At 52.6% G+C, this 51657-nt stretch carries 73 protein-coding genes and 1 pseudogene (1 of these 74 only partly in view); 59 read left to right on the top strand and 15 right to left on the bottom strand.

The window, feature by feature from the left end; genetic code table 11:
• Nucleotides 1–436 carry the 3' portion of an aminodeoxychorismate synthase component II gene (locus ACVLVH_RS20570; protein ID WP_192414869.1) on the top strand. Its footprint begins 140 nt before the window's first position, so only the last 436 of its 576 coding nucleotides appear in the window; its start codon lies beyond the left edge, outside the window; its stop codon occupies nt 434–436.
• Between the two features lie 87 nt (nt 437–523).
• On the top strand, nt 524–1744 hold the full coding sequence (gene argD / locus ACVLVH_RS20565; RefSeq protein WP_192414871.1) for a bifunctional acetylornithine/succinyldiaminopimelate transaminase: 1221 nt from the start codon (nt 524–526) through the stop codon (nt 1742–1744).
• Here the strand turns inward: argD and ACVLVH_RS20560 are convergent.
• The gene (locus ACVLVH_RS20560) at nt 1741–3819 is read right to left on the bottom strand and encodes a YccS/YhfK family putative transporter (protein ID WP_110867606.1); all 2079 of its coding nucleotides are present in this window, start codon (nt 3817–3819) and stop codon (nt 1741–1743) included. The genes argD and ACVLVH_RS20560 overlap by 4 nt on opposite strands.
• Before the next feature lie 58 nt (nt 3820–3877).
• Nucleotides 3878–4510, bottom strand: a complete 633-nt coding sequence (gene crp / locus ACVLVH_RS20555) for a cAMP-activated global transcriptional regulator CRP (protein WP_003852956.1) — start codon at nt 4508–4510, stop codon at nt 3878–3880.
• Between the two features lie 305 nt (nt 4511–4815).
• Between crp and ACVLVH_RS20550 the strand changes: the two genes are divergently transcribed.
• On the top strand, nt 4816–5220 hold the full coding sequence (locus tag ACVLVH_RS20550; RefSeq protein ID WP_101762649.1) for an OsmC family protein: 405 nt from the start codon (nt 4816–4818) through the stop codon (nt 5218–5220).
• A 61-nt stretch (nt 5221–5281) separates the two neighbouring features.
• On the opposite strand, the gene ACVLVH_RS20545 is transcribed toward ACVLVH_RS20550, so the two are convergent.
• The 3 genes from ACVLVH_RS20545 to ACVLVH_RS20535 all read right to left on the bottom strand — a co-directional run bounded on the left by ACVLVH_RS20545 (nt 5282) and on the right by ACVLVH_RS20535 (nt 7450).
• The gene (locus tag ACVLVH_RS20545) at nt 5282–6151 is read right to left on the bottom strand and encodes a phosphoribulokinase (protein WP_101762648.1); all 870 of its coding nucleotides are present in this window, start codon (nt 6149–6151) and stop codon (nt 5282–5284) included.
• Nucleotides 6152–6212: 61 nt separating this feature from the next.
• Nucleotides 6213–6431 carry a YheU family protein gene (locus tag ACVLVH_RS20540; RefSeq protein ID WP_007892223.1) on the bottom strand — a complete coding sequence of 73 codons (219 nt, stop codon included), beginning with the start codon at nt 6429–6431 and terminating at the stop codon, nt 6213–6215.
• A 2-nt stretch (nt 6432–6433) separates the two neighbouring features.
• Complete coding sequence (locus tag ACVLVH_RS20535; RefSeq protein WP_101762647.1) at nt 6434–7450, bottom strand: hydrolase; 1017 nt, start codon at nt 7448–7450, stop codon at nt 6434–6436.
• A 60-nt stretch (nt 7451–7510) separates the two neighbouring features.
• On the opposite strand from ACVLVH_RS20535, the gene ACVLVH_RS20530 reads away from it, so the two are divergent.
• A complete protein-coding gene (locus ACVLVH_RS20530) occupies nt 7511–8113 on the top strand; it encodes a LysE family translocator (RefSeq protein ID WP_192414872.1) in 603 nt (200 codons plus the stop codon).
• A 1-nt stretch (nt 8114) separates the two neighbouring features.
• Here the strand turns inward: ACVLVH_RS20530 and ACVLVH_RS20525 are convergent, their stop codons facing one another.
• Nucleotides 8115–9095: a LacI family DNA-binding transcriptional regulator gene (locus ACVLVH_RS20525; protein ID WP_101762645.1), complete on the bottom strand. Its 981-nt coding sequence runs from the start codon at nt 9093–9095 to the stop codon at nt 8115–8117.
• A 233-nt stretch (nt 9096–9328) separates the two neighbouring features.
• Between ACVLVH_RS20525 and tauA the strand changes: the two genes are divergently transcribed.
• Genes tauA through tauD form a run of 4 tightly spaced genes read left to right on the top strand, consistent with a single transcriptional unit; the run spans nt 9329 to nt 12748 of the window.
• Entirely contained in the window at nt 9329–10309 is a 981-nt protein-coding gene (gene tauA, locus ACVLVH_RS20520; RefSeq protein WP_137386643.1) for a taurine ABC transporter substrate-binding protein, read from the top strand.
• Nucleotides 10310–10320: 11 nt separating this feature from the next.
• Nucleotides 10321–11088 (top strand): taurine ABC transporter ATP-binding subunit, encoded by a 768-nt coding sequence (tauB, locus tag ACVLVH_RS20515; protein ID WP_137386642.1) that lies wholly within the window; start codon nt 10321–10323, stop codon nt 11086–11088.
• The gene (gene tauC / locus ACVLVH_RS20510) at nt 11085–11912 is read left to right on the top strand and encodes a taurine ABC transporter permease TauC (RefSeq protein WP_498950002.1); all 828 of its coding nucleotides are present in this window, start codon (nt 11085–11087) and stop codon (nt 11910–11912) included. The genes tauB and tauC overlap by 4 nt, the downstream gene beginning before the upstream one ends.
• Nucleotides 11909–12748 (top strand): taurine dioxygenase, encoded by an 840-nt coding sequence (tauD, locus tag ACVLVH_RS20505; RefSeq protein WP_110867602.1) that lies wholly within the window; start codon nt 11909–11911, stop codon nt 12746–12748. The genes tauC and tauD overlap by 4 nt, the downstream gene beginning before the upstream one ends.
• A gap of 150 nt (nt 12749–12898) precedes the next feature.
• On the opposite strand, the gene ACVLVH_RS20500 is transcribed toward tauD, so the two are convergent.
• The gene (locus ACVLVH_RS20500; RefSeq protein WP_192414876.1) at nt 12899–14800 is read right to left on the bottom strand and encodes an ABC transporter ATP-binding protein; all 1902 of its coding nucleotides are present in this window, start codon (nt 14798–14800) and stop codon (nt 12899–12901) included.
• Between the two features lie 114 nt (nt 14801–14914).
• On the opposite strand from ACVLVH_RS20500, the gene kefG reads away from it, so the two are divergent.
• The 4 genes from kefG (at nt 14915) to slyD (ending at nt 18256) form a co-directional block, all read left to right on the top strand.
• Nucleotides 14915–15466 carry a glutathione-regulated potassium-efflux system ancillary protein KefG gene (gene kefG / locus ACVLVH_RS20495; RefSeq protein WP_101762639.1) on the top strand — a complete coding sequence of 184 codons (552 nt, stop codon included), beginning with the start codon at nt 14915–14917 and terminating at the stop codon, nt 15464–15466.
• Nucleotides 15466–17268, top strand: coding sequence for a glutathione-regulated potassium-efflux system protein KefB (gene kefB / locus ACVLVH_RS20490; RefSeq protein WP_008101837.1), 1803 nt, complete (start codon nt 15466–15468; stop codon nt 17266–17268). Before kefG ends, kefB begins: the two co-directional genes overlap by 1 nt.
• 45 nt (nt 17269–17313) lie before the next feature.
• Entirely contained in the window at nt 17314–17508 is a 195-nt protein-coding gene (locus tag ACVLVH_RS20485; protein ID WP_192414879.1) for a YheV family putative zinc ribbon protein, read from the top strand.
• Between the two features lie 193 nt (nt 17509–17701).
• Entirely contained in the window at nt 17702–18256 is a 555-nt protein-coding gene (gene slyD / locus ACVLVH_RS20480) for a peptidylprolyl isomerase (RefSeq protein WP_049851962.1), read from the top strand.
• A gap of 179 nt (nt 18257–18435) precedes the next feature.
• Here slyD and ACVLVH_RS20475 read toward each other — a convergent pair whose 3' ends face one another.
• Nucleotides 18436–18654, bottom strand: coding sequence for a protein SlyX (locus ACVLVH_RS20475; RefSeq protein ID WP_101762638.1), 219 nt, complete (start codon nt 18652–18654; stop codon nt 18436–18438).
• A gap of 280 nt (nt 18655–18934) precedes the next feature.
• Here ACVLVH_RS20475 and fkpA point away from each other — a divergent pair, with 280 nt between their 5' ends.
• The 42 genes and pseudogenes from fkpA to ACVLVH_RS20265 form a co-directional block, all read left to right on the top strand.
• Nucleotides 18935–19765 (top strand): FKBP-type peptidyl-prolyl cis-trans isomerase, encoded by an 831-nt coding sequence (fkpA, locus tag ACVLVH_RS20470; protein WP_192414882.1) that lies wholly within the window; start codon nt 18935–18937, stop codon nt 19763–19765.
• 174 nt (nt 19766–19939) lie between these two features.
• Nucleotides 19940–20662 carry a helix-turn-helix transcriptional regulator gene (locus ACVLVH_RS20465; protein ID WP_007886240.1) on the top strand — a complete coding sequence of 241 codons (723 nt, stop codon included), beginning with the start codon at nt 19940–19942 and terminating at the stop codon, nt 20660–20662.
• A complete protein-coding gene (gene tusD, locus ACVLVH_RS20460; protein WP_110867598.1) occupies nt 20662–21048 on the top strand; it encodes a sulfurtransferase complex subunit TusD in 387 nt (128 codons plus the stop codon). Before ACVLVH_RS20465 ends, tusD begins: the two co-directional genes overlap by 1 nt.
• Nucleotides 21048–21407 (top strand): sulfurtransferase complex subunit TusC, encoded by a 360-nt coding sequence (tusC, locus tag ACVLVH_RS20455; protein ID WP_137386635.1) that lies wholly within the window; start codon nt 21048–21050, stop codon nt 21405–21407. The genes tusD and tusC overlap by 1 nt, the downstream gene beginning before the upstream one ends.
• Nucleotides 21408–21416: 9 nt before the next feature.
• Nucleotides 21417–21704: a sulfurtransferase complex subunit TusB gene (gene tusB / locus ACVLVH_RS20450; RefSeq protein ID WP_192414886.1), complete on the top strand. Its 288-nt coding sequence runs from the start codon at nt 21417–21419 to the stop codon at nt 21702–21704.
• A 126-nt stretch (nt 21705–21830) separates the two neighbouring features.
• Nucleotides 21831–22205: a 30S ribosomal protein S12 gene (gene rpsL, locus ACVLVH_RS20445; protein WP_006120575.1), complete on the top strand. Its 375-nt coding sequence runs from the start codon at nt 21831–21833 to the stop codon at nt 22203–22205.
• Between the two features lie 96 nt (nt 22206–22301).
• A complete protein-coding gene (gene rpsG / locus ACVLVH_RS20440; protein WP_007886246.1) occupies nt 22302–22772 on the top strand; it encodes a 30S ribosomal protein S7 in 471 nt (156 codons plus the stop codon).
• 93 nt (nt 22773–22865) lie between these two features.
• Nucleotides 22866–24980 carry an elongation factor G gene (fusA, locus tag ACVLVH_RS20435; RefSeq protein WP_101762633.1) on the top strand — a complete coding sequence of 705 codons (2115 nt, stop codon included), beginning with the start codon at nt 22866–22868 and terminating at the stop codon, nt 24978–24980.
• Between the two features lie 69 nt (nt 24981–25049).
• A complete protein-coding gene (gene tuf / locus ACVLVH_RS20430; RefSeq protein WP_110867595.1) occupies nt 25050–26234 on the top strand; it encodes an elongation factor Tu in 1185 nt (394 codons plus the stop codon).
• 178 nt (nt 26235–26412) lie between these two features.
• On the top strand, nt 26413–26607 hold the full coding sequence (bfd, locus tag ACVLVH_RS20425; RefSeq protein WP_008104746.1) for a bacterioferritin-associated ferredoxin: 195 nt from the start codon (nt 26413–26415) through the stop codon (nt 26605–26607).
• 105 nt (nt 26608–26712) lie between these two features.
• Nucleotides 26713–27195, top strand: coding sequence for a bacterioferritin (bfr, locus tag ACVLVH_RS20420; protein WP_101762566.1), 483 nt, complete (start codon nt 26713–26715; stop codon nt 27193–27195).
• A 314-nt stretch (nt 27196–27509) separates the two neighbouring features.
• Entirely contained in the window at nt 27510–27821 is a 312-nt protein-coding gene (rpsJ, locus tag ACVLVH_RS20415; RefSeq protein WP_006120582.1) for a 30S ribosomal protein S10, read from the top strand.
• Nucleotides 27822–27853: 32 nt separating this feature from the next.
• Nucleotides 27854–28480, top strand: coding sequence for a 50S ribosomal protein L3 (gene rplC, locus ACVLVH_RS20410; RefSeq protein WP_008104741.1), 627 nt, complete (start codon nt 27854–27856; stop codon nt 28478–28480).
• Nucleotides 28481–28490: 10 nt separating this feature from the next.
• A complete protein-coding gene (gene rplD / locus ACVLVH_RS20405) occupies nt 28491–29096 on the top strand; it encodes a 50S ribosomal protein L4 (RefSeq protein WP_007891650.1) in 606 nt (201 codons plus the stop codon).
• The gene (gene rplW / locus ACVLVH_RS20400; RefSeq protein WP_007891652.1) at nt 29093–29395 is read left to right on the top strand and encodes a 50S ribosomal protein L23; all 303 of its coding nucleotides are present in this window, start codon (nt 29093–29095) and stop codon (nt 29393–29395) included. Before rplD ends, rplW begins: the two co-directional genes overlap by 4 nt.
• A gap of 17 nt (nt 29396–29412) precedes the next feature.
• Nucleotides 29413–30234 carry a 50S ribosomal protein L2 gene (gene rplB, locus ACVLVH_RS20395; protein WP_007891654.1) on the top strand — a complete coding sequence of 274 codons (822 nt, stop codon included), beginning with the start codon at nt 29413–29415 and terminating at the stop codon, nt 30232–30234.
• Between the two features lie 16 nt (nt 30235–30250).
• Nucleotides 30251–30529: a 30S ribosomal protein S19 gene (gene rpsS / locus ACVLVH_RS20390; protein ID WP_001138115.1), complete on the top strand. Its 279-nt coding sequence runs from the start codon at nt 30251–30253 to the stop codon at nt 30527–30529.
• Between the two features lie 13 nt (nt 30530–30542).
• A complete protein-coding gene (gene rplV / locus ACVLVH_RS20385) occupies nt 30543–30875 on the top strand; it encodes a 50S ribosomal protein L22 (RefSeq protein WP_007891659.1) in 333 nt (110 codons plus the stop codon).
• A 17-nt stretch (nt 30876–30892) separates the two neighbouring features.
• A complete protein-coding gene (gene rpsC / locus ACVLVH_RS20380; protein WP_007891660.1) occupies nt 30893–31591 on the top strand; it encodes a 30S ribosomal protein S3 in 699 nt (232 codons plus the stop codon).
• Between the two features lie 12 nt (nt 31592–31603).
• Nucleotides 31604–32014 (top strand): 50S ribosomal protein L16, encoded by a 411-nt coding sequence (rplP, locus tag ACVLVH_RS20375; RefSeq protein WP_015962145.1) that lies wholly within the window; start codon nt 31604–31606, stop codon nt 32012–32014.
• Entirely contained in the window at nt 32014–32202 is a 189-nt protein-coding gene (gene rpmC / locus ACVLVH_RS20370; protein WP_007891662.1) for a 50S ribosomal protein L29, read from the top strand. Before rplP ends, rpmC begins: the two co-directional genes overlap by 1 nt.
• A complete protein-coding gene (gene rpsQ / locus ACVLVH_RS20365; RefSeq protein WP_007891663.1) occupies nt 32202–32456 on the top strand; it encodes a 30S ribosomal protein S17 in 255 nt (84 codons plus the stop codon). The genes rpmC and rpsQ overlap by 1 nt, the downstream gene beginning before the upstream one ends.
• 169 nt (nt 32457–32625) lie before the next feature.
• The gene (rplN, locus tag ACVLVH_RS20360; RefSeq protein ID WP_006120590.1) at nt 32626–32997 is read left to right on the top strand and encodes a 50S ribosomal protein L14; all 372 of its coding nucleotides are present in this window, start codon (nt 32626–32628) and stop codon (nt 32995–32997) included.
• Between the two features lie 10 nt (nt 32998–33007).
• Nucleotides 33008–33322 carry a 50S ribosomal protein L24 gene (gene rplX, locus ACVLVH_RS20355; RefSeq protein WP_007891664.1) on the top strand — a complete coding sequence of 105 codons (315 nt, stop codon included), beginning with the start codon at nt 33008–33010 and terminating at the stop codon, nt 33320–33322.
• Between the two features lie 14 nt (nt 33323–33336).
• Nucleotides 33337–33876, top strand: coding sequence for a 50S ribosomal protein L5 (gene rplE, locus ACVLVH_RS20350; RefSeq protein WP_007891665.1), 540 nt, complete (start codon nt 33337–33339; stop codon nt 33874–33876).
• A gap of 14 nt (nt 33877–33890) precedes the next feature.
• Nucleotides 33891–34196 carry a 30S ribosomal protein S14 gene (gene rpsN, locus ACVLVH_RS20345; protein WP_007891666.1) on the top strand — a complete coding sequence of 102 codons (306 nt, stop codon included), beginning with the start codon at nt 33891–33893 and terminating at the stop codon, nt 34194–34196.
• Between the two features lie 32 nt (nt 34197–34228).
• Nucleotides 34229–34621, top strand: coding sequence for a 30S ribosomal protein S8 (gene rpsH, locus ACVLVH_RS20340; protein ID WP_007891668.1), 393 nt, complete (start codon nt 34229–34231; stop codon nt 34619–34621).
• Between the two features lie 13 nt (nt 34622–34634).
• A complete protein-coding gene (rplF, locus tag ACVLVH_RS20335) occupies nt 34635–35168 on the top strand; it encodes a 50S ribosomal protein L6 (protein WP_008104735.1) in 534 nt (177 codons plus the stop codon).
• 9 nt (nt 35169–35177) lie between these two features.
• Nucleotides 35178–35531 (top strand): 50S ribosomal protein L18, encoded by a 354-nt coding sequence (gene rplR / locus ACVLVH_RS20330; protein ID WP_008104733.1) that lies wholly within the window; start codon nt 35178–35180, stop codon nt 35529–35531.
• 14 nt (nt 35532–35545) lie between these two features.
• Nucleotides 35546–36046 (top strand): 30S ribosomal protein S5, encoded by a 501-nt coding sequence (gene rpsE, locus ACVLVH_RS20325; RefSeq protein ID WP_007891679.1) that lies wholly within the window; start codon nt 35546–35548, stop codon nt 36044–36046.
• 5 nt (nt 36047–36051) lie between these two features.
• Nucleotides 36052–36231, top strand: a complete 180-nt coding sequence (gene rpmD / locus ACVLVH_RS20320; protein WP_007891681.1) for a 50S ribosomal protein L30 — start codon at nt 36052–36054, stop codon at nt 36229–36231.
• 3 nt (nt 36232–36234) lie between these two features.
• Nucleotides 36235–36669, top strand: coding sequence for a 50S ribosomal protein L15 (rplO, locus tag ACVLVH_RS20315; protein WP_007891684.1), 435 nt, complete (start codon nt 36235–36237; stop codon nt 36667–36669).
• A 7-nt stretch (nt 36670–36676) separates the two neighbouring features.
• Complete coding sequence (secY, locus tag ACVLVH_RS20310; RefSeq protein ID WP_007891686.1) at nt 36677–38008, top strand: preprotein translocase subunit SecY; 1332 nt, start codon at nt 36677–36679, stop codon at nt 38006–38008.
• A gap of 32 nt (nt 38009–38040) precedes the next feature.
• Nucleotides 38041–38157 (top strand): 50S ribosomal protein L36, encoded by a 117-nt coding sequence (gene rpmJ, locus ACVLVH_RS20305; protein WP_004160566.1) that lies wholly within the window; start codon nt 38041–38043, stop codon nt 38155–38157.
• Nucleotides 38158–38303: 146 nt separating this feature from the next.
• Nucleotides 38304–38660 (top strand): 30S ribosomal protein S13, encoded by a 357-nt coding sequence (gene rpsM, locus ACVLVH_RS20300; protein ID WP_034830736.1) that lies wholly within the window; start codon nt 38304–38306, stop codon nt 38658–38660.
• A 16-nt stretch (nt 38661–38676) separates the two neighbouring features.
• Nucleotides 38677–39066, top strand: coding sequence for a 30S ribosomal protein S11 (gene rpsK / locus ACVLVH_RS20295; protein ID WP_004160563.1), 390 nt, complete (start codon nt 38677–38679; stop codon nt 39064–39066).
• Between the two features lie 32 nt (nt 39067–39098).
• Nucleotides 39099–39719: a 30S ribosomal protein S4 gene (rpsD, locus tag ACVLVH_RS20290; protein ID WP_007891687.1), complete on the top strand. Its 621-nt coding sequence runs from the start codon at nt 39099–39101 to the stop codon at nt 39717–39719.
• 25 nt (nt 39720–39744) lie between these two features.
• On the top strand, nt 39745–40734 hold the full coding sequence (locus ACVLVH_RS20285; protein WP_007891688.1) for a DNA-directed RNA polymerase subunit alpha: 990 nt from the start codon (nt 39745–39747) through the stop codon (nt 40732–40734).
• A gap of 40 nt (nt 40735–40774) precedes the next feature.
• Nucleotides 40775–41161, top strand: a complete 387-nt coding sequence (rplQ, locus tag ACVLVH_RS20280; protein ID WP_008104728.1) for a 50S ribosomal protein L17 — start codon at nt 40775–40777, stop codon at nt 41159–41161.
• Nucleotides 41162–41274: 113 nt separating this feature from the next.
• Nucleotides 41275–41646 carry a DnaJ family domain-containing protein gene (locus ACVLVH_RS20275; protein ID WP_192414889.1) on the top strand — a complete coding sequence of 124 codons (372 nt, stop codon included), beginning with the start codon at nt 41275–41277 and terminating at the stop codon, nt 41644–41646.
• Nucleotide 41647: 1 nt separating this feature from the next.
• Nucleotides 41648–42085 carry a Zn(2+)-responsive transcriptional regulator gene (gene zntR, locus ACVLVH_RS20270; protein WP_192414892.1) on the top strand — a complete coding sequence of 146 codons (438 nt, stop codon included), beginning with the start codon at nt 41648–41650 and terminating at the stop codon, nt 42083–42085.
• Between the two features lie 50 nt (nt 42086–42135).
• Nucleotides 42136–42327, top strand: a pseudogene (locus ACVLVH_RS20265) (alternative ribosome-rescue factor A); the annotation flags it as partial.
• 44 nt (nt 42328–42371) lie between these two features.
• Here ACVLVH_RS20265 and mscL read toward each other — a convergent pair.
• The 5 genes from mscL to def form a co-directional block, all read right to left on the bottom strand.
• On the bottom strand, nt 42372–42785 hold the full coding sequence (gene mscL, locus ACVLVH_RS20260) for a large-conductance mechanosensitive channel protein MscL (RefSeq protein ID WP_007891693.1): 414 nt from the start codon (nt 42783–42785) through the stop codon (nt 42372–42374).
• Between the two features lie 110 nt (nt 42786–42895).
• The gene (gene trkA / locus ACVLVH_RS20255) at nt 42896–44272 is read right to left on the bottom strand and encodes a Trk system potassium transporter TrkA (protein ID WP_007891694.1); all 1377 of its coding nucleotides are present in this window, start codon (nt 44270–44272) and stop codon (nt 42896–42898) included.
• Between the two features lie 31 nt (nt 44273–44303).
• Complete coding sequence (gene rsmB / locus ACVLVH_RS20250) at nt 44304–45590, bottom strand: 16S rRNA (cytosine(967)-C(5))-methyltransferase RsmB (protein ID WP_192414897.1); 1287 nt, start codon at nt 45588–45590, stop codon at nt 44304–44306.
• A 45-nt stretch (nt 45591–45635) separates the two neighbouring features.
• Nucleotides 45636–46580, bottom strand: a complete 945-nt coding sequence (gene fmt, locus ACVLVH_RS20245; protein WP_192414900.1) for a methionyl-tRNA formyltransferase — start codon at nt 46578–46580, stop codon at nt 45636–45638.
• 21 nt (nt 46581–46601) lie between these two features.
• A complete protein-coding gene (gene def / locus ACVLVH_RS20240; protein WP_008104717.1) occupies nt 46602–47114 on the bottom strand; it encodes a peptide deformylase in 513 nt (170 codons plus the stop codon).
• A 115-nt stretch (nt 47115–47229) separates the two neighbouring features.
• Between def and dprA the strand changes: the two genes are divergently transcribed.
• The 5 genes from dprA to aroE are packed head-to-tail and all read left to right on the top strand — an operon-like array spanning nt 47230 to nt 50778.
• The gene (gene dprA / locus ACVLVH_RS20235) at nt 47230–48354 is read left to right on the top strand and encodes a DNA-protecting protein DprA (protein ID WP_110867590.1); all 1125 of its coding nucleotides are present in this window, start codon (nt 47230–47232) and stop codon (nt 48352–48354) included.
• Nucleotides 48326–48799 carry a DUF494 family protein Smg gene (smg, locus tag ACVLVH_RS20230; protein WP_007891699.1) on the top strand — a complete coding sequence of 158 codons (474 nt, stop codon included), beginning with the start codon at nt 48326–48328 and terminating at the stop codon, nt 48797–48799. The genes dprA and smg overlap by 29 nt, the downstream gene beginning before the upstream one ends.
• A gap of 27 nt (nt 48800–48826) precedes the next feature.
• Entirely contained in the window at nt 48827–49381 is a 555-nt protein-coding gene (locus ACVLVH_RS20225; RefSeq protein ID WP_192414903.1) for a DNA topoisomerase family protein, read from the top strand.
• The gene (gene tsaC, locus ACVLVH_RS20220; protein WP_192414906.1) at nt 49378–49953 is read left to right on the top strand and encodes an L-threonylcarbamoyladenylate synthase type 1 TsaC; all 576 of its coding nucleotides are present in this window, start codon (nt 49378–49380) and stop codon (nt 49951–49953) included. The genes ACVLVH_RS20225 and tsaC overlap by 4 nt, the downstream gene beginning before the upstream one ends.
• 3 nt (nt 49954–49956) lie before the next feature.
• On the top strand, nt 49957–50778 hold the full coding sequence (gene aroE / locus ACVLVH_RS20215) for a shikimate dehydrogenase (protein ID WP_498950001.1): 822 nt from the start codon (nt 49957–49959) through the stop codon (nt 50776–50778).
• Nucleotides 50779–50787: 9 nt separating this feature from the next.
• On the opposite strand, the gene ACVLVH_RS20210 is transcribed toward aroE, so the two are convergent.
• Together ACVLVH_RS20210 and ACVLVH_RS20205 are read right to left on the bottom strand one after the other, a co-directional pair.
• Nucleotides 50788–51342 carry a gamma carbonic anhydrase family protein gene (locus ACVLVH_RS20210; RefSeq protein ID WP_137386627.1) on the bottom strand — a complete coding sequence of 185 codons (555 nt, stop codon included), beginning with the start codon at nt 51340–51342 and terminating at the stop codon, nt 50788–50790.
• Between the two features lie 37 nt (nt 51343–51379).
• On the bottom strand, nt 51380–51657 hold a 278-nt coding region (locus tag ACVLVH_RS20205), incomplete at its 5' end, for a hypothetical protein (protein WP_498950000.1).

Here is a 51657-nt window from a genome sequence, read left to right as displayed (position 1 = left end):
GGTGATTTCGCCGGGCCCATGTACGCCGGATCAATCTGGCATCTCGCTCGCGGCTATTCGCCATTTTGCCGGGCGCTTGCCGATCCTCGGCGTTTGCCTTGGACATCAGGCGATTGCGCAAGCCTATGGCGCGCAGGTGGTACGCGCGCGGCAGGTGATGCATGGCAAAACCTCGCTGATTCAGCACACCAACCAAGGTGTGTTTCGTGATCTGAATAATCCGCTTACCGTGACCCGCTATCACTCATTAATTGTGGCGCGCGATACGCTGCCCGCTGAGTTTGAAGTCACCGCGTGGAGCCTGCGCGACGGCCAGCCGGATGAGATCATGGGCTTCCGCCATCGCAGCTTGCCGCTGGAAGGCGTGCAGTTCCATCCGGAAAGCATCCTCAGTGAGCAAGGGCATCAGCTGCTGGCTAATTTCCTCAACGCGTAACTTATGTTTGCCTTCGTGTGACTTTTTATGCATATTTTGTGATTATAATTTCACATCAGCTCAACAAATAACCCGATGAGGTCGTCAATGGCAGCGGAAAAACTAGCGGTAACCCGGGAAACGTTCGATAACGTAATTTTGCCTGTTTATGCACCTGCGCAGTTTGTGCCGGTAAAAGGCAAAGGCAGCCGAGTGTGGGATCAGCAGGGCAAAGAGTATATCGATTTCTCTGGCGGTATCGCGGTGACTGCATTGGGCCATTGTCATCCGGCGCTGGTGGAAACGCTGAAAACGCAGGGCGAAACGCTGTGGCACACCAGCAACGTGTTCACCAACGAACCGGCGCTGCGTCTGGCGAGTAAACTGATTGCCGCGACCTTTGCCGATCGGGTGTTTTTCGGTAACTCCGGCGCGGAAGCCAATGAAGCGGCATTCAAGCTGGCGCGTTATTACGCCTGCAAAAAACACAGCCCGTTCAAAAGCAAAATTATCGCCTTCCATAACGCTTTCCACGGTCGCACGCTGTTCACCGTGTCGGTGGGTGGCCAGCCGAAATATTCTGATGGCTTCGGTCCAAAACCGGCGGATATCGTACATGTGCCGTTCAACGATCTTGATGCGGTGAAAGCGGTGATTGACGACCATACCTGCGCCATCGTGGTCGAGCCGATTCAGGGCGAAGGCGGCGTGATGCCGGCTACGCCAGAATTTATGCAAGGCCTGCGCGCACTCTGTGATGAACATCATGCGCTGTTGGTGCTGGATGAAGTGCAGAGCGGCATGGGACGCAGCGGCAAACTCTTTGCGTATGAACATTACGGTATCAAGCCCGATATCCTCACCACCGCCAAAGCGCTGGGCGGCGGTTTCCCGGTGAGTGCGATGTTGACCACCAACGAAATCGCCTCAGTAATGGCGCCGGGCGTGCACGGCACCACTTACGGCGGCAATCCGCTGGCGTGTGCCATCGCTGAAACCGCGCTGGACATCATCAACGCGCCAGAAGTGCTGGAAGGTGTGGAAGCGCGTCGTCAGCAGTTTGTTGAAGCGCTGCAAGCCATCGACAGCAAATTCGCTATCTTCAGCGAGATTCGCGGCAAAGGTCTGTTGATTGGTGCCGCGCTGAAGCCGCAGTTCGCCAGCAAAGCGCGTGACATCCTCAACGCTTCCGCCGCGGAAGGGCTGATGATTCTCACCGCCGGTACTGACGTGATCCGTTTTGTGCCGTCGCTGGTGATTGAACCGACCGATATCGCCGAAGGCATGACGCGTTTCGCCAGCGCGATTGAGAAGGTGCTGGCCGCTTAATCCGCTTTCGGACGTAACACCTTGAGCCAGCGGCCATGATGCGGTCGCTGGCTCCACGCCAGCGAAGAGATGGTGTGCATTACGCTGAGGTGCTGCAAGATCCGCTTCACATGCTGTTCGACAATCGTCACCGGCCCTTCATTAAGATTCTCCGGCGCTTCCAGAATATTGCTGTCGTTGCCCGGACCGTCATACGCCAGCCGCTGCTGACAACGCTGCAGCGCGATTTCACAGGATTGCAGATAACCTTCTGCCAGCTTCGATGTCAGCATGGTGTGCTCGCGCGCCAGAATCGTCATGGCATTAATATGCTCGACGATGAACTGACTGTGCGTAACCCACATGCGCATATCTTTCAGATATTGCAGGTTAAAGCCCGGCTCGCTCGATGCCTGGTTCAATGAGTTGAACAGCGCGTTGTGCGCCTGATTAACCTTTATGCGCTGATAAGCCAGTTTATCGGGCGACTGTTCCGGCCCCAGCAGCAGTTGCAGCGCCTCCTGATAGGCTTCCAGCGCATCATGCGCGTTCTTGCGCAGCAGCCCGCTTTGCCACTGCGGCCACAGCCAAATCATCCCGGCGAAGGCAATTAAACAGCCCATCAAGGTATCCATCATGCGCGGCAGCAGAAACTGTGCGCCGTTCAGCGACAGCAATTGCAGCGAATACACCGCCGTGACGGTAAAGCCAATCATCGACCAGCCATAATATTTCCGCGTGATCAGATAGCTCGCCAGCGTAATCCCCAGCATAAACAGCAGCGTGATCGATTCCGGCACCGCCAGCTGCAGCGACGCGGCGGCGATCAGCAATCCGGCGAAAGTACCCAGCGCACGGTGCTGAATACGCACGCGCGTGGCGTTGTAACCGTTCTGGCTGACGAACATGATGGTCATCAGAATCCAGTAAGGTTTGGGGATGTTAAAGAACAGCGCCAGCGAGCTGCCAAACATCAGCATCACAGCGAAGCGGGCTGCGGTGCGTAACGCGGTGGATTTGAATGACAGATAACTGCGCAGCGCCGGCAACAGCGGCAAACGGCGCTGGCGATCGGCCATCAGGTCACGCGTGTAGAGCGGCTTCTGCGTACGCAACACGCGGGCGATGCGACTGAAGTGATACAGGCAGAAGTTGCCGACCGGATTATCCGGATGCTGGCGTGCAATTTTCTCCAGCGCGCCGAGCTGTTTCTCCATGTGAAAACGGTCCGGCAGCTGATGGTAGAGAATCGCATCCGCCAGCACGCGCAGCCGCGCCGAGATAATCTTGGCGTTCCAGCGAATCACCGCTTCGGCGTGGCTCTCCTCAACCAGCTTCTGCACCTCTTCGGGCTGATGCAAACTCACGGAGATGTGTTCCTGTAAATCCAGCGCCACCTGGAAAGCGCGCGTCAGGCGTTTGTGGCTGTTATCGCGGCTCGCCGACAGCATATGCATTTGCTGATAACAGGTGGTAATGAGGTCGACCGCCTTTTGCTGGCGCGCCAGCAGCGGCGGCAGCGCTTTCTCCGGATCGGTCAGCTGCGTCAGTAAGGTGTATTTGGCATCGCAGTAATCCGCCAGCTCGCGGAACAGCAGGCTGAGCGATTCGCGCATCGGCTGCTCTTTCCACAGCCAGAACCAGAACCAGTTGAACAAGCCGTACCACAGCGTGCCGCCAATATAGAGCAGCGGCGGCACCCATATCGGCATGCGTCCCACTAAGCTGAGCGTAAAGATGGCGGCGATGAGTGTGGCGGGCAGCAGGCGCGCGTGCAGCGGGCCGATTTCGCCGGTTACGCCAATCAGCAGCGGCAGCGCCAGTAAAATCAGCGGCAGCGGTATCTGGTAAGCGGTGAGGATTTGCATCAGGAAACTGCCGGTGGCAAACAGCGAACCACCCACAATCAGGCGTTTGAAGAAGCGTTTGTGCGGCGTATCCAGTCCCGCCATGTTGCAGCAGGCGGGCACTAACGAGAACAGCAGACCTTTTTGCAGATCGCCAAACAGCCAACCGAGAGCCACAGGCAGGCACAGCACCAGCGTTTGCCGCAGCGCATAGTTAACTTCGGGATGATAGATGATTCGGCGCCACATCAGCTCATCGCAAATAGAAACGGCGCGATGTTGCCATCACGCCGTGGGTGAGAAGAAATTAGCGGGTGCCGTAAACGACGATGGTTTTACCGTGTGCGGAGATCAGGTTCTGATCTTCCAGCATTTTCAGGATACGACCCACGGTTTCGCGTGAGCAGCCCACGATCTGACCAATCTCCTGACGGGTGATTTTGATTTGCATCCCGTCTGGGTGAGTCATCGCATCTGGCTGTTTGGCCAGATTTAGCAGCGTTTGCGCAATACGTCCGGTGACATCGAGGAAGGCAAGGTTGCCCACTTTCTCAGATGTCACTTGCAGACGACGCGCCATTTGCGACGAAAGTCGCATTAAAATATCCGGGTTTACCTGAATCAGCTGACGGAATTTTTTGTATGAAATTTCAGCCACTTCGCAGGCAGACTTCGCACGCACCCAAGCACTGCGTTCCTGGCCTTCTTCGAAAAGACCGAGTTCGCCGATGAAATCCCCCTGATTGAGGTAGGAGAGAATCATCTCTTTGCCTTCTTCATCTTTAATCAGTACCGCTACGGAACCTTTTACGATGTAGTACAGCGTTTCCGCTTTCTCACCCTGATGGATGAGCGTGCTTTTGGATGGATATTTGTGAATATGGCAATGGGACAGGAACCATTCGAGTGTAGGGTCTGTTTGCGGTTTGCCGAGAACCATTCGCTATTATCCTCTGTTGTAATCGTGCCCAAAACACAGGGGGCATTTTTTCCCTGTCAGGCGGTTTAATCGTCGAGCGTTTCCAGTAAAGGAAAAATTATTCCGGGTGGACTCTTAAGCTACGCTTTTGATTCTTCCGGCCTTCGTCTGTGATGACGAAAATATTTTCAGCACTGTTTGTAGCACAGCTTTTGCGAGCTGTCTTGTGTTGTCTCGCTTCAGCAGAAGGGGGATTACTCTGGATTGCTGTTTGTCAGGTGAAAGCGTACTCTGGCGGCAAAACCGCCGCTTCAGGAGAAAGAATCATGCAGGCACGAGTGAAATGGGTGGAAGGTCTTACCTTTCTCGGAGAATCCTCATCCGGCCATCAGGTATTGATGGATGGTAATTCCGGTGATAAAGCGCCAAGTCCAATGGAAATGGTGCTGATGGCCGCGGGCGGCTGTAGTGCTATTGATGTGGTGTCGATCCTGCAAAAAGGGCGCAGCGATGTGGCCGATTGCGAAGTGAAGCTCACATCGGAACGCCGTGAAGAAGCGCCACGCATTTTTACCCACATCAACCTGCATTTTATCGTTAGCGGTAAAGCGTTGAGCGATAAGGCCGTTTCGCGTGCGGTTGATCTGTCAGCGGAAAAATATTGTTCGGTAGCGATCATGCTGGGTAAAGGCGTGGAAATTACCCACAGCTATGAAGTGATCGAGTTATAACTCGGATTGTAGCGGCGCAATTTATTGCGCAATAAATTGCGCCGCTACGGAATGACTTCGCTTATTCAATCCGCTTCCCTTCAATCAGTCGCTGTACCAGCGGCAGCATAATCAGCTCCATCGCCAATCCCATTTTGCCACCCGGCACCACCAGCGTATTGATGTGGGAAATAAACGATCCCTGAATCATCGCCAGCAGATAGGGGAACGCGATGCCTTCCAGACCACGGAAATGAATCACCACAAAGCTTTCGTCGAGCGACGGAATTTCGCGTGCGGCAAACGGGTTTGAGGTATCAACGGTCGGCACGCGCTGGAAGTTAATGTGGGTGCGCGAGAACTGTGGCGTGATGAAGTTAATGTAATCCTCCATTGACCGTACCACCGAATCCATCACCGCTTCGCGTGAATGGCCGCGCTCGCTGGTGTCACGCACCAGCTTCTGAATCCACTCAAGGTTAACAATCGGCACCACGCCAACCAGCAGATCGACATGCTCCGCCACATTTTGCTGCTGCGTGACCACACCGCCATGTAAGCCTTCATAGAACAGCACATCGGTGTTTTCCGGCAGCGGCTGCCACGGCGTAAAGGTGCCCGGCACCTGATTCCACGGCACGGCTTCATCGTAGGTATGCAGATATTTGCGCGATTCGCCAAGGCCGGTTTGGCCGTAATGTTTAAACGTCTGCTCCAGCAGGCCGAAGTCGTTGGCTTCCGGGCCGAAGTAGCTGATGTGGCGCCCGAGATCGCGCGCCTTGCGGATCGCCATGTCCATTTCCGGACGTGTGTAGCGATGGAAACTGTCGCCTTCGAGTTCCGCCGCATGCAAATTCAGCTGCTGGAAAATCTTACGGAAGGCGAGGCTGGTGGTGGTGGTTCCGGCGCCGCTGGAACCGGTGACGGCAATAATTGGATGCCTGGCTGACATAACAGAGCTCCCTGTGAAGTCCGGCGATGAGCATTGTTACCACGAATTGCCGCGGGGTGCATCAGCCGCGGAATTCACCCTTCGGCATAATATTGATCGATTCATGCAGTTCCGACCACACCAGCACCACGTCGCCGCGCTCCAGTTGGCGGCGTACGTCGGCGACTTTTTGCAGCAAACTGCGTTCCTGCTCGCCGTAATCAGTGCCTTCGCGTAACACGAAGGTTTCAATCAGGTTTTCCAGCGTGTCCGCTTCGAGTTCTTGCCAGGGAATAATCACAATTACACATCCAGATAGGTTGAGAGCCAGTCGGGCACGCGCTGTTCCAGCCACATTTTCGGTTTAAGAACGGTGCCGCCGACGAAACCGACGTGGCCGCCTTGCTGCGTCAGCTGATACTGAATGGAGGCTGACAGCTGGTCAGGTTGCGGAATAACGGCATCGGTCATAAAGGGATCGTCTTGCGCGTGAATGATCAACAGCGGTTTACGCACGCCGGTCAGCAACGGCATCGCGCTGGCTCGTTGATAATAGTCGTTGGCGTCAATAAAACCGTGCGCACGTGCGGTTATCGCATCATCGAACTCGCGTAAGCGGCGGAAAGCACGTAACTGGCTGAGATCGACCGGCAGCGTGCCAGGCCAGGCGCGCAGTTTGCGCGTGGCGTTCTTTTTCAGCTGCGTCAGTAAATAGTGCTGATAAAAGCGTGAAAACCCCACATCCAGCTTGCCGCTGCAAGGCTCGAGCGCCAGCGGCGCTGAGATGGCGATGCCGGCATCAATCGGCACGTCGTGACCTTGCTGACCCAGCAGGCAAGCGAGCATGTTGCCGCCCAGCGAAACGCCGACGGCGGCGGTGGGTACGCTGCCCCATTCGCGCTGCAGCCAGTGAAGGAAGTAGGTGGCGTCTTCGGTTTCACCGGAGTGATAGATGCGCTTTAAGCGATTAGGCTCGCCGCTGCAGCCGCGAAAGTGCATTACCACCGCCAGCCAGCCGCGTGCCTGACACGCCTGCATCAGGCCGTGCGCATACGGGCTGCGAAAGCTGCCTTCCAGTCCGTGAAACATCACCATGCGCGGTTTATGACGCGCCTGCGCCGGATCTTCACTCCACGCTAAATCGACAAAATCGCCGTCCGGCAGGTCAAGACGCTGCCAGTGCGGACGTAACGTAACGCGGCGCCGCAGAATACGCGGCAGCAGCGTTTGCAGATGCGCGTTACTGAATCCGCGCAGGGGTTTAAAACGCTCGCCGCTGGGGCGATCAAAATAGCTTGGGTAAAGGCTTGTCTGATGCATAAGTCGCTGATAGCTTCGATGGGTTGTTCGCTTTACTGGGTGAGGAGCACCCGAATATACATGGAACTGAGTCTTTTTTTATCAATGTTAGGTTTTCTCTGGGTCGCGGCCATCACGCCCGGGCCCAATAATATGTTACTTACCGCCTCGGGTGCTAATTTTGGCTTCCTGCGCACCATTCCGCTGCTGATTGGTATCATGATTGGTATGCAAGTCATGTTGCTAATGGTGGCATTTGGCATCGGCGGCCTCATCCTGCTTTATCCCTCGCTGCATCTCATCCTGAAGATTGCCGGTAGCCTTTATCTGCTGTGGCTGGCATGGAAAATCGCTAGCGCCGAGTATGAAAAACTGGAAACCGACGCTGTCACGGTGAAGCAGATGCCTTTCTGGCAAGGCGGCTTGCTGCAGTTGATCAACCCGAAAGCATGGCTGATGGCGCTCGGCGCGGTGGCCAGCTTCAGCCTGGCGGGCAGCGAATATCTGCATTCGGTGGTGGCGATCAGCATCGGCATGTTCATGGTGAACGTGGTTTCCGGGGTGATCTGGATGGGCTTTGGCTCGCTGATTGGACGTCTGCTGCGCAGCCCACGCGCGTGGAAAATCTTCAATCTGGCGATGGGCTTGCTCACCGCTGCCTGCGTATTGCTGATTTGGCGCTAAGTTAGCTGGAAGCGCGTTCAACGCGCTTCCACGGCAACACTTCATGGACTACCGACGCGTTAGGCTGGCGGATGCGTTGCAGCAACAGCTGTACGCTGCGCACACCCATACGATTCATCGGCTGCTCAATCGTGGTCAGCGGTGGATTCAGGCTGCTGGTAAAGTTGATGCCATCAAATCCCACCACCGCTAAATCTTCCGGTACGCGTAAACCTGCTTCCAACGCCGCGTGGATGACGCCGACCGCCAACACATCTGATACCGCAAACACCGCATCCGGCGGTTCCGGCTGCGTGAGCAGTTCGCGCAAAGCCGCACTGCCCGCTTCGCAGGTGATATTCTCGGCGTAAGCCACACCGCACCAGCTGAGATCCAGCTGCTCCAGCGCCGCGCGATATCCCTCTTCACGCTTATGTGAATAGAGGTAGCGCATATCACAGTTCACCAGCGCAATACGACGTCGGCCTTTGCTCGCCAGATAACGCACGGTTTCGAAAGCCGCTTCTTTATTATCAATCGCCACGCTTGAGGCGGCGATTGACGGATCGTATTCCGCGCACTGCACCCAAGGCTGATCGCCAATCAATTCTTTCAGCTCATGCAGGCTGCTGGCGGCATCCATGGTGATCACGCCGTCGACCACTTTGCCGGTGAGCAGCGCAATGTAGGCCGCTTCGCGCCGCAGCTGCGATCCTGAGTTACACAGCAGAATGTGGTAACCCTGCGCTTCAGCTTCGGCTTCAATGCCCTGAACCACGCGTGAGCAGAACGGATTGGTGATGTCGGGAATCAGCACTAACAACATATGGCTTTGCGAAGTGCGCAGCTGGCGCGCCAGTAGGTTGGGCTGATAGTCGCAGATGTCGATGGCCGCCAGCACTTTGGCACGCGTATCCGGGCGCACGCCGGGATTCTGGTTCAAAACCCGTGAAACGGTGGCTTTTGACACGCCAGCCAGGTGTGCGACTTTCTCTATCGACATGGATTCAGGACCGTTAGTAAAGAGTTAAAAAATGAGATCTCTATCAATATCACAGCTGCCATGTGAGCGTGTGACATATTTACCGCTTTCCCTTTTCTTTCCATTTGCACTTTTTGCATAGCCTTGCCCGATGTTGATCTAAGAACGGATCGTCATTAGGGATAATTTTTAATTCCTTTATGAAATTACTGTTGCTGGAGAAACTGCCCAGACAAAACACATTAGGGTGAATGATGATGGCAATGAAAAAAACAATAACGGCGGTCACAGCGGCTCTGGCCCTGATGGCGTTCCAGGCGCAAGCGGTCAACGTTACCGTGGCGTATCAGACCTCGGCTGAACCAGCCAAAGTGGCGCAGGCGGATAACACCTTCGCCAAAGAGAGCGGTGCTACCGTCGACTGGCGCAAATTTGATAGCGGGGCCAGCGTGTTACGTGCACTGGCGTCGGGCGACGTGCAGATTGGTAATATCGGTTCCAGCCCGCTGGCGGTCGCCGCCACGCAAAAGCTGCCGATTGAAGCTTTCCTGCTGGCCTCTCAGCTCGGTAACTCCGAAGCGCTGGTGGTGAAGAAAACCATCAAAGATCCTAAAGACCTGATTGGCAAGCGCATCGCCGTGCCGTTCATCTCGACTACGCACTACAGCTTCCTCGCCGCGCTCAAGCATTGGGGCATCAAGCCTTCGCAAGTGACCTTAGTCAACCTGCAGCCGCCGGCGATTATTGCTGCCTGGAAACGCGGTGACATTGACGGCGCTTACGTCTGGTCTCCGGCGGTCAACGAGCTGGAGAAAGATGGCAAGGTGCTGACGGACTCTTCGCAGGTCGGCAAGTGGGGCGCGCCAACGCTCGATGTGTGGGTGGTGCGTAAAGACTTTGCGCAGCAGCATCCAGAAATCGTCACCGCCTTTGCCCGCAGCGCCGTTGAAGCGCAGCAAGCTTACATTGCCAATCCGGATCAATGGCTGAAGCAGTCAGACAACCTGAGCAAGCTGGCGCGCCTGAGCGGTGTACCCGAAGCGGATGTGCCGGTGCTGGTAAAAGGCAACACGTACCTCACCGCGCAGCAGCAGGTGGAGCAGCTCGGCAAGCCGGTGAACAAGGCGATTGTCGATACTGCCGGCTTCCTGAAAGAGCAGGGCAAAGTGCCAGAAGCGGATAGCGATTACAGCAGCTTCGTCACCACGCGCTTCGTTGCACCCTTAGTGAAATAACCGGAGGCCGTATGCTTAACATCACCCATCTCAATGCGCGTTACGCCGGACAACCCGCGCTGCAGGACATCAACCTGCAGCTGGGCAGCCGAGACCTGCTGGTGGTGTTAGGTCCCTCCGGCTGTGGCAAAACCACGCTGCTGAACCTCATCGCCGGCTTTCTGCCGCTGGAATCTGGCAGCATTACGTTGGATGGCAAAGCGGTAAAAGGGCCGGGCGCTGAGCGCGGCGTAGTGTTTCAAAATGAAGGATTACTGCCGTGGCGTAACGTGATCGATAACGTTTCGTTCGGTTTGCAACTGGCGGGGATGGCGAAGGCGGAGCGCCATACCATTGCACGCCGTTTGATCCGCAAAGTAGGACTGGAAGGTGCAGAGCAGCGTTATATCTGGCAGCTCTCTGGGGGTCAACGTCAGCGCGTGGGCATTGCGCGTGCGCTGGCGGCTGATCCTCAGTTGCTGCTGTTAGATGAGCCGTTTGGCGCGCTGGACGCCTTTACCCGTGAACAGATGCAAACCCTGCTGCTAACGCTGTGGCGTGATACCGGCAAGCAGATTCTGCTGATCACCCACGACATCGAAGAAGCGGTGTTCCTCGCCAGCGAATTAGTGCTGCTGTCGCCGGGACCGGGCCGCGTCGTGGAGCGTTTAAAACTCGACTTCGGCCAACGCTTCGCCGCCGGGGAACCGTGCCGCAGCATCAAATCCGATCCGGCGTTTATCGAACGTCGTGAATATGTACTGAATCAGGTGTTTTCCCAGCGTGAGGCGTTTATATGAGTGCGGTGATTGATGGGAAGACCCAAATGCGTCGTCGTGGACTGCGCTGGCCGTTCTCGCGCCAGTTCTCACTCAGCCTGCTCAGCGTGGGCTTGTTGCTGCTGTTGTGGTGGGCTATTACCGCGCTCGGCTTAGTGGCACCGCTGTTCTTACCGCCGCCGCAAGTGGTGCTGCAGAAGCTGATATTGATTGCCAGCCCGCAAGGTTTTATGGACGCCACATTATGGCAGCATCTGGGTGCCAGCCTGGCGCGTATGCTGGTGGCGCTGTTCTTTGCCGCGCTGATTGGGATTCCGGTCGGCATCGCCATGGGCCTGAGCCCGGCGATTCGCGGCTTGCTTGATCCGCTGATCGAACTCTATCGCCCGGTACCGCCGCTGGCTTATTTGCCGCTGATGGTGATCTGGTTTGGCATCGGCGAAACCTCGAAGATTTTACTGATTTATCTGGCGATTTTCGCGCCGGTGACCTTGTCGACGCTGGCGGGTGTGAAGAATGCCCAGCAGGTACGGATTCGCGCGGCGCAGGCGCTTGGCGCATCGCGCTGGCAACTGCTGCGCTACGTGATTCTGCCTGGCGCGGTGCCGGAAATCCTCACCGGTTTGCGCATTGGTCTCGGCGTAGGTTGGTCAACGCTGGTGGCGGCGGAACTGATTGCCGCTACGCGTGGACTCGGCTTTATGGTGCAGTCGGCCGGTGAGTTCCTCGCCACCGACGTGGTGCTGGCCGGTATCGCCGTGATCGCCCTGATTGCCTTTGGCTTAGAACTGGGTCTGCGCGCCTTGCAGCGCCGACTGACGCCCTGGAATGGAGAACAGCAATGAACGAACGTCTTAATTTTACCGCGCTGGGCCCGAATATTGGGGCGCAGGTCAGTGATGTCGACCTCAGCCGTCCGCTGAGCGATGCCCAGTTTGAACAGCTCTATCATGGCTTGCTGCGCCATCAGGTGCTGTTCCTGCGCAATCAAGTGATTACCCCGGAACAGCAGCGCGCGCTGGCGATTCGCTTTGGCGATCTGCATATCCATCCGGTCTATCCGCATGCGGAAGGCGTGGAAGAGATCATCGTGCTGGATACGCATCAGGATAATCCGCCGGATAACGACAACTGGCACACCGATGTCACCTTTATTCAAACCCCGCCGGCAATTGCGATTCTGGCTTCGAAGCTGCTGCCGGAAAGCGGCGGCGATACCTTGTGGTCAACCGGCATTGCGGCCTATGAAGCGCTGTCTGAACCGTTTAAGACGCTGTTGAATGGGCTGCAGGCGGAACACGATTTTAAGAAGTCGTTTCAGGAGTACAAATACCGTAAAACCGAGGAAGAGCATCAGCGCTGGCAGCAAGCGGTGGCAAAGAACCCGCCGGTGCAGCATCCGGTGATTCGTACCCACCCGGTGAGCGGACGCAAGGCGCTGTTTGTCAACGAAGGTTTTACCACGCGTTTGCTGGGCTTGAGCGAAAAAGAGAGCGATGCGCTGCTTAACTTCCTGTTTTGGCATAGCGCCAAACCGGAGTTCCAGGTGCGCTGGCGCTGGCAGGAGAATGATGTGGCGATTTGGGATAACCGCGTGACCCAACACTATGCTAATGCGGATTATTATCCGGCGCGGCGGGTGATGCATCGCGCGACGGTGTTAGGGGATAAGCCGTTTTAATTTGGAATAGTGCTCGCATTCCCCCTCCTCGGTCCTCCCCCATAAATGGGGGAGGAAGACGCTGCCACATGTCAGTGATGAAGCTGCATGTGGCAGCGTCTCCTTCCCCCGCAAGCGGGGGAAGGCCGGGATGGGGGACAGCGTGCACACTCAACCCGCCAGCATCTGCTCCAGCTGTTCCTGCGCATCCAGCCACGCCATTTCGACCTCTTCCAGCGCCGCCTTACTCTCGGCCTGACGCTGCAGCGCCACATTCAAATCGGCTTTGCGGCTCTGATCGTAAATCGCGCTGTCGGCTAACTGGGCTTCCGCGTCGCTGAGCTGGCTCTGCCACTTCGCCATCTGCTTCTCAAGCTTCTCGATCTCTTTACGCAGCGGCTGCGTTTGTGCGCGCAGTTCGGCGTCGCGGCGTTTCTGGTCTTTGCGCGATTGCGCGCTGTTGCCGTTATCCTGCTTCGGTGCGGCACCCTGTTGCGCTTGCTTTTGCAGATCGCTCAGCCACTGCTGATAATCTTCCAGATCGCCCTCAAACACGTCGACCTTGCCGTCGTGCACCAGATAGAGATTGTCGGTGGTGGCGCGCAGCAGATGGCGATCGTGCGAGACCACCACCAGCGCGCCTTCGAAATCAATCAGCGCTTCGGTCAGCGCCTGACGCATATCAAGATCGAGGTGGTTAGTTGGTTCATCAAGCAGCAGCAGGTTCGGGCGCTGCCAGACAATTAATGCCAGCACCAGACGCGCTTTTTCGCCGCCGGAGAAACGTTCGGTAATTTCGCTCACTTTATCGCCCTGGAAGCCGAAGCCGCCAAGGTAGTCGCGCAGCTGCTGCTCCAGCACTTTCGGCGCGATGCGTGATAAATGCTGCAAGGGTGATTCATCGGCGCGCAGATATTCCAGCTGATGCTGGGCGAAGTAACCGAGCTTAATGCCTTTCGCCAGGCCAACTTTGCCATCCAGCGCGTCGAGCTCACCGGCTAGCAGCTTAATCAGCGTCGATTTACCCGCGCCGTTACGGCCCAGCAGGCCAATACGTGAACCCGGCACAAGGTTGAGTTTGATGGCGTCGAGAATAATGCGTTCGCCATAACCGGCGGTAACGCGCTCCATCTTCAGCAACGGATTCGGCAAGCTTTCTGGCGCGCGGAAACTGAAGCTGAATGGGTTATCGACGTGTGCTGGCGCAATCAATTCCATGCGCTCCAGCATTTTGATGCGGCTCTGCGCCTGCTTGGCTTTGGTCGCCTGCGCGCGGAAGCGATCAATATACTTCTGCAGGTGCGCCACTTTTTCCTGCTGGCTCTGGAACAGCGCTTGCTGCTGCGCCAGCTTGGCGCCGCGCTGACGTTCGAACGAGCTGTAGTTACCGGTGTATTCAAACATCGTCTGCTGTTCGATATGGATGATCTTATCGACCACCGGATCGAGGAAGTCGCGGTCGTGCGAAATCAGCACCAGCGTGCCTTCGTAGCTTTTCAGCCAGCGTTCAAGCCAGATCACCGCATCCAGATCGAGGTGGTTAGTCGGTTCATCCAGCAGCAGCAGATCGGAACGGCACACCAGCGCCTGCGCGAGGTTAAGGCGCATGCGCCAGCCACCGGAGAAATCGCTCACCGGCCGCATTAATTGTTCCTGGCTAAAGCCCAAACCGTGCAACAAACTTGAGGCGCGAGCAGGTATGCTCCACGCCTGAATCGCATCCAGCTTGCCGTGCAGCAGGGCGATGGCGTTGCCATCGTTGCGCGCATTGGCGTCGGCCAATTCGGATTCAAGCTGACGATATTCACGGTCGCCGTCGATAACATACTCCAGCGCGGGTTTGCTCAGCGCCGGGGTTTCCTGATTGACCCACGCCAGCGCCCAGTTGCTCGGGAACGTAGCGTTACCTGCATCACTGCTGATTTCGCCCTTCAGCAATGACAGCAGCGTCGATTTGCCGCAGCCATTTTTGCCCACTAAGCCAACTTTCTGGCCTGGGTTAATGGTGGCTGTTGCGTTATCCAGCAGCACATTGGTGCCGCGGCGAATTTGTAGTGCTGAAAAGACAATCATAAGCGCCGTATCGTCAGAATATGTTAATTTACCGGCAACATAATTCGAGAAAATTTGTTGCGTCGAGCATGGTAGCGGAATTCCTGTGCCGTGACGACGCTTTGGAGGGGAACGATGTCGCAGCCACCCAAAATATTGCTGCTTTACGCCCATCCGGAATCACAGGATTCGATTGCTAATCGGGTTTTGCTGCAGTCGGCTATGGAACTGGACCACGTCACGGTGCACGATTTATACGCCCACTATCCGGATTTTTTTATTGATATTCACTATGAGCAGCAACTGCTGCGCGACCATCAAATCGTTGTATTCCAACATCCACTTTATACCTACAGCTGCCCGGCGCTCCTGAAGGAGTGGCTGGATCGTGTGCTGTCGCGCGGCTTTGCCAGCGGACCGGATGGTAATGCGCTGGAAGGCAAATACTGGCGCAGCGTGGTCACCACCGGCGAACCGGAAGCGGCTTATCACCCTAGCGGCCTGAATCGCTATCCGATGAGTGACATTATGCGTCCGTTTGAGCTGACGGCGCAGATGTGTCGCATGCACTGGATGACGCCGATGGTGATTTATTGGGCGCGTCGACAAACGCCGGACGTGATGCGTAATTTTGCGCGCGCATACGGCGACTGGCTGGCTTCACCGCTGCCGCAGGGAGGAGTGTGATGGAAGGCGAAACGTTACTGACGGCGGGCGTGATTTATTTGGTCGCGGCGGTGCTGATTGTGCCGATTGCGGCGCGTCTCGGCATTGGCGCGGTGCTGGGCTATCTGCTGGCCGGTATCGCGATTGGTCCGTGGGGTTTGGGGTTCATCAGCGACGTCGAGGAGATTTTGCACTTCTCGGAACTCGGCGTGGTGTTCCTGATGTTCATCATCGGGCTTGAACTGAACCCCTCGAAACTGTGGGCGCTGCGCCGTTCGATATTTGGCGTTGGTGCGGCTCAGGTGCTGATTTCCGCCGCCATTCTCGGCGGATTGCTGTGGCTGACCGACTTTAGCTGGCAGGCGGCGGTGATTGGCGGCATTGGTCTGGCAATGTCATCCACGGCGATGGCGCTGCAGCTGATGCGCGATAAAGGCATGAACCGCAGTGAATCGGGACAGCTCGGCTTCTCAGTGTTGCTGTTCCAGGATCTAGCGGTGATTCCCGCGTTGGCGCTGGTGCCGCTGCTGGCGGGCGGCGACAGCGGTCATGTTGACTGGTTGAAAGTTGGGATGAAAGTGCTGGCGTTCGGCGGGATGCTGATTGGTGGTCGTTATCTGCTGCGCCCGATTCTGCGCTTCATTGCCGCATCCGGCGTGCGCGAAGTGTTTACTGCCGCCTCGCTGCTGCTGGTGCTGGGTTCGGCACTGTTTATGGATGCGCTCGGCCTGTCGATGGCGCTCGGTACTTTCATCGCGGGTATTCTTTTGGCGGAAAGCGAGTATCGCCATGAGCTGGAAGTGGCCATCGAACCGTTTAAAGGTTTGTTGCTGGGCTTGTTCTTTATTTCGGTTGGCATGGCGCTGAATCTCGGCGTGCTTTATACCCACATCACTGAAATTTTGCTGGGCGTGCTGATTCTGGTGACGGTGAAAACGCTGGTGCTGTATGTGCTGGGGCGCATTTATGGCCTGCGCAGTTCGGAGCGCCAGCAGTTTGCCGGTGTGTTAAGCCAGGGCGGCGAGTTTGCCTTTGTGCTGTTCTCGGCGGCGTCGTCGGCCAAAATGTTCAGCGGCGACCAAATGCCGCTGCTGCTGGTGACGGTGACGTTATCAATGATGACCACGCCGCTGCTGATGAACGGCATCGATCGTCTACTGGCGCACCGCTTTAATGAGCCCGATGAAAATGCCGAGAAGCACTTTGTTGAGGACGATCAGCCGCAGGTCATTGTGGTGGGCTTTGGTCGTTTTGGTCAGGTTGTTGGCCGTTTGCTGATGGCGAACAACAAGCGCATTACCGTGCTGGAGCGTGATATCTCCGCGGTGAGCCTGATGCGTAAATATGGCTATAAGGTTTACTATGGCGACGCCACCGAGCTGGAGCTGCTGCGTGCGGCGGGCGCGGAGAATGCGCAATCCATCGTCATTACCTGTAACGATCCGGAAGATTCGATGACCATCGTGCAACTGTGTCAGCAGCATTTCCCGCAGCTGGAAATCCTGGCGCGTGCGCGTGGACGTGTTGAGGCGCACGAACTGTTGCAGGCGGGTGTTACGCTGTTCTCGCGTGAGACGTTCTCCAGTGCGCTGGAGCTAGGTCGTAAAACGCTGATCTCGCTGGGCATGCATCCGCATCAGGCGCAGCGCGCGCAGCAACATTTCCGTCGTCTGGATATGCGTATGCTGCGTGAGCTGGTGCCCAGCCACGATGACAGCGCGCAAGTTTCGCGTGTGCGTGAGGCGCGGCGCGAGCTGGAGGATATCTTCCAGCGCGAAATGCAGCACGAGAAACGTCAGTTTGACGGCTGGGATGACGAGTAGAACTATACTTACTTAATCCGTTCACTAACGACGGCAGGAAACAGTATGCGTAAACAATTTATTGCCGGTGCGGTTTGCCCGCACTGCCAGGAAAAAGACACGTTGGCATTGTGGCGTGAGAACAATGTTGATGTGGTGGAGTGCGTCGATTGCGGTCATCAAATGCGGGAAGCGGATAAGCAGGTGCGCGATCAGGTTCGCAGCAATGAGCAAGTGATCGGCATTTTTCATCCTGAGTAGCGCATTGGCTCAGCTTTTTTTAAGCTTGAACTTACAGCGGGATTGAATTCCGTTACAATCGGCGCCATTAACGCTGAGCAGTATGCAACAACACATTTGTTGGCATCCTCAGTCTTGAACCTTTCTGGTTGGTTATTGCACGCAAAATTGACCAATGGGACGGGATCTTAGTTCTCAACGGTTAGGAGATATCATGAAAGTAGCAAAAGACCTGGTGGTGAGCCTGGCGTATCAGGTTCGTACCGAAGACGGTGTGTTGGTTGACGAGTCACCGGTGAGTGCACCGTTGGACTATCTGCACGGTCATGGTTCCCTGATTTCTGGTCTGGAAAAAGCGCTGGAAAATCATGATGTAGGCGATAAGTTTGACGTGCATATCCCGGCGAACGACGCTTACGGTCAATACGATGACAACCTCGTACAGCGCGTGCCAAAAGACGTGTTTATGGGCGTTGACGAACTGCAGGTTGGCATGCGCTTCCTGGCAGAAACCGATCAGGGTCCAGTTCCGGTTGAAATCACCGAAGTTGAAGATGAGCACGTAGTGGTTGACGGTAACCACATGCTGGCGGGTCAGAACCTGAACTTCAACGTGGAAGTTGTGGCGATTCGCGCAGCGACCGAAGAAGAGCTGGCGCACGGCCACGTGCATGGCGCGGATGGTCATCATCACGATCATGACCACGACCATGGTCACGATCACGGCCAGGGCGGTTGTGGCACTGGCGGTTGCGGCTGCAGCCACTAATCAGTGTGATGCTGGCGAGGCCACCTTCGGGTGGCCTTTCTTATGTACAGCATCTAAGAATGTGCGAGCAACATTGAGGCAAGGCGCCAGGAATCGGGAGAGCGCAGCATACTGTAGTATGTGAGCATCTCACGGTGACGCAGCAACGCGGCATCGATGTGGCGCAGCCATTCTGGACATTAGTAATGCGGCGGCGGCGTCTCTTCTGCTTGTGAGGCGATCATCGACGGCGCGCTATCTTTCACTTTATCGATTAACAGACGGACCTGCTCACGCAGTCGGATCATCTCCAGCTCATGCTGAACCACCGTTTGATTGAGCTGATCGATGGTGTATTCCTGAAAAGCCAGCTTGCTCTCCAGCGCCTCAAGGCGTTGTTCCCATTCTGTTGGTTGCATGATCTTTCCTCATCTTGCGGTGCTGCACGTTAGTCTGTTTCGGGCCTGATTCTACGGCCTTTCGCTTCAGAATCACCTGATATTTTACCTTTCCGCGCCATGCTGCATTGAAACGCCGCATAACGCCTATATCTCTGATGAAACTTCCTGAAGCAAAAAAGGTCGGAGGTTGGACGGATAATTACATTGTGGGAGTGTTCGCCGCTGCCACGTAAAGTTATAGTGTGGGCCTCAGTCCGCAATGATTCCCGAGGTTAGAGGCTTCGGTTTTGGAGAAAGGATGAATTCACTGTTTAAAGTCACATTGTTAGCTACCACCATGGCCTTCGCGCTGAATGCACCGCTGGCAATGGCAGCAGAAACCGCCGCTGCTCCAGCTGACGCCGCTCAGGCTGCGCCGCAAGCACCGAAAAATGCTGCCTTCAAAAACGAAGACCAGCAATCAGCTTATGCACTTGGCGCGTCCCTGGGTCGCTACATGGACAACTCTCTGAAGGAACAAGAGAAGCTGGGCATCAAACTTGATAAAGATCAGTTGATCGCGGGTGTTCAGGACGCCTTTGGCGGCAAGAGCAAACTCTCTGATCAAGAGATCGAGCAAACCCTGCAGGCCTTTGAAGGCCGCGTAAAAGGTGCTGCTCAGGCGAAGATGGAAAAAGACGCGAAAGAGAACTCCGATAAGGGTTCCGCTTACGCTGACAAATTCGCCAAAGAAAAAGGCGTGAAGAAAACCGAATCTGGCCTGCTGTATCAGGTAGAGAAAGAAGGTACCGGTAGCGCGCCGAAAGACAGCGACACTGTGGTTGTGAACTACAAAGGGACGCTGATCGACGGTACTGAGTTCGATAACTCTTATACCCGCGGTGAGCCGCTGTCGTTCCGTCTGGACGGTGTGATTCCGGGCTGGACCGAAGGTCTGAAGCACGTGAAGAAAGGCGGTAAAATCAAGCTGGTGATTCCACCGAACCTGGCTTACGGCAAAAATGGCGTTCCGGGTATTCCGGCGAGCTCCACGCTGGTGTTCGATGTTGAACTGCTCGACATCAAACCCGCGCCGAAAGCGGACGAAAAAGCGCAGGCTCCAGTCGCTGCCGATCAGAAAGCACAGTAATCTTAACTTTCTGCATCACGCCGCCCTCGGGCGGCGTTTTTATTGCGGAGAAGAGAGTAAAGGTCTGGCTAAAGACCAGCACATTTGCCAGACTAGCGCCTGCACAATTATCACAATATGAGTCTGCCCCAATGCTGTCGAGACAGGCTCCAGCCATTTAGGGTAATGTCTTCGATGTCTAATCCATTCAATCCCGGTGAACTGACTGACTTCGATTTACTGGAGCAACGTCCGTTCGAGCAAGCAGATTACGATATCCTCAAATCCTACGAAGCCGTTGTCGATGGCCTTGCGATGCTGATTGGCTCGCACTGCGAAATCGTGCTGCACTCGCTGGAAGATTTGAAGTGTTCTGCGGTGCGTATCGCCAACGGTGAACATACCGGGCGTAAAGTGGGTTCGCCGATTACCGATTTGGCGCTGCGTATGCTGCACGATATGCACGGCGCCGACAGCAATGTCTCCAGAGCCTACTTCACGCGCGCGAAAAGCGGTGTGCTGATGAAATCGGTCACGATCGCGATTCGTAATCGCCAGCAGCGCGTTATTGGCTTGCTGTGCATCAACATGAACCTCGACGTTCCGTTCTCGCAGATTATGTCGACCTTTATGCCGCCGGAGATGCAGCAGGTGGATTCCAACGTCAACTTTGCCAGCTCGGTGGAAGATCTGGTGATGCAGACGCTTGAGTTCGCGATTGAAGAAGTGAGCGCTGACCGTAACGTTTCGAATAATGCCAAGAATCGCCAGATCGTGCTCAATATGTATGAGAAGGGTATCTTCGACATTAAAGATGCGATTAACCAGGTCGCCGATCGCCTCAATATCTCCAAGCACACGGTTTACCTCTACATTCGCCAGTTTAAAAGCGGTGATTTTCAGGGGCAGGATCGCTAATGCGTTACACCTTGCTGGTCACCGGACCAGCTTACGGAACGCAACACGCCAGCAGCGCGCTGCTGTTTGCGCGCGCACTTATTAAGGCCGGGCATCAGCTGGAGAGCGTGTTCTTCTATCGTGAAGGCGTATTGAACGCCAACCAACTGAGCGCGCCGGCCAGCGATGAGGTGGATATGGTGCGTGAATGGCAGCAGTTGCGCGCTGAAAGTGGCGCCGCGCTGAATATCTGCGTGGCCGCAGCATTACGTCGTGGCGTAACCGACGCGCAGGAAGCCGCGCGCTTGCAACTGGCGGGCAGTAACTTGCAGCCGGGTTTTGAACTCAGCGGTTTGGGCGCATTGGCAGAAGCCGCGCTTAGCTGCGATCGTCTGGTGCAATTCTGATGAACCGCGTGGCTTTTCTATTTACTCAGGCACCGCACGGCAGCAGCGCGGGCAGGGAAGGGCTGGATGCTGTGCTGGCGACGGGCGCGCTAAGCGAAGATATCGGTCTGTTCTTTATCGGGGATGGCGTGCTGCAGCTCAATCGCGACCAACAACCTGAGCAAATTCTGGCGCGTAACTACATCGCGACCTTTGGCGTGCTGGAGTTGTACGATATTGACCAGTGTTTTGTCTGCGCCGATTCGCTGCTGGCGCGCGGGCAAAGTTTGACGGCCGAACGTGTGTTAAACGCTGAAGTGATGGATGCCGCATCGCTACGCGAGAAGCTGGCTTCCTATCATCGTGTTATTCGATTCTGAGAACTGATCATGCTCTACACGCTGCTGCAATCTCCCTGGCAATGCGACCTCGATAGCCTGCTGCTTTTATTGCAGGAAGGCGACGATCTGCTTTTATTGCAGGATGGCGTCAGCGCCGCTTTGGCTGGCAGCCAAATGTTAATCAAGCTCAGCGCATCGCCGGCTACGCTGTGGGTATTAGAAGAAGATGTTGCGGCGCGTGGCCTGGCTGAGCAAATTTCGACCAAAGTAGCACGTTTGGACTATACTGGTTTCGTTGCGATGACAGCGAAGCATCCACAACAAGTGGCCTGGTAAGAGCGAAAACCTGGTTATTTCTTGACACCCTTTTGACACAGCCCTAAAATTCTGCCTCCTCGTAGTAATACGAGGCGATTTATTACGTGTTTACGAAGCAAAAAGCTAAATCCCAGGAGCTATTTAATGGCAACAGTTAACCAGCTGGTTCGCAAACCACGCGTACGCAAAGTTGCAAAGAGCAACGTGCCTGCGCTGGAAGCTTGCCCGCAGAAACGTGGTGTATGTACTCGTGTGTACACCACTACCCCTAAAAAACCAAACTCAGCACTGCGTAAAGTTTGCCGTGTGCGTTTGACCAACGGTTTTGAAGTTACCTCCTACATCGGTGGTGAAGGTCATAACCTGCAGGAACACTCAGTGATCCTGATCCGTGGCGGTCGTGTTAAAGACTTGCCAGGTGTGCGTTACCACACCGTTCGTGGCGCGCTGGACTGCTCAGGTGTTAAAGACCGTAAGCAGTCACGCTCCAAGTACGGCGTGAAGAAGCCAAAGGCTTAATGGTTCTCCGTTAAGTAAGGCCAAACGTTTTAACTTAAATGTCAAACTAAACTCGTAGAGTTTTGGACAATCCTGAATTAACAACGGAGTATTTCCATGCCACGTCGTCGCGTCATTGGTCAGCGTAAAATTCTGCCGGATCCTAAGTTCGGATCAGAGCTGCTGGCTAAATTTGTAAATATCCTGATGGTAGATGGTAAAAAATCTACTGCTGAATCTATCGTCTATACCGCGCTTGATACCCTGGCTCAACGCGCTGGTAAAGATGGCCTGGAAGCGTTCGAGGTTGCTCTCGAAAACGTACGTCCGACTGTCGAAGTTAAGTCACGTCGCGTTGGTGGTTCTACCTACCAGGTTCCAGTTGAAGTCCGTCCGGTTCGTCGTAATGCCCTGGCAATGCGTTGGATCGTAGAAGCTGCTCGTAAACGCGGTGATAAATCTATGGCTCTCCGCCTGGCGAACGAACTTTCTGATGCTGCAGAGAACAAAGGTACTGCAGTTAAGAAACGTGAAGACGTTCACCGCATGGCTGAAGCCAACAAGGCGTTCGCACACTACCGCTGGTAACAGCAACGTAGTTGTTATAAACCCAGCGGGCGTCCCAGTGACTCACCTGCTGGGCTTTTTTAACTTAGAACGTCTAAGAATCAGAGGAATCAAATGGCTCGTAAAACACCCATTGAGCGCTACCGTAACATTGGTATCAGTGCGCACATCGACGCCGGTAAGACTACAACTACCGAACGTGTTCTGTTCTACACCGGTGTAAACCACAAAATCGGTGAAGTTCATGACGGCGCAGCAACCATGGACTGGATGGAGCAGGAGCAGGAACGTGGTATTACCATCACGTCTGCTGCGACTACCTGTTTCTGGTCTGGTATGGCTAAGCAGTTTGAACCACACCACGTAAACATCATCGACACCCCGGGACACGTTGACTTCACCATCGAAGTTGAGCGTTCTATGCGTGTGCTTGATGGCGCAGTAATGGTTTACTGTGCAGTTGGTGGTGTTCAGCCACAGTCTGAAACCGTATGGCGTCAGGCTAACAAATATAAAGTTCCACGCATCGCGTTCGTTAACAAAATGGACCGCATGGGTGCTAACTTCCTGAAAGTTGTTGACCAGATGAAAGTGCGTTTGGGTGCAAACCCAGTTCCACTTCAGCTGGCTATCGGCGCAGAAGAAGGTTTCACCGGTGTTGTTGACCTGGTGAAAATGAAAGCGATCAACTGGAACGATGCCGATCAGGGCGTTACCTTCGTTTACGAAGATATTCCAGCTGATATGCAGGAACTCGCTGAAGAGTGGCGTGCGAAGCTGGTTGAAGCCGCTGCTGAAGGTTCTGATGAGCTGATGGAGAAATTCTTCGGCGGTGAAGAACTGACCGAAGAAGAGATTAAAACTTCTCTGCGTAAGCGCGTTCTGAAAAACGAAATCATCCTGGTGACCTGTGGTTCTGCATTTAAGAACAAAGGTGTTCAGGCGATGCTGGATGCGGTAGTTGAATACCTGCCAGCACCGACTGACGTTACCGCGATTAACGGTATGCTGGACGACGGTAAAGACACGCCGGCTGAGCGTCATTCCGATGACAAAGAGCCGTTTGCTGCACTGGCGTTCAAAATCGCTACCGACCCGTTTGTTGGTAACCTGACCTTCTTCCGCGTTTACTCTGGTGTTGTTAACACCGGTGACACCGTGTTCAACCCGGTTAAGTCAAACCGTGAGCGTCTGGGCCGTATCGTTCAGATGCACGCGAACAAACGCGAAGAGATCAAGGAAGTTCGTGCGGGCGATATCGCCGCTGCGATCGGTCTGAAAGACGTAACCACTGGTGACACCCTGTGTGACCCAGACAACGTCATCATTCTTGAGCGTATGGAATTCCCTGAGCCGGTAATCTCTATCGCCGTTGAGCCGAAAACCAAAGCTGACCAGGAAAAAATGGGTCTGGCTCTGGGTCGTCTGGCGAAAGAAGATCCATCATTCCGCGTATGGACTGATGAAGAAACCAACCAGACCATCATCGCAGGTATGGGTGAGCTGCACCTCGACATCATCGTTGACCGCATGAAGCGTGAATTCAACGTTGAAGCGAACGTCGGTAAACCTCAGGTTGCTTACCGTGAAGCGATTCGCGCGAAAGTTACCGATATCGAAGGTAAACACGCCAAGCAGTCTGGTGGTCGTGGTCAGTATGGTCATGTTGTTATCGACATGTACCCACTGGAGCCGGGCGTTAATCCGAAAGGTTACGAATTTGTCAACGATATCAAGGGCGGTGTGATTCCAACTGAATACATCCCTGCGGTTGATAAAGGTCTCCAGGAGCAGCTGAAATCAGGTCCACTGGCTGGTTATCCGGTAGTTGATCTGGGTGTTCGTCTGCACTTCGGTTCATACCATGATGTCGACTCCTCTGAGCTGGCGTTTAAACTGGCTGCTTCTTTAGCCTTTAAAGATGGCTTTAAGAAAGCACAACCTGTTCTGCTTGAGCCAATCATGAAGGTTGAAGTAGAGACTCCGGAAGAGAACACCGGTGACGTTATCGGTGACCTTAGCCGTCGTCGTGGTATGCTCAAAGGACAGGAATCTAACGCTACTGGCGTTCAGATCCATGCTGAAGTTCCGCTGTCTGAAATGTTCGGATATGCAACCCAGCTGCGTTCTCTGACCAAAGGCCGTGCTTCTTACTCCATGGAGTTCCTGAAGTACGATGATGCGCCGAACAACGTCGCTCAGGCCGTTATTGAAGCTCGTAGCAAATAAGCTACGGTTTAAAAATTGTGAACTGATGCCTTCATGACTCATGAAGGCACAACGTAAGGAATTATCGCCATGGCGAAAGAGCAATTTCAGCGTAACAAACTGCACGTAAACGTGGGCACCATCGGTCACGTCGACCACGGTAAAACCACCCTGACTGCAGCAATTACTACCGTACTGGCTAAAACCTACGGCGGTAAGGCAAGCAAATTCGATGAGATCGATAAAGCGCCAGAAGAGAAAGCACGTGGTATCACCATCAACACTTCTCACGTTGAATACGAAACCCCGTCTCGCCACTATGCGCACGTTGACTGCCCAGGCCACGCCGACTATGTGAAAAACATGATCACCGGTGCTGCGCAGATGGACGGCGCGATCCTGGTTGTTGCTGCGACTGATGGCCCAATGCCACAGACCCGTGAGCACATCCTGCTGGGTCGTCAGGTTGGCGTTCCTTACATCATCGTGTTCCTGAACAAGTGCGACATGGTTGATGATGAAGAGCTGCTGGAACTGGTTGAGATGGAAGTACGTGACCTGCTGTCAGCTTATGACTTCCCAGGCGACGACACTCCAATCGTACGTGGTTCTGCTCTAAAAGCGCTGGAAGGCGACGCTGAGTGGGAAGCTAAGATCATTGAGCTGGCTGAGCACCTGGATACCTATATCCCAGAGCCAGTACGTGCAATCGACAAGCCGTTCCTGCTGCCAATCGAAGACGTATTCTCAATCTCTGGCCGTGGTACCGTTGTTACCGGTCGTGTTGAGCGCGGTATTGTTAAAGTGGGCGACGAAGTTGAAGTTGTTGGCCTTAAAGACACGGTGAAATCAACCTGTACTGGCGTTGAAATGTTCCGCAAACTGCTGGACCAGGGTCAGGCAGGCGAGAACTGTGGTGTTCTGCTGCGTGGTATCAAGCGTGAAGACATCGAGCGTGGCCAGGTTCTGGCTAAGCCGGGTTCAATCAAGCCACATACCCAGTTCACTTCAGAAGTTTACGTTCTGTCTAAAGATGAAGGCGGCCGTCATACTCCGTTCTTCAAAGGCTACCGTCCTCAGTTCTACTTCCGTACCACTGACGTGACCGGTGACGTTCAACTGCCAGAAGGCGTTGAGATGGTAATGCCAGGCGACAACGTAAAAATGACCGTTACTTTGATCAAGCCAATCGCTATGGATCAGGGTCTGCGTTTTGCAATCCGTGAAGGCGGCCGTACTGTTGGTGCGGGTGTTGTTGCTGAAATTATCGCTTAATTGCGTTAATGTTGATGGCTGTTTCGGCAGTCATCGCAGCATGAAAAAGAGCACTTCGGTGCTCTTTTTTTATGTCTGAATTTTGCCGTTTCGATTAATCCTACATAAAAGCTGCGTTTGAAATAAAAACCATTCTCATTTACAATTTGATCATAAATTGTACGGGAGTCCGCAGTAAATGTACGTCTGCTTGTGTAATGCCGTGAGTGATAAAACTCTGCGCGAAGTGGTTCGCCGCTATCAACCCAAATCGATTCAACAATTGCGCCAGTTGGTTCCCATTGGAAAGCAATGTGGCAAGTGCGTGCGGTTTGCGCGTGAAATTATGGAAGATGAACTGCAAAACGTGCCGCTCTACAAAGAGATAGCTTAATAAAGTAATTCTGTACTTCCTAATACCCACAATAACTGTCGCGTTTTTTTGACTTCCTTTCATCCGCATCTACGCTCTATTTAGTTGGAAGCGGAGGAAGCAAAAATGAAGGGCGACAGTAAAATCATATTTCATCTCAACAAATTGCTGGGGAATGAACTGGTTGCGATTAATCAGTACTTCCTTCATGCGCGTATGTTCAAAAATTGGGGTCTGACCCGGCTCAATGACGTTGAGTATCATGAGTCAATCGATGAAATGAAACATGCGGACAAATACATCGAACGCATTCTTTTTCTTGAAGGAATTCCTAACCTGCAAGATCTAGGTCGATTACGCATCGGTGAAGACGTGCCGGAAATGCTGCAATCTGACCTGGCATTAGAACTGGAAGGCGCAAAGGATTTGCGTGAGGCCATAGCCTATGCCGACAAGGTTCATGACTACGTCAGCAGAGACATGATGATTGAGATTCTTACGGAAGAGGAAGGGCACATAGACTGGCTGGAAACGGAACTCGATCTGGTGAACAAACTCGGCCTGCAAAATTATCTTCAGTCTCAATTAAAAGATCAGAACGAACATTAGCCATATGCCCATTGTCACGCAAGCCCGCTCAGTCAAAACGATTGCTGCGGGTTTTTTTTCGGTCTGTTACCAGATTGATGTGGTTAAAAACACAACACGGGTTGCTTCCTGAACTGATTTACGTATAATGCGCGGGCCTACCGATATTGGTGTGGCGCGATTCGAGCAGAATCGCAGGGGATAGCTGTTTATGTATCGCCTAACAATACTCCCAATTGGGGAGTTATATGCTGAACGATTACACTCCTCCATCAATCGTAATGGATGCGGGTAGTAATTCTTTTCGTTTATAAAATGTTTGGAGCCTTGGTCTCATGTCGAACCAAAGAATCCGTATCCGTCTTAAAGCGTTTGATCATCGCCTGATCGATCAATCAACCGCGGAAATCGTTGAGACTGCCAAGCGCACTGGTGCGCAGGTACGTGGTCCGATCCCGCTGCCAACCCGCAAAGAGCGTTTTACCGTTCTGATCTCTCCGCACGTTAACAAAGACGCGCGTGATCAGTACGAAATCCGCACTCACAAGCGTCTGGTAGACATCGTTGAGCCAACTGAAAAAACCGTTGATGCTCTGATGCGTCTGGACCTGGCTGCCGGTGTTGACGTGCAGATCAGCCTGGGTTAATCAGGTCATCGAGCGATTGAGAGGTTGATACAATGATTGGTTTAGTCGGTAAAAAAGTGGGTATGACCCGCATCTTCACTGAAGATGGCGTTTCAATCCCAGTAACCGTTATCGAAGTTGAAGCAAACCGCGTTACTCAGGTCAAAGGCCTGGACAACGATGGTTACCAAGCTATTCAGGTCACCACCGGTGCTAAAAAAGCAAGCCGTGTGAGCAAGCCTGAAGCAGGTCATTTTGCTAAAGCTGGCGTTGACGCTGGCCGTGGTCTGTGGGAATTCCGCACCGAAGGTGAAGATTTCTCTGTTGGCCAGAGCATCAGTGTTGAAATTTTCGCTGACGTTAAAAAAGTAGACGTTACCGGTACCTCTAAAGGTAAAGGTTTCGCAGGTACCGTTAAGCGCTGGAACTTCCGTACCCAGGACGCTACGCACGGTAACTCCTTGTCACACCGCGTTCCGGGTTCTATCGGTCAGAACCAGACTCCGGGCAAAGTGTTCAAAGGCAAGAAAATGGCTGGTCAGCTGGGTAATGAGCGCGTAACCGTTCAGAGCCTGGAAGTAGTACGTGTTGACGCTGAGCGCAACCTGCTGCTGGTCAAAGGTGGCGTCCCGGGTGCAACTGGGTGCGATCTGATTGTTAAACCAGCTGTGAAGGCGTAAGGGGATAGCAATGGAATTAGTACTGAAAGACGCGCAGAGCGCGCTGACTGTTTCCGAAACTACCTTCGGTCGTGATTTCAACGAAGCGCTGGTTCACCAGGTTGTTGTTGCTTATGCCGCTGGTGCTCGTCAGGGTACTCGCGCGCAGAAGACTCGTGCTGAAGTTACTGGTTCAGGCAAAAAGCCTTGGCGCCAGAAAGGTACCGGCCGTGCGCGTTCAGGTTCTGTAAAGAGCCCGATCTGGCGTTCGGGTGGCGTAACCTTCGCTGCACGTCCACAGGACCACAGTCAAAAAGTTAACAAAAAGATGTACCGCGGCGCGCTGAAAAGCATCCTGTCCGAGCTGGTACGTCAGGACCGTCTGATCGTTGTCGAGACGTTCTCTGTAGAAGCGCCTAAAACTAAGCTGCTGGTACAGAAACTGAAAGACATGGCGCTGCAAGATGTGCTGATCATCACCGGTGAACTGGATGAGAATCTGTTCCTGGCTGCGCGTAACCTGTACAAGGTTGACGTGCGTGATGCAGCGGGCATCGACCCAGTTAGCCTGATCGCCTTCGACAAAGTCGTTATGACTGCGGAAGCAGTTAAGCAAGTTGAGGAGATGCTGGCATGATCCGTGAAGAACGTCTGCTGAAAGTAGTGCGTGCACCGCACGTATCAGAAAAAGCATCTACTGCGATGGAAAAAACCAATACCATCGTTCTCAAAGTTGCTAAAGACGCGACCAAAGCAGAGATCGTTGCTGCTGTTGAGAAGCTGTTCGAAGTGGAAGTTAAAGACGTAAACACCCTGGTAGTTAAAGGGAAAGTTAAGCGTCACGGACAGCGTATCGGTCGTCGTAGCGACTGGAAAAAAGCTTACGTCACCCTGAAGGAAGGCCAGAATCTGGACTTCGTCGGCGGCGCTGAGTAAGTCGGAGGAGAAAGACAATGGCAGTTGTTAAATGTAAACCGACATCTCCGGGTCGTCGCCACGTAGTTAAAGTGGTGAACCCAGAGCTGCACAAGGGCAAACCATTTGCTCCGCTGGTAGAAAAAAACAGCAAATCCGGTGGTCGTAACAACAATGGTCGTATCACTACCCGTCATATCGGTGGTGGTCACAAGCAGGCTTACCGTATTGTTGACTTCAAACGCAACAAAGATGGTATCCCAGCAGTTGTTGAGCGTCTTGAGTACGATCCGAACCGTTCTGCGAACATCGCACTGGTTCTGTACAAAGATGGCGAGCGCCGTTACATCCTGGCCCCTAAAGGCCTGAAAGCCGGCGATCAGATTCAATCTGGCGTTGATGCTGCGATTAAAGCAGGTAACACCCTGCCGATGCGTAACATCCCGGTGGGTTCTACCGTTCATAACGTAGAAATGAAACCAGGCAAAGGCGGTCAGATTGCTCGCTCAGCTGGTACTTACGTGCAGATCGTTGCGCGTGAAGGTTCCTACGTTACCCTGCGTCTGCGTTCAGGCGAAATGCGCAAAGTTGAATCCGAATGTCGTGCAACTCTTGGCGAAGTCGGCAACTCTGAGCACATGCTGCGCGTACTGGGTAAAGCTGGTGCAACCCGTTGGCGTGGTGTTCGTCCTACCGTTCGCGGTACTGCGATGAACCCAGTCGATCACCCGCACGGTGGTGGTGAAGGTCGTAACTTTGGTAAGCACCCGGTAACTCCGTGGGGCGTTCAGACCAAAGGTAAGAAGACCCGTAGCAACAAGCGTACTGATAAATTTATCGTACGTCGCCGTAGCAAATAATTTTAGAGGATAAGCCATGCCACGTTCTCTCAAGAAAGGTCCTTTTATTGACCTGCACTTGCTGAAGAAGGTAGAGAAAGCGGTGGAAAGCGGTGACAAGAAGCCCCTGCGCACTTGGTCCCGTCGTTCAACGATCTTCCCTAACATGATCGGTTTGACCATCGCTGTCCATAATGGTCGTCAGCACGTTCCTGTCTTTGTTTCCGACGAAATGGTCGGCCACAAACTGGGTGAATTTGCACCGACACGTACTTATCGCGGCCATGCTGCAGATAAGAAAGCCAAGAAGAAATAAGTAGGAGGAAGAGATGGAAACTATTGCTCAACATCGCCATGCTCGTTCTTCTGCTCAGAAGGTTCGCCTGGTGGCAGACCTGATTCGCGGTAAGAAAGTGTCGCAGGCTCTGGATATTCTGACCTACACCAACAAGAAAGCTGCTGTGTTGGTTAAGAAAGTCCTGGAATCTGCCATTGCGAACGCCGAACACAACGATGGCGCTGATATCGACGATCTGAAAGTCGCGAAAATCTTCGTAGACGAAGGCCCAAGCATGAAGCGCATTATGCCGCGTGCGAAAGGTCGTGCAGATCGCATCCTGAAGCGCACCAGCCACATTACTGTGGTTGTGTCCGATCGCTGAGACTCTGGAGACTAGCAATGGGTCAGAAAGTACATCCTAATGGTATTCGCCTGGGTATTGTAAAACCATGGAACTCTACCTGGTTTGCGAACACCAAAGAATTCGCTGACAACCTGGACAGCGATTTTAAAGTCCGTCAGTTCCTGACCAAGGAACTGTCTAAAGCGTCTGTATCTCGTATCGTTATCGAGCGTCCGGCTAAGAGCATCCGTGTGACTATTCATACTGCTCGCCCGGGTATCGTTATCGGTAAAAAAGGTGAAGACGTAGAAAAACTGCGTACGGTCGTCGCGAAAATCGCTGGCGTTCCTGCACAGATCAACATCGCCGAAGTCCGTAAGCCGGAACTGGACGCTAAATTGGTTGCTGATAGCATCACTTCACAGCTGGAGCGTCGTGTGATGTTCCGTCGTGCTATGAAGCGTGCTGTACAGAACGCAATGCGTCTGGGCGCGAAGGGTATTAAAGTCGAAGTCAGCGGCCGTTTGGGCGGTGCCGAGATCGCACGTACCGAATGGTACCGTGAAGGTCGCGTACCGTTGCACACACTGCGTGCAGACATTGACTACAACACCTCTGAAGCGCACACCACTTATGGTGTAATCGGCGTTAAGGTATGGATCTTCAAAGGCGAGATCCTGGGTGGTATGGCTGCTGTTGAACAACCGGAACCGGCTGCTCAACCTAAAAAGCAGCAGCGTAAAGGCCGTAAGTAAGGAGAGTCGCTGATGTTACAACCAAAGCGTACGAAATTCCGTAAAGTGCACAAAGGCCGCAACCGTGGTCTGGCGCAAGGTACGGATGTCAGCTTCGGTACTTTCGGTCTGAAAGCTGTTGGCCGTGGTCGTCTGACTGCTCGTCAGATCGAAGCAGCACGTCGTGCTATGACCCGTGCAGTTAAGCGTCAAGGTAAAATTTGGATCCGTGTATTCCCGGACAAACCAATTACCGAGAAGCCGCTGGAAGTGCGTATGGGTAAAGGTAAGGGTAACGTGGAGTATTGGGTTGCCCTCATTCAACCGGGTAAAGTCCTGTATGAAATGGACGGAGTTTCGGAAGAATTGGCCCGTGAAGCCTTCAAGCTGGCAGCAGCAAAACTGCCTATCAAAACCACCTTTGTTACTAAGACGGTGATGTAATGAAAGCAAATGAGCTGCGTGAAAAAAGCGTTGAAGAGCTGAACACTGAGCTACTTAACCTGCTGCGTGAGCAGTTTAACCTGCGCATGCAAGCAGCATCCGGCCAACTTCAGCAAACCCATCTGCTGAAAGAAGTTCGCCGTAATGTTGCACGTGTTAAGACTTTACTGACTGAGAAGGCGGCGTAATGACCGATAAAATCCGTACTCTGCAGGGTCGTGTTATTAGTGACAAAATGCAGAAATCTGCAGTTGTTGCTATCGAACGTGTCGTGAAACACCCGATCTACGGTAAATTCATCAAGCGTACGACTAAGCTGCACATCCATGACGAGAACAACGAATGCGGTATTGGTGACGTGGTTGAAATCCGCGAAACCCGTCCGCTGTCCAAGACTAAGTCTTGGACGCTGGTTCGCGTTGTAGAGAAAGCGGTTCTGTAATAGAATCCGTTTCCTCAAAAAAATAAAACGAACGGCTCGTCTGAGCCGTTCGTTTTTTCTACCCATGTGCGAGAACCGGTGTTATAATGCCGCGCCCTCAATTATGGGGCTTTTTAACGACCTGAGGTTTGGGTCCCGAAGTAGTAGTTGACATTAGCGGAGCACTAAAATGATCCAAGAACAGACTATGCTGAACGTCGCCGACAACTCCGGTGCACGTCGCGTAATGTGTATCAAGGTTCTGGGTGGCTCGCACCGTCGCTACGCAGGCGTCGGCGATATCATCAAAGTGACCATCAAGGAAGCAATTCCTCGTGGCAAGGTGAAAAAAGGTGATGTCCTGAAAGCGGTAGTGGTGCGCACCAGGAAGGGTGTTCGTCGCCCGGACGGTTCTGTCATTCGCTTCGATGGTAATGCATGCGTTATTTTAAACAATAACAGCGAGCAACCTATCGGTACGCGTATTTTTGGGCCGGTAACTCGTGAACTTCGTACTGAAAAGTTCATGAAAATTATCTCTCTGGCACCAGAAGTACTCTAAGGAGCGAGCAATGGCAGCGAAAATCCGTCGTAACGACGAAGTTATCGTGCTTACCGGCAAAGACAAAGGTAAACGCGGTAAAGTAAAGAACGTCCTGACTTCTGGTAAAGTCATCGTTGAAGGTATCAACCTGGTTAAGAAACATCAGAAGCCGGTTCCGGCCCTGAACCAGCCAGGTGGCATCGTTGAAAAAGAAGCGGCTATTCAAGCTTCCAACGTTGCACTCTTCAATGCGGCAACCGGCAAGGCTGACCGTGTAGGCTTTAGATTCGAAGACGGCAAAAAAGTCCGTTTCTTCAAGTCTAATAGCGAAACTATCAAGTAATTTGGAGTAGTACGATGGCGAAACTGCATGATTACTACAAAGACGAAGTAGTCCAGAAACTCATGACAGAGTTCGGCTACAATTCTGTCATGCAAGTCCCTCGGGTCGAGAAGATCACCCTGAACATGGGTGTTGGTGAAGCGATCGCTGACAAGAAACTGCTGGATAACGCAGCAGCTGACCTGGCAGCAATCTCCGGTCAAAAACCGCTGATCACCAAAGCACGCAAATCAGTTGCAGGCTTCAAAATCCGTCAGGGCTATCCGATCGGCTGTAAAGTAACTCTGCGCGGTGAGCGTATGTGGGAGTTCTTTGAGCGTCTGATCACTATTGCTGTACCACGTATTCGTGACTTCCGCGGTTTATCTGCTAAGTCGTTCGACGGTCGTGGTAACTACAGCATGGGCGTTCGTGAGCAGATCATCTTCCCAGAAATCGATTATGACAAAGTCGATCGCGTTCGTGGTTTGGATATTACCATTACCACTACTGCGAAATCTGATGATGAAGGCCGTGCTCTGCTGGCTGCCTTTGAATTCCCATTCCGCAAGTAAGGTAGGGTTACTTAATGGCTAAGCAATCGATGAAAGCACGCGAAGTTAAGCGTGTGAAATTAGCAGACAAGTTCTTCGCCAAGCGCGTTGAACTGAAAGCGATCATTTCTGATGTGAACGCATCCGACGAAGATCGTTGGGATGCCGTTCTCAAGCTGCAGAGTCTGCCGCGTGATTCCAGCCCTTCCCGTCAGCGTAACCGCTGCCGTCAGACAGGTCGTCCGCACGGTTTCTTGCGGAAGTTTGGGTTGAGCCGTATCAAGGTCCGTGAAGCCGCAATGCGCGGTGAAATCCCGGGTCTTAAAAAGGCTAGCTGGTAATTGTCACCATTTGAATCACGGGAGTAACACAGATGAGCATGCAAGATCCGATCGCGGATATGCTGACCCGTATCCGTAACGGTCAGGCCGCGAACAAAGTTGCGGTCTCTATGCCTTCCTCCAAGCTGAAAGTGGCAATTGCCAACGTGCTGAAGGAAGAAGGCTATATTGAAGATTTTAAAATCGAAGGCGATATCAAGTCTGAACTGGAAGTTACTTTAAAGTATTTCCAGGGCAAGGCTGTGGTAGAGAGCATTCAGCGTGTTAGTCGTCCAGGTCTGCGCATCTATAAGAAAAAAGATGAGCTGCCAAAAGTAATGGCTGGTCTGGGCATCGCTGTAATCTCTACCTCTAAAGGTGTCATGACTGATCGTGCAGCGCGCCAGGCTGGTCTTGGTGGCGAAATTATCTGCTACGTAGCGTAATCGGAGGAATAAAATGTCTCGTGTTGCAAAAGCACCTGTCGTTGTTCCTGCGGGCGTAGAGGTAAAACTCAGCGGTCAGGAAGTTTCGATCAAAGGCAAAAACGGCGAGCTGACTCGTACTATCAACAGTGCTGTAGAAGTTAAGCATGCAGACAACGCCCTGACTTTCGCTCCACGCGAAGGTTATGCGGATGGTTGGGCACAAGCAGGTACTGCTCGTGCGCTGCTGAACGGCATGGTTATCGGTGTTACCGAAGGCTTCACCAAGAAGCTGCAACTGGTTGGTGTTGGTTATCGTGCAGCTGTTAAAGGCAACTCTGTGAGCTTGGCCCTGGGCTTCTCTCACCCTGTTGACCATGCACTGCCGGCCGGCATCACTGCTGAATGTCCAACTCAGACTGAGATCGTGCTGAAAGGCGCTGATAAACAGCTGATTGGTCAGGTTGCAGCTGATCTGCGCGCCTACCGTCGTCCTGAGCCTTATAAAGGCAAGGGTGTTCGTTACGCCGACGAAGTCGTGCGTACCAAAGAGGCTAAGAAGAAGTAAGGTAACACTATGGATAAGAAATCTGCTCGTATCCGTCGTGCGACCCGTGCACGTCGCAAGCTCAAAGAGCTGGGTGCTACTCGCCTGGTGGTACATCGTACCCCGCGTCATATCTACGCACAGGTGATCGCCCCGAACGGTTCCGAAGTTCTGGTTGCTGCTTCTACTGTAGAAAAAGCTATTGCCGAACAACTGAAGTATACCGGTAACAAAGACGCCGCTGCAGCTGTAGGTAAAGCTCTGGCTGAGCGCGCTGTTGAGAAAGGCATTACTAATGTCTCTTTCGACCGTTCCGGGTTCCAATATCATGGTCGTGTCCAGGCACTGGCAGATGCTGCCCGTGAAGCTGGCCTTCAGTTCTAAGGTAGAGGTCTAAGATGTCAAACATCGAGAAACAAGCTGGCGAACTGCAGGAAAAACTGATCGCGGTAAACCGTGTATCTAAAACTGTAAAAGGTGGTCGTATTTTCTCCTTCACCGCACTGACTGTAGTGGGTGATGGTAACGGCCGCGTTGGTTTTGGTTACGGTAAAGCGCGTGAAGTTCCAGCAGCGATCCAGAAAGCGATGGAGAAAGCCCGTCGCAATATGATTAACGTCGCGCTGACTCACGGCACCCTGCAGCACCCTGTTAAAGGTGCTCACACAGGTTCTCGTGTGTTCATGCAGCCAGCTTCTGAAGGTACCGGTATCATCGCCGGCGGTGCAATGCGCGCCGTTTTAGAAGTTGCTGGAGTACATAACGTTCTGGCTAAAGCGTATGGTTCTACCAACCCGATTAACGTGGTTCGTGCAACTATCGATGGCCTGGGCAATATGAATTCTCCGGAAATGGTCGCTGCCAAGCGTGGTAAATCCGTTGAAGAAATTCTGGGGTAATCACGATGGCTAAGACAATTAAAATTACACAAACCCGCAGTTCAATCGGCCGCCTGCCTAAGCACAAAGCGACTCTGGTTGGCTTGGGTCTGCGTCGCATCAATCACACCGTTGAGCGTGAAGATACGCCTGCTGTACGCGGTATGATTAACGCGATTTCCTACATGCTGAAAGTGGAGGAGTAAGAGATGCGTTTAAACACTCTGTCTCCGGCCGAAGGGTCTAAACACGCTTCTAAGCGTCTGGGTCGTGGTATCGGTTCTGGCCTCGGTAAAACTGGTGGTCGTGGTCACAAAGGTCAGAACTCTCGTTCTGGCGGTGGCGTACGTCGCGGTTTCGAGGGTGGTCAGATGCCTCTGTACCGTCGTCTGCCGAAATTCGGTTTCACCTCTCGCAAAGCAATGATCACGACAGAAGTTCGTCTGTCTGATCTGGCGAAAGTTGAAGGCGGTATTGTTGACCTGAATACGCTGAAAGCGGCCAATATTATCGGTGTTCAGATTGAATTCGCGAAAGTGATTCTTTCTGGTGAAGTTTCTGCACCGGTAACGGTTCGCGGTCTGCGTGTCACCAAAGGTGCTCGTGCTGCAATCGAAGCTGCTGGCGGTAAAATCGAGGAATAAGTAGCAGATGGCAAAGCAACCGGGATTAGATTTTCAAAGTGCCAAAGGTGGCTTTGGTGAACTGAAGCGCAGACTGTTGTTTGTAATCGGTGCACTCATTGTCTTCCGAATTGGCTCTTTTATTCCAATCCCCGGTATCGATGCCACTGTACTTGCCAAACTGCTTGAGCAACAGCGTGGCACCATCATTGAAATGTTCAACATGTTCTCTGGTGGTGCTCTCAGTCGTGCCTCAATCTTCGCTCTGGGTATTATGCCGTATATTTCGGCCTCCATTATTATCCAGCTGCTGACGGTGGTTCATCCAGCGTTAGCTGAGATTAAGAAAGAGGGTGAAGCTGGTCGTCGCAAGATTAGCCAGTACACTCGCTACGGCACACTGGTTCTGGCTGTATTCCAGTCGATCGGTATTGCTACCGGTTTACCGAATATGCCTGGAATGCAGGGGCTGGTAATGAATCCAGGCTTTGCATTCTACTTTACCGCTGTTGTAAGTCTGGTTACTGGGACAATGTTCCTGATGTGGCTGGGCGAACAGATTACTGAACGAGGTATCGGTAACGGTATCTCGATCATTATCTTCGCAGGTATTGTTGCGGGACTCCCGCCGGCCATTGGCCATACCATCGAGCAAGCGCGGCAAGGTGACCTGCACTTCCTTCTGTTGCTGTTGGTTGCAGTTCTAGTATTTGCAGTGACGTTCTTTGTTATTTTCGTCGAGCGTGGCCAGCGCCGCATTGTGGTCAACTACGCTAAACGTCAGCAAGGCCGTCGTGTATATGCTGCACAGAGCACACATTTACCGTTGAAAGTGAATATGGCGGGCGTAATCCCAGCTATTTTTGCTTCCAGCATTATTCTGTTCCCGGCGACCATAGCATCATGGTTCGGGGGCGGTACCGGTTGGAACTGGCTGACAACAATTTCGCTGTATTTGCAACCAGGACAGCCGCTTTATGTGCTACTCTATGCGACTGCAATCATCTTCTTCTGTTTCTTCTACACGGCGTTGGTCTTCAACCCACGTGAAACAGCAGATAACCTGAAGAAGTCTGGTGCATTCGTACCGGGAATTCGTCCGGGAGAGCAAACGGCGAAGTACATCGATAAAGTAATGACACGTCTGACCTTAATCGGCGCACTGTATATTACTTTTATCTGCCTGATCCCGGAGTTCATGCGTGATGCTATGAAAGTTCCATTCTACTTTGGCGGCACATCGCTGCTCATCGTAGTGGTCGTCATCATGGACTTTATGGCTCAAGTGCAAACTCTGATGATGTCGAGTCAGTACGAGTCTGCATTGAAGAAAGCTAACCTGAAGGGCTACGGCCGTTAATTCGGGTGCTTGAGAAGTTACGGAGAGTAAAAATGAAAGTTCGTGCTTCCGTCAAGAAATTATGTCGTAACTGCAAAATCATTCGCCGCGACGGTGTCGTACGTGTGATCTGCAGCGCCGAGCCAAAGCATAAACAGCGCCAAGGCTGATATTGTCACATATTTTTCTTGCAAAGTCGGGTTGAGCTGGCTAGATTAGCCAGCCAATCTTTTGTATGTCGATGCGTTACCATTTGAGTATCCTGAAAACGGGCTTTTCAGCATGGGACGCATTTGTTTAATTATAGGAGTGCATAGTGGCCCGTATAGCAGGCATTAACATTCCTGATCAAAAACATACCGTTATCGCATTAACTTCGATTTTCGGTATCGGTAAAACTCGTTCTAAAGCCATCTGCGCTTCAACGGGTATTGCTGAAAATGTTAAGATCAGAGAGCTGTCTGAAGAACAAATTGAACAGCTGCGTGAAGCAGTTGGTAAATTCGTTGTTGAAGGTGATCTGCGCCGTGAAATCACCCTGAGCATCAAGCGTCTGATGGACCTTGGTTGCTATCGTGGTTTACGCCATCGTCGTGGTCTGCCAGTTCGCGGTCAGCGTACTAAGACCAATGCACGTACCCGTAAGGGTCCGCGTAAACCGATCAAGAAATAATCGGGGTGAGTAAATAATGGCAAAGGCACCAGTTCGTGCACGTAAGCGTGTAAGAAAACAAGTCTCAGATGGCGTGGCTCATGTCCATGCATCTTTTAACAACACCATCGTTACAATTACTGATCGTCAGGGTAACGCACTGGGTTGGGCAACCGCCGGTGGTTCCGGTTTCCGCGGTTCACGTAAATCTACTCCGTTTGCTGCTCAGGTAGCTGCAGAGCGCTGTGCAGAAGCAGTGAAAGATTACGGTATTAAGAATCTGGAAGTTATGGTTAAGGGTCCGGGTCCAGGACGCGAATCAACAATTCGTGCTCTGAACGCTGCTGGTTTCCGCATCACTAATATTACTGATGTGACTCCAATCCCTCACAACGGTTGTCGTCCGCCGAAAAAACGTCGCGTTTAATCGCCCGTTTTTAGGTTAGTTGGAGAAAGAAAATGGCAAGATATTTGGGTCCTAAGCTCAAGCTGAGCCGTCGTGAGGGTACCGACTTATTCCTTAAGTCTGGCGTTCGCGCGATCGATACCAAGTGCAAAATTGAACAACCACCTGGTCAGCATGGTGCGCGTAAACCGCGTCTGTCTGACTACGGCGGCCAGTTGCGTGAAAAGCAGAAAGTTCGTCGTATGTACGGCGTGCTGGAGCGTCAGTTCCGCAACTACTATAAAGAAGCAGCACGTCTGAAAGGCAACACAGGTGAAAACCTGCTGGCCCTGCTGGAAGGCCGTCTGGATAACGTTGTTTACCGTATGGGCTTTGGCGCCACTCGTGCAGAAGCACGTCAGCTGGTTAGCCATAAATCTATCCTGGTGAACGGTCGCGTTGTTAACATCGCTTCTTATCAGGTATCTCCGAATGATGTCGTAAGCATCCGTGAGAAAGCCAAACAGCAATCTCGCGTGAAGGCCGCTCTGGAGCTGGCTGAGCAGCGTGAAAAGCCAACCTGGCTGGAAGTTGATGCTACTAAGATGGAAGGTGTGTTCAAGCGTATTCCTGAACGTACTGATCTGTCTGCGGACATTAACGAACACCTGATCGTCGAGCTTTACTCTAAGTAAAGCTTAGTACCAAAGAGAGGACACAATGCAGGGTTCTGTGACAGAGTTTCTAAAACCGCGCCTGGTAGATATCGAGCAAGTGAGTTCGACGCACGCCAAGGTGACCCTTGAGCCGTTAGAGCGTGGCTTTGGCCATACTCTTGGCAACGCACTGCGCCGTATTCTGCTTTCTTCCATGCCGGGTTGCGCGGTGACCGAGGTTGAGATTGATGGTGTGCTTCATGAGTACTCCACCAAAGAGGGCGTACAGGAAGATATCCTGGAAATCCTGCTTAACCTGAAAGGGTTGGCGGTAAGAGTTCAAGGTAAAGATGAAGTCATCCTTACTCTGAATAAATCTGGCATTGGCCCTGTGACTGCAGCCGACATCACCCACGACGGTGATGTTGAAATCGTCAAGCCGCAGCATGTGATCTGCCACCTGACCGATGAAAACGCATCTATTAGCATGCGTATCAAAGTTCAGCGTGGTCGTGGTTATGTGCCGGCTTCTGCCCGAATTCATTCGGAAGAAGATGAGCGCCCAATCGGCCGTCTGTTGGTTGACGCTTGCTACAGCCCTGTAGACCGTATTGCCTACAATGTTGAAGCAGCGCGTGTAGAACAGCGTACCGACCTGGACAAGCTGGTCATCGAAATGGAAACCAACGGCACAATCGATCCTGAAGAGGCGATTCGTCGTGCGGCAACCATCCTGGCAGAACAACTGGAAGCTTTCGTTGACTTACGTGATGTACGTCAGCCGGAAGTAAAAGAAGAGAAACCAGAATTCGATCCGATCCTGCTGCGCCCTGTTGACGATCTGGAATTGACTGTCCGCTCTGCTAACTGCCTCAAGGCAGAAGCTATCCACTACATCGGTGATCTGGTACAGCGTACCGAGGTTGAGCTGCTTAAAACGCCTAACCTGGGTAAAAAATCTCTTACCGAGATTAAAGATGTGCTTGCTTCACGTGGTTTGTCTCTGGGCATGCGCCTGGAAAACTGGCCACCAGCAAGCATTGCTGATGAATAAACCGATCACAGGTTAAGGTTTCACTGAGAAGGATAAGGTCATGCGCCATCGTAAGAGTGGTCGTCAACTGAACCGCAACAGCAGCCATCGTCAGGCTATGTTCCGCAACATGGCTGGTTCTCTGGTTCGTCATGAGATCATTAAGACGACTCTGCCGAAAGCCAAAGAGCTGCGCCGCGTAGTTGAGCCGCTGATTACTCTTGCCAAGACCGACAGCGTAGCTAATCGTCGTCTGGCATTCGCCCGCACTCGTGATAACGAGATCGTGGCAAAACTGTTTAACGAGCTGGGCCCGCGTTTCGCGAGCCGTGCCGGTGGTTACACTCGCATTTTGAAGTGTGGCTTCCGTGCTGGTGACAACGCTCCGATGGCTTACATCGAGCTGGTTGATCGTCCAGAAGCTCAAGCAGAAGCTACTGCAGAGTAATTTGCAGTATCGTAAAAAACCCGCTTCGGCGGGTTTTTTATTGTCCGTAATTCCTTTCCATTTACTCCCCTTTCGCTATGCTGATGGCTGATACACCCATCAGGAACTCCCTTATGTGGCTAATTGATCAACTTGTAGAGCAACATATACGTGAAGCTCAGGAAAAGGGTGAGCTGAGTAATTTGCCGGGCGAAGGTGCACCTTTACAGCTAGATGATGACAGCGGAGTGCCTGTTGAACTGCGCACGGCATATCGGCTGTTGAAAAACTCTGGTTACTTACCTCCGGAACTTGAATTGCGTCGAGAAGCATTGGCGATAAACGATCTGCTACGCGAACTGGATCCTGACGATGGCAAGGCGCGAGAACTGTCGAAACGCTTAGCTTTGCTAGAAATAAAACTCCAGCAAGCCGGAATCAGTACCGAATTTTTGCGCGGCGAGTATAGCGATAACATCCATCATCATTTGCAGCGGGAGAAATAGCATGTTTCGGATTGGCCAACTGGCAAAAATGGCGGATGTGACGCCAGACACCATCCGCTTTTATGAAAAACAGCAGATGATGAATCATGAGGTACGCACTGAGGGCGGTTTTCGTCTTTATAGCGACGATGATTTACAGCGGCTGCGTTTTATTCGTTATGGTCGCCAACTCGGCTTTAGCTTAGAGTCAATCCGTGGTTTATTGTCGATCCGCATCGATCCTGAACATCATACTTGCCAGGAATCCAAAGCCATTGTGGCGAAACGATTGGATGAAGTGAATGGCATGATTGCAGAACTACAGACGATTCAACGTTCATTGCATCGTTTAGCTGAAACCTGCTGCGGCGACATACATAGCAGCACTTGCTGTTCAATACTTGAAGCTCTGGAGAGAGGTGAGGAGCCGCAGCCTGAAATTTGTTGTAGTAAGGATTGAATTTTGCGCTGGAAGGAATATAGTTGCGCCGTTAATAACCGGAGGACGAGATGACTCGCTATCAGCACCAAAAAGGTAAAATCAACGATAATGCACTGGAAGCATTATTACATGATCCACTGTTTAGGCAGCGCATTGAGAAGAATCAGAAAGGAAAGGGCAGCTATCAACGTAAAGACAAACATGGCAAAGGACGTAACTGGGAGGCCAGTGATAAGCAGAAAAGTTTATCACTGGCCTTCTTCTTTAAAGACAAAAAAGCCGCCTTACTTGGGCGGCTTTTTCATTATAATTTATCGTGATTTTGTTGTTTTAACAGGTCACGGATTTCAGTGAGCAGCAACTCTTCATTCGTCGGCTTGGGTGCCGCTTTCTCAACTTCTTTTTTCTGATACAGCTTATTCATTACTTTAATTGCCAGGAATATCGCGAAGGCAACAATAACGAAATCGAACACGGTCTGAATAAAGTTACCGTACTCCATTACCACAGCAGGAATATCACCTTCTGCCGGTTTTAATATCCATTTGAACTGTTTGAAATCGACGCCACCAATCAGCAAGCCAAGTGGCGGCATGATGATATTGGCGACCAGTGAAGAAACAATCTTACCAAAAGCGGCACCGATAATGACACCTACCGCCAGATCAACCACGTTCCCGCGCATTGCAAAATCACGAAACTCTTTGAATAAACTCATTGTTATCTCCTTGCCTTGGCCAATGGCTAAAGTCTAACAAACCTTTGTGCATTTGCCATTAGAACAATGGATTAAGCGAAATTTTCACGGCGGGCTTTCGCCCGCAGCTTTTACAAGAAGAATGGACTTGGCTGGAACAGGCGCTCAACATCGGGCACAAACTTCTTATCCGTCAGGAACATAATTACGTGATCGCCCTGTTCGACGCGCACGTTATCATTGGCGATGATCACCTCATCACCGCGCACCACAGCACCGATAATGGTTCCCGGTGGCAACTTAATATCTTCTATCAAACGCCCAACCACGCGTGAGGTGGTTTCATCGCCGTGTGCGATCGCTTCGATTGCTTCTGCAATACCGCGACGCAGTGAGGACACGCCCACGATATCGGCTTTACGTACGTGACTTAGCAGCGCCGAGATCGTGGCTTGTTGCGGCGAGATCGCAATATCGATCACGCTACCTTGAACAAGATCGACGTAGGCGCGGCGCTGGATCAGCACCATTACTTTTTTCGCGCCCATTTTCTTAGCCAGCATGGCCGACATAATATTGGCTTCATCGTCGTTAGTGACCGCGATGAAGAGATCCACCTGATCGACATGCTCTTCGGCCAGCAATTCCTGATCCGAGGCATCACCGTAAAACACGATAGTATCGTGCAAGCGTTCTGCTAGTTCTGCCGCGCGCTGTTGATTACGTTCAATCAACTTGACGCTGTACTGTTTTTCCAGGCGCTGCGCCAATCCAAAGCCGATATTGCCGCCGCCAACTAACATGATGCGCTTATACGGTTTTTCCAGACGCTGCATTTCACTCATCACTGCGCGGATATGTTGGCTCGCGGCAATAAAGAACACTTCATCGCCGGCTTCCACAATCGTAGAACCCTGGGGACGAATGGGGCGATCCTGACGAAAAATCGCCGCGACTCGCGTATCAATATGCGGCATATGTTCACGCATGATCGACAAAGGATTCCCGACCAGCGGTCCGCCATAATAGGCTTTTACCACTGCGAGGCTCACTTTGCCTTCGGCAAAATTCACTACCTGAAGTGCGCCAGGATACTGAATCAGGCGGTAGATATTGTCGATGACCAACTGCTCAGGAGAGATCAGATGATCAATTGGTACGGCTTCAGGTACAAACAGCTTCTCAGCATCGCGTAAGTATTCAGCGGCGCGAATACGCGCGATGCGATTGGGCGTATTGAAAAGGGAATACGCAATCTGACAAGCCACCATGTTAGTTTCATCGGAGTTGGTTACCGCCACCAGCATATCTGCATCTTCAGCACCGGCTTCACGCAAAATACGCGGATGTGATCCGTGACCATGCACGACGCGCAGATCAAATTTGTCCTGCAATACGCGTAAACGCGTCGCATCGCTATCGACGACGGTGATATCGTTATTTTCCCCGACCAGATTTTCTGCCAGGGTTCCGCCGACCTGGCCGGCGCCGAGGATAATGATTTTCATGGCTTAGATGCTCTTGTCAGTGTGCGCAGCACTATTTTTTCATCAGCTTAGCGTAGAAGAAGCCGTCGCCGCCATCGATGGTCGGGAAAACCTGCCAGCCATTATCCTGGCCCTGTGGTAACGTCTCGGCCACGGCGTCGCTGTGCGCTGCCAAAAAGGCACTGATTTGATTGTGATTCTCTTCCGGCAATATTGAGCAGGTGGCATATATCATCGTGCCGCCAGATTTTAGACGCGGCCAGACGGCCTCAAGTATTTCGCACTGTAGATTCGCCAGCTCAGGAATATCACGATCGCGACGTAGCCACTTGATGTCTGGATGGCGGCGAATAACGCCTGTGGCAGAGCAGGGCGCATCGAGCAGGATACGATCAAACTGCATATCACCACACCATTCTGCCGGTGTACGACCATCACCCTGACGCACTTCGGCCTGCATGCCCAGGCGCTGTAAGTTTTCATGCACACGGAGCAGGCGTTGCGGGTCAACATCGACGGCTAAGACTTTGGCCTGCGGGGCGATTTCGAGGATATGCGTGGTTTTACCACCCGGAGCAGCACAGAGATCGAGAATAGTTTCCCCATTTTTTGGCTCCAGCAGCAGTGCGCAACGTTGTGCAGAAAGATCCTGCACCGTCACCCAACCTTGATCGAAACCCGGCAGCTGGCTGACTGGAGCGGGTGATTCCAGTCGCAATGCATCTTGTGCATCGCCAGGAAAAGCAACTTTCTCTTCTGCCTGCAATAGCGCCAGCCAGGCATCGCGATTGTAATGCTGGCGATTGACGCGCAGCCACATCGGCGGTCGCTGATTGTTAGCTTCAACAATCTGTTGCCACTGTTCTGGCCATGCCGCTTGCAGACGTTTCAGCAACCAGCCTGGATGCCAGTAACGTTGCGAGCCCTGATCGACTTCGGCTAACAGCGCTTCTTGCTGGCGCAGGAACTGGCGCAACACGCCATTTAACAGGCCTTTTAAAGCCGTGCGCTTCAGCACTTCAGCACCCGCCACGGTTTCTGCCAGTGCCGCATGGGCCGGCACGCGGGTATATAGCAGCTGATAGAGGCCAACCATCAACAGATAATGCAACACTCGCTGCTTACCGGTTAAGGTGCGCTCCATCAGTTTGCCGATTAAGGCTTCCAGCTGCGGCAGCGTGCGCATCACGCCAAAACAGAGTTCTTGCAGCAGCGCGCCATCTTTATCGGATAGGTTCTTTTGCGCGCCCGGCAAAATGGCACTCAGCGATTCGCCTTTGTCCACAACGCGTTCAATGAGTTGCGCGGCCAGGCTGCGCAAGTTGGTAGCTTTTTTCATGTTATTTCATCAAACAAAAAGCCCGGTCAAACCGGGCTTGGAGGATCAGGCCAGAACGGTTCCAGGTACGAACCATTCGCGGCGCGAATTGAGCAGGTCCTGAGCGGACATGGCTTTTTTACCGGCAGGTTGCAGCGATACCAGATTCAGCACACCATCGGCCGTTGCGATCTGAATGCCTTGTTTATCTGCAAGGACGATTTCACCGGGTTGCTTGTTCTGATGCGGCAAAACCGTTGCCTGCCAGACTTTTACCGGTTGCTCTTCAATCATGAAATAGCTCATTGGCCATGGATTGAAGGCACGAATACAACGTTCCAACTGCGCTGCTGAAAGTGACCAATCAAGACGCGCTTCTTCTTTACTCAGTTTCTCAGCATAAGAGACCAGCGCTTCATCCTGAACTTCTGGCCTGGCATTACCGCTTGCCAGCAGATCCAGCGTTAACAGCATGCCTTGCGGGCCGAGTTGCGCCAGCTTCTCATACAGCGACGCGCTGGTGTCTTCAGCCGTAATCGGGCAGGAGAGTTTATGCAGCATGTCGCCGGTATCGAGGCCAACATCCATCTGCATAATGGTGACACCGGTTTCGGTATCGCCAGCCCAGAGAGAGCGTTGGATGGGTGCAGCACCGCGCCAGCGTGGCAGCAGCGAACCATGCACATTGATACAACCCAGGCGCGGCATCGCCAGCACGGCTTTTGGCAGGATCAAGCCATAAGCGACCACCACCATGATATCGGCCTGCAGATCGGCAACCAGATGCTGGTTCTCTTCAGGCTTCAGGGATTTCGGCTGAAATACAGGAATATCGTGCGTATGTGCCAGGACTTTGACCGGGCTTGACGTAAGCTTATTGCCGCGTCCGGCTGGACGATCGGGCTGGGTAAAGACGCCAACAACCTGATGCTCAGAAGCAAGTAGCGCGTCTAAATGACGCGCTGCAAAGTCAGGTGTACCGGCAAAGATAATTTTGAGCGGTGCAGACACAGTTTAACCTTCAATGAGCACTTAATCTTCGCGTGCGTTTAGGCGGGCCAATTTTTCCAGTTTCTGTTTGATACGCTGACGTTTCAGTGGCGACAGATAATCAATGAAAAGTTTGCCATCGAGATGATCGATTTCATGCTGGATGCAAATCGCCAGCAGACCGTCGGTTTCCAGCTCGAAGCTTTTGCCGTCACGATCCTGCGCACGCACTTTGACCCACTCTGCGCGCGGCACAAAAGCACGTTGCTCAGGAATGGAAAGGCAGCCTTCTTCAATACCGGTTTCACCGCTTTTTTCCAGCAGTTCCGGATTAATCAGCACCAAACGCTCGTCACGGTTTTCAGAAACATCAATAACAATGATGCGCTGATGAATATCGACTTGGGTCGCCGCTAAGCCAATACCTTCTTCGGCGTACATGGTTTCAAACATGTCGTCGACAATACGCTGCACGTCTGCGTTTACGGTTGCCACCGGCGCAGCGATTTTGCGAAGGCGATCATCAGGGAAATGTAATACCTGCAAAACTGACATAAATATCCAGATCTGTATGCGTTGAAGAAAAGATTACTGCCTCATATTGTAGACTTTTTGATGTCTGATTGACAGCATTGCACCGCATGATAGCGCGGCTGACAGGGAGTGCAGCATGGAGAGAATTGAATGGATGCTCAGGCTGGCAAATGTGAAAGGCTTAAGCTCTGGAGTTGTCAGACATTTAGCTGAGGCATTGCAGGATAATGCTCAGGTTGATGACGATCTTTTACTGGATCAGGGATTAAACGAAACCCAGCGACAACAGTTTAAAGAGCTTTGTCCACGCCAGTTAGCACGAACACATCTATGGCTGGAGGATGAACAGCATCATGTAGTTACCTGTATCGACGAACATTATCCCTCGGCGTTAGCGGAAATCAGTCGACGTCCCTCATTGCTGTATGTCGCGGGAAATATGGACATCTTGCAGACGCCCCAACTCGGTGTCGTGGGCAGCCGTCACTGCACGCATTATGGTAAGCAATGGGGAAGCTGGTTTACGCAGCAATTAGCGCTAAGTGGATTGACCATCACCAGCGGCCTTGCACGCGGAATCGATGGCGTGGCGCATCGGGCCGCGTTAGAAGTGCAGGGCAAGACCGTTGCAGTATTAGGCAGCGGTCTGCAGCATATCTACCCTAAAAGTCATCAAGCGTTAGCACGTGAGATCATCGCTGGCGGTGGGGCACTGATCTCGGAATTTCCCCTTGATACGGCACCGCATGCGGTTAACTTTCCGCGGCGTAATCGCATCATCAGTGGTTTAAGTCTTGGCGTACTGGTAGTTGAAGCCACGTTAAAAAGCGGTTCGCTGGTGACGGCACGCTACGCTTTGGAACAAAATCGTAACGTTTATGCATTACCCGGCGCGCTAGGCAATCCGGGTAGTGAAGGTACGCACTGGCTTATCCAGCAAGGCGCGCTGCTGGTGGCGCATCCTAACAATATCCTTGAAGATTTACATTCAACGCTGCAATGGTTGCCTGATAGCAGTTCAGAAACAATATATTCACAACACAGTGACGATGTGCCATTGCCATTTGCAACTGTGTTGGCTAACGTAGGTGATGAGGTTACACCTGTTGACGTCGTCGCTGAACGTGCCGGCCAACCTGTGCCAGTTATCGCAGCTCACCTGCTGGAGCTGGAGTTAGCAGGATGGATCGCAGCTGTACCCGGCGGCTATGTCCGATTGAGGAGGGCATGCCATGTTCGACGTACTTATGTACTTGTTTGAGACGTATATCCACAACGAAGCTGAAATGCGCGTTGATCAGGATAAATTGACCGATGATTTAACCGATGCCGGTTTTCATCGTGAAGATATCTACAATGCGTTGAATTGGCTTGAGCGGTTAGCGGATTATCAGGAAGGCTTAGTTGCGCCAGTACTCATGGCAAACGATCCGCTCTCAATGCGAATCTATACCGAAGAGGAAAACCAGCGCTTAGATGCAGAATGTCGCGGTTTTATTTTGTTCCTGGAACAGGTCCAGGTGCTGAATATGGAAACGCGCGAAATGGTCATCGAACGTGTAATGGCCCTTGATACCCTCGAATTCGATCTTGAAGATCTCAAATGGGTGGTGTTGATGGTGCTATTTAACATCCCAGGATGTGAAAACGCCTATCAGCAAATGGAAGAACTGTTATTCGACGTCAATGAAGGTATGCTGCATTAATAATTTGCGATTGATGCAACCGGTAATATGAGTAAATCAGCACTATTTTCCGTGCCTAAACACGATCTCTGCCCCGCTTGCGGGGCAGAATTAGTCATACGTTCCGGCAAACACGGCCCTTTTCTGGGGTGTGTAAATTATCCAACCTGCGATTACATTCGCCCGCTGAAAAGTCAGGGAGATGGGCACGTTGTTAAAGTGCTGGAAGGCCATGCATGCCCTCAGTGTGGCGCAGACAAAGTTCTGCGTCAGGGGCGATTTGGCATGTTCGTGGGTTGCAGTCACTACCCGGAATGTGATTACACCGAAACCATCGACAAGCCTGATGAAACAGCTATCGCCTGTCCGCAATGTCAGAGCGGTAAACTGGTACAGCGGCGCTCGCGCTATGGCAAAACCTTCTACTCTTGCGATCGTTATCCAGATTGCCAGTTTGTCCTTAACGCAGCGCCGGTCGAAGGCGTTTGCCCGCATTGCCAGTTCCCTTTATTAATAGAGAAGAAAACCGCACAAGGCATGAAGCGCTTCTGCGCCAGCAAACGCTGCGGTAAGCCCATCGTCCAGGACGCATCATCATCATGAAGCCAAGCCAGTATTCAGCGGGTAGTCTCGATTTTTGCATTGAGAGGCTACAGCAACAGGAAGTTATCGCCTATCCAACCGAAGCCGTATTTGGATTGGGCTGCGATCCCGACAGCGAGAATGCCGTAATGGCGCTTTTGGCGCTCAAGCAGCGTCCAGTCGAGAAGGGACTCATTTTGATTGCAGCCGATTACGCGCAGCTGGAACCTTATATCGCCGACCGTGAACTCTCTGTGCTGCAGCGCGAGCGTATGTTTGCCAGTTGGCCTGGCCCGGTAACCTATGTAGTGCCAGCTTCGCCACATACGCCGCGTTGGTTAACGGGGCGTTTTGACTCACTGGCCATTCGCGTTAGCGATCATCCGGACGTACAGGCTTTGTGTCGCGGTTTTGGTAAACCTCTGGTTTCGACCAGCGCCAATCTTTCCGGCGAACCACCTTGTCGTAATGTGGAAGAGGTTGCTGAGCAATTTGGTCCGCAGTTCCCAGTCTTACATGCTGAAACGGGTGGGCGACTGAATCCTTCTGAAATCCGCGACGTTATTAGCGGTGAACTTATTCGTCAGGGCTAACGCATGGAAAATTTTGCCGTTTTTGGTCACCCAATTGCGCATAGCAAATCTCCTTTCATTCATAGCTTGTTCGCTGAGCAAACCGGCATTGAGCATCAATATGGCAAGGAGTGCGCGCCACTTGAGGGTTTTCCTCAGTCGATCGCCGATTTTTTTGCGCATGGCGGCAAAGGTGCCAATGTCACGCTGCCTTTTAAACAGCAGGCGTGGGAATTTGCCGATGAGCTTAGCGAGCGTGCGGCATTGTCTGGTGCGGTTAATACGTTAAAGAAAGATGCGCAGAGCAAGATCTTCGGCGATAACACCGATGGCATCGGCTTGCTCAGCGATCTGGAACGACTGCAGATGATCCATCCAGGCGATCGAATTCTGCTGGTGGGCGCCGGTGGTGCTGCGCGTGGCGTAATCCTGCCGCTGCTTTCATTCGGATGTTCGCTGGTGGTAGTGAATCGCACCGTGGCACGCGCCGAGCAGCTGGCAGAGATTTTCCAGCATAGCGGGGATATCAAAGCGGCCAGCTTTGAGCAATTAGTGGATCAGCAATTTAATCTGATCATTAATGCGACCTCGAGCGGTGTTGATGGCAAAGTTCCGGCGTTAGCCACATCGCTAATTAATGCGCAAACGCGTTGTTATGACATGTTTTATCAACAAGGTTTGACGCCATTCTTACTGTGGTGCCAGCAGCAGGGCGCGCAGCAGCTGGCGGATGGTGTTGGCATGTTAGTAGGGCAAGCCGCTCACGCTTTCCATTTATGGCATGGCGTGATGCCAGAGATCACGCCAGTGATAGCCAAACTAAAGCAGTCGATGCAGCAGGGATAAAATTGGCTATCAGGAATGAGATTGGCTTTCCTGAGAGAGATATTCATTCTTCCAACCGACATAGTTATTGGATGAGTAAAGCAGCCCGGCGATTTCCGCTTCACTGAGTGGGCGGACTTGCTTAACCGGGCTGCCTAAATACAGGTAGCCACTTTCCAGTCGTTTACCTGGCGGCACCAAACTGCCAGCGCCAATCATCACATCATCTTCAACGATCACGCCGTCCAGCAGAATGGATCCCATTCCAACCAGTACGCGATTGCCGATAGTACAGCCGTGCAGCATCGCTTTATGCCCTACCGTGACATCTTCGCCAACAATCAGCGGATAACCTTCCGGATTGCTGCTGGACTTGTGAGTGACGTGCAGTACGCTGCCATCCTGAATATTGCTTCTTTTGCCTATCACCACTTTATTGACGTCACCACGAATCGCAACCAGCGGCCAGATGCTAACGTCATCGTCGAGTTGTACTTCACCCACCACCACGCTGCTGTTATCGATCATCACGCGATCGCCTTGTTGCGGGAAATGGTTCTTATAAGGTCGTAGGGCTGTGGACATGATCTTCTCCTTTTACGTTTTTACCCAAGCCTGCGGCTTAAAAGGCGGATAAACAAGATGATTTTTGAGCGGATCGCTCGCGATCGCAGCGAAAAGAGTGAAAACTCGCCAGTCGATTAAAAAGATCGAAAAAAGGGGTTGTGCAAAAAATTCGGATCCCTATAATGCGCCACCACTGAGACGGCAAAGCGGCAACGCAGACGGCTTGGCAGGGAGTGAAGAAATTCATCCCGCCGGATAAAAACGCTGAAAAAAGTGTTTGACTCCGAAGGAGAGTAGCGTAGTATACGCCACCTCGCGACAGACGGTTCAGCC

This window comes from Kluyvera sp. 1366, assembly GCF_054823405.1.
The sequence above is the reverse complement of the archived record's forward strand: the minus strand, read 5'-3'. Positions and strand labels throughout refer to the sequence as shown.

Coding starts and splice junctions, on each gene's coding strand:
- secY (WP_007891686.1), top strand. CDS start 36,677: ATGGCAAAGCAACCGGGATTAGATTTTCAAAGTGCCAAAGGTGGCTTT.
- smg (WP_007891699.1), top strand. CDS start 48,326: ATGTTCGACGTACTTATGTACTTGTTTGAGACGTATATCCACAACGAA.
- ACVLVH_RS20550 (WP_101762649.1), top strand. CDS start 4,816: ATGCAGGCACGAGTGAAATGGGTGGAAGGTCTTACCTTTCTCGGAGAA.
- rpsL (WP_006120575.1), top strand. CDS start 21,831: ATGGCAACAGTTAACCAGCTGGTTCGCAAACCACGCGTACGCAAAGTT.
- rplE (WP_007891665.1), top strand. CDS start 33,337: ATGGCGAAACTGCATGATTACTACAAAGACGAAGTAGTCCAGAAACTC.
- tauB (WP_137386642.1), top strand. CDS start 10,321: ATGCTTAACATCACCCATCTCAATGCGCGTTACGCCGGACAACCCGCG.
- rpsS (WP_001138115.1), top strand. CDS start 30,251: ATGCCACGTTCTCTCAAGAAAGGTCCTTTTATTGACCTGCACTTGCTG.
- rplP (WP_015962145.1), top strand. CDS start 31,604: ATGTTACAACCAAAGCGTACGAAATTCCGTAAAGTGCACAAAGGCCGC.
- crp (WP_003852956.1), bottom strand. CDS start 4,510: ATGGTTCTCGGCAAACCGCAAACAGACCCTACACTCGAATGGTTCCTG.
- argD (WP_192414871.1), top strand. CDS start 524: ATGGCAGCGGAAAAACTAGCGGTAACCCGGGAAACGTTCGATAACGTA.
- aroE (WP_498950001.1), top strand. CDS start 49,957: ATGGAAAATTTTGCCGTTTTTGGTCACCCAATTGCGCATAGCAAATCT.
- rpsQ (WP_007891663.1), top strand. CDS start 32,202: ATGACCGATAAAATCCGTACTCTGCAGGGTCGTGTTATTAGTGACAAA.
- tusC (WP_137386635.1), top strand. CDS start 21,048: ATGAACCGCGTGGCTTTTCTATTTACTCAGGCACCGCACGGCAGCAGC.
- slyD (WP_049851962.1), top strand. CDS start 17,702: ATGAAAGTAGCAAAAGACCTGGTGGTGAGCCTGGCGTATCAGGTTCGT.
- ACVLVH_RS20210 (WP_137386627.1), bottom strand. CDS start 51,342: ATGTCCACAGCCCTACGACCTTATAAGAACCATTTCCCGCAACAAGGC.
- rpsC (WP_007891660.1), top strand. CDS start 30,893: ATGGGTCAGAAAGTACATCCTAATGGTATTCGCCTGGGTATTGTAAAA.
- ACVLVH_RS20545 (WP_101762648.1), bottom strand. CDS start 6,151: ATGTCAGCCAGGCATCCAATTATTGCCGTCACCGGTTCCAGCGGCGCC.
- tuf (WP_110867595.1), top strand. CDS start 25,050: ATGGCGAAAGAGCAATTTCAGCGTAACAAACTGCACGTAAACGTGGGC.
- kefB (WP_008101837.1), top strand. CDS start 15,466: ATGGAAGGCGAAACGTTACTGACGGCGGGCGTGATTTATTTGGTCGCG.
- tusB (WP_192414886.1), top strand. CDS start 21,417: ATGCTCTACACGCTGCTGCAATCTCCCTGGCAATGCGACCTCGATAGC.
- dprA (WP_110867590.1), top strand. CDS start 47,230: ATGGAGAGAATTGAATGGATGCTCAGGCTGGCAAATGTGAAAGGCTTA.
- tusD (WP_110867598.1), top strand. CDS start 20,662: ATGCGTTACACCTTGCTGGTCACCGGACCAGCTTACGGAACGCAACAC.
- rplN (WP_006120590.1), top strand. CDS start 32,626: ATGATCCAAGAACAGACTATGCTGAACGTCGCCGACAACTCCGGTGCA.
- ACVLVH_RS20530 (WP_192414872.1), top strand. CDS start 7,511: ATGGAACTGAGTCTTTTTTTATCAATGTTAGGTTTTCTCTGGGTCGCG.
- rplW (WP_007891652.1), top strand. CDS start 29,093: ATGATCCGTGAAGAACGTCTGCTGAAAGTAGTGCGTGCACCGCACGTA.
- ACVLVH_RS20225 (WP_192414903.1), top strand. CDS start 48,827: ATGAGTAAATCAGCACTATTTTCCGTGCCTAAACACGATCTCTGCCCC.
- rplO (WP_007891684.1), top strand. CDS start 36,235: ATGCGTTTAAACACTCTGTCTCCGGCCGAAGGGTCTAAACACGCTTCT.
- def (WP_008104717.1), bottom strand. CDS start 47,114: ATGTCAGTTTTGCAGGTATTACATTTCCCTGATGATCGCCTTCGCAAA.
- ACVLVH_RS20560 (WP_110867606.1), bottom strand. CDS start 3,819: ATGTGGCGCCGAATCATCTATCATCCCGAAGTTAACTATGCGCTGCGG.
- rpmD (WP_007891681.1), top strand. CDS start 36,052: ATGGCTAAGACAATTAAAATTACACAAACCCGCAGTTCAATCGGCCGC.
- rplX (WP_007891664.1), top strand. CDS start 33,008: ATGGCAGCGAAAATCCGTCGTAACGACGAAGTTATCGTGCTTACCGGC.
- ACVLVH_RS20500 (WP_192414876.1), bottom strand. CDS start 14,800: ATGATTGTCTTTTCAGCACTACAAATTCGCCGCGGCACCAATGTGCTG.
- tauA (WP_137386643.1), top strand. CDS start 9,329: ATGATGGCAATGAAAAAAACAATAACGGCGGTCACAGCGGCTCTGGCC.
- rpsD (WP_007891687.1), top strand. CDS start 39,099: ATGGCAAGATATTTGGGTCCTAAGCTCAAGCTGAGCCGTCGTGAGGGT.
- rplR (WP_008104733.1), top strand. CDS start 35,178: ATGGATAAGAAATCTGCTCGTATCCGTCGTGCGACCCGTGCACGTCGC.
- zntR (WP_192414892.1), top strand. CDS start 41,648: ATGTTTCGGATTGGCCAACTGGCAAAAATGGCGGATGTGACGCCAGAC.
- tauC (WP_498950002.1), top strand. CDS start 11,085: ATGAGTGCGGTGATTGATGGGAAGACCCAAATGCGTCGTCGTGGACTG.
- ACVLVH_RS20535 (WP_101762647.1), bottom strand. CDS start 7,450: ATGCATCAGACAAGCCTTTACCCAAGCTATTTTGATCGCCCCAGCGGC.
- ACVLVH_RS20475 (WP_101762638.1), bottom strand. CDS start 18,654: ATGCAACCAACAGAATGGGAACAACGCCTTGAGGCGCTGGAGAGCAAG.
- rpsK (WP_004160563.1), top strand. CDS start 38,677: ATGGCAAAGGCACCAGTTCGTGCACGTAAGCGTGTAAGAAAACAAGTC.
- rplQ (WP_008104728.1), top strand. CDS start 40,775: ATGCGCCATCGTAAGAGTGGTCGTCAACTGAACCGCAACAGCAGCCAT.
- rsmB (WP_192414897.1), bottom strand. CDS start 45,590: ATGAAAAAAGCTACCAACTTGCGCAGCCTGGCCGCGCAACTCATTGAA.
- rplB (WP_007891654.1), top strand. CDS start 29,413: ATGGCAGTTGTTAAATGTAAACCGACATCTCCGGGTCGTCGCCACGTA.
- ACVLVH_RS20465 (WP_007886240.1), top strand. CDS start 19,940: ATGTCTAATCCATTCAATCCCGGTGAACTGACTGACTTCGATTTACTG.
- tsaC (WP_192414906.1), top strand. CDS start 49,378: ATGAAGCCAAGCCAGTATTCAGCGGGTAGTCTCGATTTTTGCATTGAG.
- rplF (WP_008104735.1), top strand. CDS start 34,635: ATGTCTCGTGTTGCAAAAGCACCTGTCGTTGTTCCTGCGGGCGTAGAG.
- rpsJ (WP_006120582.1), top strand. CDS start 27,510: ATGTCGAACCAAAGAATCCGTATCCGTCTTAAAGCGTTTGATCATCGC.
- ACVLVH_RS20485 (WP_192414879.1), top strand. CDS start 17,314: ATGCGTAAACAATTTATTGCCGGTGCGGTTTGCCCGCACTGCCAGGAA.
- trkA (WP_007891694.1), bottom strand. CDS start 44,272: ATGAAAATCATTATCCTCGGCGCCGGCCAGGTCGGCGGAACCCTGGCA.
- bfd (WP_008104746.1), top strand. CDS start 26,413: ATGTACGTCTGCTTGTGTAATGCCGTGAGTGATAAAACTCTGCGCGAA.
- tauD (WP_110867602.1), top strand. CDS start 11,909: ATGAACGAACGTCTTAATTTTACCGCGCTGGGCCCGAATATTGGGGCG.
- ACVLVH_RS20525 (WP_101762645.1), bottom strand. CDS start 9,095: ATGTCGATAGAGAAAGTCGCACACCTGGCTGGCGTGTCAAAAGCCACC.
- rpsH (WP_007891668.1), top strand. CDS start 34,229: ATGAGCATGCAAGATCCGATCGCGGATATGCTGACCCGTATCCGTAAC.
- rplV (WP_007891659.1), top strand. CDS start 30,543: ATGGAAACTATTGCTCAACATCGCCATGCTCGTTCTTCTGCTCAGAAG.
- rplD (WP_007891650.1), top strand. CDS start 28,491: ATGGAATTAGTACTGAAAGACGCGCAGAGCGCGCTGACTGTTTCCGAA.
- rpsG (WP_007886246.1), top strand. CDS start 22,302: ATGCCACGTCGTCGCGTCATTGGTCAGCGTAAAATTCTGCCGGATCCT.
- rpmC (WP_007891662.1), top strand. CDS start 32,014: ATGAAAGCAAATGAGCTGCGTGAAAAAAGCGTTGAAGAGCTGAACACT.
- mscL (WP_007891693.1), bottom strand. CDS start 42,785: ATGAGTTTATTCAAAGAGTTTCGTGATTTTGCAATGCGCGGGAACGTG.
- rplC (WP_008104741.1), top strand. CDS start 27,854: ATGATTGGTTTAGTCGGTAAAAAAGTGGGTATGACCCGCATCTTCACT.
- ACVLVH_RS20285 (WP_007891688.1), top strand. CDS start 39,745: ATGCAGGGTTCTGTGACAGAGTTTCTAAAACCGCGCCTGGTAGATATC.
- ACVLVH_RS20275 (WP_192414889.1), top strand. CDS start 41,275: ATGTGGCTAATTGATCAACTTGTAGAGCAACATATACGTGAAGCTCAG.
- kefG (WP_101762639.1), top strand. CDS start 14,915: ATGTCGCAGCCACCCAAAATATTGCTGCTTTACGCCCATCCGGAATCA.
- rpsE (WP_007891679.1), top strand. CDS start 35,546: ATGTCAAACATCGAGAAACAAGCTGGCGAACTGCAGGAAAAACTGATC.
- fkpA (WP_192414882.1), top strand. CDS start 18,935: ATGAATTCACTGTTTAAAGTCACATTGTTAGCTACCACCATGGCCTTC.
- fusA (WP_101762633.1), top strand. CDS start 22,866: ATGGCTCGTAAAACACCCATTGAGCGCTACCGTAACATTGGTATCAGT.
- rpmJ (WP_004160566.1), top strand. CDS start 38,041: ATGAAAGTTCGTGCTTCCGTCAAGAAATTATGTCGTAACTGCAAAATC.
- rpsN (WP_007891666.1), top strand. CDS start 33,891: ATGGCTAAGCAATCGATGAAAGCACGCGAAGTTAAGCGTGTGAAATTA.
- bfr (WP_101762566.1), top strand. CDS start 26,713: ATGAAGGGCGACAGTAAAATCATATTTCATCTCAACAAATTGCTGGGG.